This window comes from Streptomyces sp. NPDC059452 (assembly GCF_042750035.1).
GTDB lineage: Bacteria > Actinomycetota > Actinomycetes > Streptomycetales > Streptomycetaceae > Streptomyces.
In genome coordinates this window covers 247353-302223 of sequence record NZ_JBHYVE010000001.1, presented here as the reverse complement: position 1 = coordinate 302223, position 54871 = coordinate 247353, and the positions used below count along the sequence as shown (strand labels likewise).

The 54871-nt window shown below is 71.2% G+C and carries 55 protein-coding genes and 1 pseudogene (1 of these 56 running past the window's edge); 20 read left to right on the top strand and 36 right to left on the bottom strand.

Features of this window, described 5'->3' with window-relative positions:
• From ACFW9Z_RS01320 to ACFW9Z_RS01310, 3 genes are all read right to left on the bottom strand, one after another.
• Window positions 1–473, bottom strand: the 5' portion of a protein-coding gene (locus ACFW9Z_RS01320) for a carboxyl transferase domain-containing protein (protein ID WP_384633354.1). The gene continues 889 nt to the left of window position 1, outside the view; 473 of the gene's 1362 nt are visible here — the first part of the coding sequence; it begins with the start codon at window positions 471–473; its stop codon lies beyond the left edge, outside the window.
• A gap of 13 nt (window positions 474–486) precedes the next feature.
• Window positions 487–2043: an acyl-CoA synthetase gene (locus ACFW9Z_RS01315; RefSeq protein ID WP_384632472.1), complete on the bottom strand. Its 1557-nt coding sequence runs from the start codon at window positions 2041–2043 to the stop codon at window positions 487–489.
• 174 nt (window positions 2044–2217) lie between these two features.
• On the bottom strand, window positions 2218–2574 hold the full coding sequence (locus tag ACFW9Z_RS01310) for a winged helix-turn-helix transcriptional regulator (RefSeq protein WP_384632468.1): 357 nt from the start codon (window positions 2572–2574) through the stop codon (window positions 2218–2220).
• A 132-nt stretch (window positions 2575–2706) separates the two neighbouring features.
• Here ACFW9Z_RS01310 and ACFW9Z_RS01305 point away from each other — a divergent pair, with 132 nt between their 5' ends.
• On the top strand, window positions 2707–3585 hold the full coding sequence (locus tag ACFW9Z_RS01305) for an NAD(P)-dependent oxidoreductase (protein WP_384632465.1): 879 nt from the start codon (window positions 2707–2709) through the stop codon (window positions 3583–3585).
• A gap of 123 nt (window positions 3586–3708) precedes the next feature.
• Here the strand turns inward: ACFW9Z_RS01305 and ACFW9Z_RS01300 are convergent, their stop codons facing one another.
• Window positions 3709–4941, bottom strand: a complete 1233-nt coding sequence (locus tag ACFW9Z_RS01300) for an MFS transporter (protein WP_384632462.1) — start codon at window positions 4939–4941, stop codon at window positions 3709–3711.
• A 127-nt stretch (window positions 4942–5068) separates the two neighbouring features.
• On the opposite strand from ACFW9Z_RS01300, the gene ACFW9Z_RS01295 reads away from it, so the two are divergent.
• Window positions 5069–5500, top strand: a complete 432-nt coding sequence (locus ACFW9Z_RS01295) for an Lrp/AsnC family transcriptional regulator (RefSeq protein WP_084745772.1) — start codon at window positions 5069–5071, stop codon at window positions 5498–5500.
• Window positions 5501–5538: 38 nt separating this feature from the next.
• Here ACFW9Z_RS01295 and ACFW9Z_RS01290 read toward each other — a convergent pair whose 3' ends face one another.
• From ACFW9Z_RS01290 to ACFW9Z_RS01280, 3 genes and pseudogenes are all read right to left on the bottom strand, one after another.
• Entirely contained in the window at window positions 5539–7194 is a 1656-nt protein-coding gene (locus ACFW9Z_RS01290; RefSeq protein ID WP_384633352.1) for a GAF domain-containing protein, read from the bottom strand.
• 52 nt (window positions 7195–7246) lie between these two features.
• Window positions 7247–8284 (bottom strand): rod shape-determining protein, encoded by a 1038-nt coding sequence (locus ACFW9Z_RS01285; protein ID WP_384632453.1) that lies wholly within the window; start codon window positions 8282–8284, stop codon window positions 7247–7249.
• Between the two features lie 240 nt (window positions 8285–8524).
• A pseudogene (locus ACFW9Z_RS01280) lies at window positions 8525–9088 on the bottom strand (hypothetical protein); the annotation flags it as partial.
• 124 nt (window positions 9089–9212) lie between these two features.
• Between ACFW9Z_RS01280 and ACFW9Z_RS01275 the strand changes: the two are divergent.
• Window positions 9213–9941: a hypothetical protein gene (locus tag ACFW9Z_RS01275; protein WP_384632450.1), complete on the top strand. Its 729-nt coding sequence runs from the start codon at window positions 9213–9215 to the stop codon at window positions 9939–9941.
• 8 nt (window positions 9942–9949) lie between these two features.
• Here the strand turns inward: ACFW9Z_RS01275 and ACFW9Z_RS01270 are convergent, their stop codons facing one another.
• Window positions 9950–10375, bottom strand: coding sequence for a MarR family winged helix-turn-helix transcriptional regulator (locus tag ACFW9Z_RS01270; protein ID WP_384632447.1), 426 nt, complete (start codon window positions 10373–10375; stop codon window positions 9950–9952).
• A 118-nt stretch (window positions 10376–10493) separates the two neighbouring features.
• Between ACFW9Z_RS01270 and ACFW9Z_RS01265 the strand changes: the two genes are divergently transcribed.
• The 3 genes from ACFW9Z_RS01265 to ACFW9Z_RS01255 all read left to right on the top strand — a co-directional run bounded on the left by ACFW9Z_RS01265 (window position 10494) and on the right by ACFW9Z_RS01255 (window position 12935).
• Entirely contained in the window at window positions 10494–11513 is a 1020-nt protein-coding gene (locus ACFW9Z_RS01265; protein WP_384632444.1) for an NADP-dependent oxidoreductase, read from the top strand.
• 99 nt (window positions 11514–11612) lie between these two features.
• On the top strand, window positions 11613–12041 hold the full coding sequence (locus tag ACFW9Z_RS01260; protein ID WP_384632441.1) for an organic hydroperoxide resistance protein: 429 nt from the start codon (window positions 11613–11615) through the stop codon (window positions 12039–12041).
• Between the two features lie 81 nt (window positions 12042–12122).
• Window positions 12123–12935, top strand: coding sequence for an EI24 domain-containing protein (locus ACFW9Z_RS01255; protein ID WP_384632438.1), 813 nt, complete (start codon window positions 12123–12125; stop codon window positions 12933–12935).
• 11 nt (window positions 12936–12946) lie between these two features.
• On the opposite strand, the gene ACFW9Z_RS01250 is transcribed toward ACFW9Z_RS01255, so the two are convergent.
• The 4 genes from ACFW9Z_RS01250 to ACFW9Z_RS01235 form a co-directional block, all read right to left on the bottom strand.
• Window positions 12947–13219 carry a hypothetical protein gene (locus ACFW9Z_RS01250; RefSeq protein WP_384632435.1) on the bottom strand — a complete coding sequence of 91 codons (273 nt, stop codon included), beginning with the start codon at window positions 13217–13219 and terminating at the stop codon, window positions 12947–12949.
• Entirely contained in the window at window positions 13216–14157 is a 942-nt protein-coding gene (locus ACFW9Z_RS01245) for a hypothetical protein (RefSeq protein WP_384632432.1), read from the bottom strand. Before ACFW9Z_RS01245 ends, ACFW9Z_RS01250 begins: the two co-directional genes overlap by 4 nt.
• A 52-nt stretch (window positions 14158–14209) precedes the next feature.
• Window positions 14210–14686: a hypothetical protein gene (locus ACFW9Z_RS01240; RefSeq protein WP_384632430.1), complete on the bottom strand. Its 477-nt coding sequence runs from the start codon at window positions 14684–14686 to the stop codon at window positions 14210–14212.
• 119 nt (window positions 14687–14805) lie between these two features.
• Window positions 14806–15429 (bottom strand): TetR/AcrR family transcriptional regulator, encoded by a 624-nt coding sequence (locus ACFW9Z_RS01235; protein WP_384632427.1) that lies wholly within the window; start codon window positions 15427–15429, stop codon window positions 14806–14808.
• A gap of 186 nt (window positions 15430–15615) precedes the next feature.
• Between ACFW9Z_RS01235 and ACFW9Z_RS01230 the strand changes: the two genes are divergently transcribed.
• Entirely contained in the window at window positions 15616–18162 is a 2547-nt protein-coding gene (locus ACFW9Z_RS01230) for a glycoside hydrolase family 3 protein (RefSeq protein WP_384632424.1), read from the top strand.
• On the opposite strand, the gene ACFW9Z_RS01225 is transcribed toward ACFW9Z_RS01230, so the two are convergent.
• Window positions 18150–19355: an amidinotransferase gene (locus ACFW9Z_RS01225; RefSeq protein ID WP_384632421.1), complete on the bottom strand. Its 1206-nt coding sequence runs from the start codon at window positions 19353–19355 to the stop codon at window positions 18150–18152. The genes ACFW9Z_RS01230 and ACFW9Z_RS01225 overlap by 13 nt on opposite strands.
• A 227-nt stretch (window positions 19356–19582) precedes the next feature.
• The gene (locus ACFW9Z_RS01220) at window positions 19583–20518 is read right to left on the bottom strand and encodes an SGNH/GDSL hydrolase family protein (RefSeq protein ID WP_384632418.1); all 936 of its coding nucleotides are present in this window, start codon (window positions 20516–20518) and stop codon (window positions 19583–19585) included.
• Window positions 20519–20934: 416 nt separating this feature from the next.
• Here ACFW9Z_RS01220 and ACFW9Z_RS01215 point away from each other — a divergent pair, with 416 nt between their 5' ends.
• Window positions 20935–21429 (top strand): DUF3145 domain-containing protein, encoded by a 495-nt coding sequence (locus tag ACFW9Z_RS01215; protein ID WP_053561392.1) that lies wholly within the window; start codon window positions 20935–20937, stop codon window positions 21427–21429.
• 181 nt (window positions 21430–21610) lie between these two features.
• Here ACFW9Z_RS01215 and fabF read toward each other — a convergent pair whose 3' ends face one another.
• The 6 genes from fabF to ACFW9Z_RS01185 all read right to left on the bottom strand — a co-directional run bounded on the left by fabF (window position 21611) and on the right by ACFW9Z_RS01185 (window position 27189).
• Window positions 21611–22873, bottom strand: coding sequence for a beta-ketoacyl-ACP synthase II (gene fabF, locus ACFW9Z_RS01210; protein WP_384632415.1), 1263 nt, complete (start codon window positions 22871–22873; stop codon window positions 21611–21613).
• 76 nt (window positions 22874–22949) lie between these two features.
• Entirely contained in the window at window positions 22950–23198 is a 249-nt protein-coding gene (locus ACFW9Z_RS01205; protein WP_384632412.1) for an acyl carrier protein, read from the bottom strand.
• Between the two features lie 65 nt (window positions 23199–23263).
• On the bottom strand, window positions 23264–24295 hold the full coding sequence (locus tag ACFW9Z_RS01200; RefSeq protein ID WP_384632409.1) for a ketoacyl-ACP synthase III: 1032 nt from the start codon (window positions 24293–24295) through the stop codon (window positions 23264–23266).
• A 13-nt stretch (window positions 24296–24308) separates the two neighbouring features.
• Window positions 24309–25226, bottom strand: coding sequence for an ACP S-malonyltransferase (locus tag ACFW9Z_RS01195; RefSeq protein WP_384633349.1), 918 nt, complete (start codon window positions 25224–25226; stop codon window positions 24309–24311).
• An 89-nt stretch (window positions 25227–25315) separates the two neighbouring features.
• Window positions 25316–26515, bottom strand: a complete 1200-nt coding sequence (locus ACFW9Z_RS01190) for a helix-turn-helix domain-containing protein (protein ID WP_327218041.1) — start codon at window positions 26513–26515, stop codon at window positions 25316–25318.
• Between the two features lie 176 nt (window positions 26516–26691).
• Window positions 26692–27189, bottom strand: a complete 498-nt coding sequence (locus tag ACFW9Z_RS01185) for a hypothetical protein (protein ID WP_384632405.1) — start codon at window positions 27187–27189, stop codon at window positions 26692–26694.
• A gap of 228 nt (window positions 27190–27417) precedes the next feature.
• Between ACFW9Z_RS01185 and ACFW9Z_RS01180 the strand changes: the two genes are divergently transcribed.
• From ACFW9Z_RS01180 to ACFW9Z_RS01170, 3 genes are all read left to right on the top strand, one after another.
• Window positions 27418–28095 (top strand): pirin family protein, encoded by a 678-nt coding sequence (locus tag ACFW9Z_RS01180; RefSeq protein ID WP_384632402.1) that lies wholly within the window; start codon window positions 27418–27420, stop codon window positions 28093–28095.
• A 97-nt stretch (window positions 28096–28192) separates the two neighbouring features.
• Entirely contained in the window at window positions 28193–29470 is a 1278-nt protein-coding gene (locus ACFW9Z_RS01175) for an aminotransferase class I/II-fold pyridoxal phosphate-dependent enzyme (protein WP_384633346.1), read from the top strand.
• A 213-nt stretch (window positions 29471–29683) separates the two neighbouring features.
• Window positions 29684–29869, top strand: coding sequence for a hypothetical protein (locus ACFW9Z_RS01170; protein WP_384632399.1), 186 nt, complete (start codon window positions 29684–29686; stop codon window positions 29867–29869).
• Between the two features lie 27 nt (window positions 29870–29896).
• Here the strand turns inward: ACFW9Z_RS01170 and ACFW9Z_RS01165 are convergent, their stop codons facing one another.
• A complete protein-coding gene (locus tag ACFW9Z_RS01165; RefSeq protein WP_384632396.1) occupies window positions 29897–31312 on the bottom strand; it encodes an MFS transporter in 1416 nt (471 codons plus the stop codon).
• A 155-nt stretch (window positions 31313–31467) separates the two neighbouring features.
• Between ACFW9Z_RS01165 and ACFW9Z_RS01160 the strand changes: the two genes are divergently transcribed.
• Window positions 31468–31665 carry a hypothetical protein gene (locus tag ACFW9Z_RS01160; RefSeq protein ID WP_384632393.1) on the top strand — a complete coding sequence of 66 codons (198 nt, stop codon included), beginning with the start codon at window positions 31468–31470 and terminating at the stop codon, window positions 31663–31665.
• A 68-nt stretch (window positions 31666–31733) separates the two neighbouring features.
• Here the strand turns inward: ACFW9Z_RS01160 and ACFW9Z_RS01155 are convergent, their stop codons facing one another.
• Window positions 31734–32000: a DUF397 domain-containing protein gene (locus tag ACFW9Z_RS01155; RefSeq protein WP_384632390.1), complete on the bottom strand. Its 267-nt coding sequence runs from the start codon at window positions 31998–32000 to the stop codon at window positions 31734–31736.
• On the bottom strand, window positions 31984–32808 hold the full coding sequence (locus ACFW9Z_RS01150; RefSeq protein ID WP_384632387.1) for a helix-turn-helix domain-containing protein: 825 nt from the start codon (window positions 32806–32808) through the stop codon (window positions 31984–31986). Before ACFW9Z_RS01150 ends, ACFW9Z_RS01155 begins: the two co-directional genes overlap by 17 nt.
• Window positions 32809–32892: 84 nt before the next feature.
• Between ACFW9Z_RS01150 and ACFW9Z_RS01145 the strand changes: the two genes are divergently transcribed.
• Window positions 32893–33375 carry an ATP-binding protein gene (locus ACFW9Z_RS01145; protein ID WP_384632384.1) on the top strand — a complete coding sequence of 161 codons (483 nt, stop codon included), beginning with the start codon at window positions 32893–32895 and terminating at the stop codon, window positions 33373–33375.
• On the opposite strand, the gene ACFW9Z_RS01140 is transcribed toward ACFW9Z_RS01145, so the two are convergent.
• The 5 genes from ACFW9Z_RS01140 to ACFW9Z_RS01120 form a co-directional block, all read right to left on the bottom strand.
• Window positions 33341–34156, bottom strand: a complete 816-nt coding sequence (locus ACFW9Z_RS01140; protein WP_384632380.1) for a serine hydrolase domain-containing protein — start codon at window positions 34154–34156, stop codon at window positions 33341–33343. The genes ACFW9Z_RS01145 and ACFW9Z_RS01140 overlap by 35 nt on opposite strands.
• 141 nt (window positions 34157–34297) lie before the next feature.
• The gene (locus ACFW9Z_RS01135) at window positions 34298–35251 is read right to left on the bottom strand and encodes a hypothetical protein (RefSeq protein WP_384632377.1); all 954 of its coding nucleotides are present in this window, start codon (window positions 35249–35251) and stop codon (window positions 34298–34300) included.
• The gene (locus tag ACFW9Z_RS01130; protein ID WP_384632374.1) at window positions 35190–35867 is read right to left on the bottom strand and encodes an ATP-binding cassette domain-containing protein; all 678 of its coding nucleotides are present in this window, start codon (window positions 35865–35867) and stop codon (window positions 35190–35192) included. The genes ACFW9Z_RS01135 and ACFW9Z_RS01130 overlap by 62 nt, the downstream gene beginning before the upstream one ends.
• 98 nt (window positions 35868–35965) lie before the next feature.
• Window positions 35966–36550, bottom strand: coding sequence for a hypothetical protein (locus ACFW9Z_RS01125; RefSeq protein ID WP_384632370.1), 585 nt, complete (start codon window positions 36548–36550; stop codon window positions 35966–35968).
• 333 nt (window positions 36551–36883) lie between these two features.
• Window positions 36884–37297: a DUF3592 domain-containing protein gene (locus ACFW9Z_RS01120; RefSeq protein WP_384632367.1), complete on the bottom strand. Its 414-nt coding sequence runs from the start codon at window positions 37295–37297 to the stop codon at window positions 36884–36886.
• A 94-nt stretch (window positions 37298–37391) separates the two neighbouring features.
• Between ACFW9Z_RS01120 and ACFW9Z_RS01115 the strand changes: the two genes are divergently transcribed.
• Window positions 37392–37892 (top strand): MerR family transcriptional regulator, encoded by a 501-nt coding sequence (locus ACFW9Z_RS01115; RefSeq protein ID WP_384632364.1) that lies wholly within the window; start codon window positions 37392–37394, stop codon window positions 37890–37892.
• Window positions 37892–38956, top strand: coding sequence for an aldo/keto reductase (locus ACFW9Z_RS01110; RefSeq protein ID WP_384632361.1), 1065 nt, complete (start codon window positions 37892–37894; stop codon window positions 38954–38956). Before ACFW9Z_RS01115 ends, ACFW9Z_RS01110 begins: the two co-directional genes overlap by 1 nt.
• A 200-nt stretch (window positions 38957–39156) precedes the next feature.
• Here the strand turns inward: ACFW9Z_RS01110 and ACFW9Z_RS01105 are convergent, their stop codons facing one another.
• The 7 genes from ACFW9Z_RS01105 to ACFW9Z_RS01075 all read right to left on the bottom strand — a co-directional run bounded on the left by ACFW9Z_RS01105 (window position 39157) and on the right by ACFW9Z_RS01075 (window position 47207).
• Window positions 39157–40512: an acyltransferase gene (locus tag ACFW9Z_RS01105; RefSeq protein WP_384632358.1), complete on the bottom strand. Its 1356-nt coding sequence runs from the start codon at window positions 40510–40512 to the stop codon at window positions 39157–39159.
• Window positions 40509–41567: an alpha/beta hydrolase gene (locus ACFW9Z_RS01100; protein ID WP_384632355.1), complete on the bottom strand. Its 1059-nt coding sequence runs from the start codon at window positions 41565–41567 to the stop codon at window positions 40509–40511. Before ACFW9Z_RS01100 ends, ACFW9Z_RS01105 begins: the two co-directional genes overlap by 4 nt.
• Before the next feature lie 391 nt (window positions 41568–41958).
• Entirely contained in the window at window positions 41959–42648 is a 690-nt protein-coding gene (locus ACFW9Z_RS01095) for a response regulator (protein WP_384632352.1), read from the bottom strand.
• The gene (locus tag ACFW9Z_RS01090; RefSeq protein WP_384632349.1) at window positions 42645–43979 is read right to left on the bottom strand and encodes a sensor histidine kinase; all 1335 of its coding nucleotides are present in this window, start codon (window positions 43977–43979) and stop codon (window positions 42645–42647) included. Before ACFW9Z_RS01090 ends, ACFW9Z_RS01095 begins: the two co-directional genes overlap by 4 nt.
• Before the next feature lie 261 nt (window positions 43980–44240).
• Window positions 44241–45107, bottom strand: coding sequence for a DUF4429 domain-containing protein (locus ACFW9Z_RS01085; protein ID WP_384632346.1), 867 nt, complete (start codon window positions 45105–45107; stop codon window positions 44241–44243).
• 86 nt (window positions 45108–45193) lie between these two features.
• A complete protein-coding gene (locus ACFW9Z_RS01080) occupies window positions 45194–46402 on the bottom strand; it encodes an alpha/beta hydrolase (RefSeq protein ID WP_384632343.1) in 1209 nt (402 codons plus the stop codon).
• A gap of 145 nt (window positions 46403–46547) precedes the next feature.
• Window positions 46548–47207, bottom strand: coding sequence for a TetR family transcriptional regulator (locus tag ACFW9Z_RS01075; protein WP_384632340.1), 660 nt, complete (start codon window positions 47205–47207; stop codon window positions 46548–46550).
• Window positions 47208–47321: 114 nt separating this feature from the next.
• On the opposite strand from ACFW9Z_RS01075, the gene ACFW9Z_RS01070 reads away from it, so the two are divergent.
• On the top strand, window positions 47322–48941 hold the full coding sequence (locus tag ACFW9Z_RS01070; RefSeq protein WP_384632337.1) for an MFS transporter: 1620 nt from the start codon (window positions 47322–47324) through the stop codon (window positions 48939–48941).
• A 219-nt stretch (window positions 48942–49160) separates the two neighbouring features.
• Window positions 49161–49568: a peptidase inhibitor family I36 protein gene (locus tag ACFW9Z_RS01065; RefSeq protein WP_384632334.1), complete on the top strand. Its 408-nt coding sequence runs from the start codon at window positions 49161–49163 to the stop codon at window positions 49566–49568.
• An 82-nt stretch (window positions 49569–49650) separates the two neighbouring features.
• On the opposite strand, the gene aceE is transcribed toward ACFW9Z_RS01065, so the two are convergent.
• Entirely contained in the window at window positions 49651–52383 is a 2733-nt protein-coding gene (aceE, locus tag ACFW9Z_RS01060; protein WP_384632331.1) for a pyruvate dehydrogenase (acetyl-transferring), homodimeric type, read from the bottom strand.
• 506 nt (window positions 52384–52889) lie between these two features.
• On the opposite strand from aceE, the gene ACFW9Z_RS01055 reads away from it, so the two are divergent.
• The 3 genes from ACFW9Z_RS01055 to ACFW9Z_RS01045 all read left to right on the top strand — a co-directional run bounded on the left by ACFW9Z_RS01055 (window position 52890) and on the right by ACFW9Z_RS01045 (window position 54653).
• Complete coding sequence (locus tag ACFW9Z_RS01055) at window positions 52890–53327, top strand: DUF3052 domain-containing protein (protein WP_030564649.1); 438 nt, start codon at window positions 52890–52892, stop codon at window positions 53325–53327.
• A gap of 154 nt (window positions 53328–53481) precedes the next feature.
• A complete protein-coding gene (locus ACFW9Z_RS01050) occupies window positions 53482–53940 on the top strand; it encodes a peroxiredoxin (protein WP_384632328.1) in 459 nt (152 codons plus the stop codon).
• 137 nt (window positions 53941–54077) lie between these two features.
• Window positions 54078–54653, top strand: coding sequence for a TerD family protein (locus tag ACFW9Z_RS01045; RefSeq protein WP_003969402.1), 576 nt, complete (start codon window positions 54078–54080; stop codon window positions 54651–54653).
• Window positions 54654–54871 lie beyond the last annotated feature (218 nt).

Below are 54871 nucleotides of genomic sequence, written 5' to 3'. Positions count from 1 at the left end.
GCCCAGCCGCCGCCGGTCGTGGGGTCGCGGACCACGGCGATCTGCGGGAGCCCCGCCGCGCGCAGCCGGGTGGCGGCGGCCGCCACCCGCTGGAGCTGGGTGAGCGCGACCATGCCCTCCTGCATCCGGCTGCCACCCGTGGCGACGAGCGCGACCAGCGGAAGCCGCCGGGACAGGGCCAGTCCGTACGCGGCCTCCAGCCGGTCTCCCGTGAGCTGGCCCAACGAGCCGCCCAGGAAGCCGAATTCGAAGGAGAGCAGCACGCACTCCCGGTCGCCGACGACCCCGGTCCCGTACACCACGGACTCGTCCTCGCCGGTCCGCTCCGCCGCCCGCTCCCGCGCCGCGTCGTACCCCGCCCAGCCGAGCGGCCCGTCCGGCGGCAGGGTGCGCGGCGGCGGGCGGTGCTCGGTGAAGTCCGCCGAGCCGGTGAGCAGGGCGATCGCCTCCCGGGCCGTGATCCGGGCCGCCATCCCGGCGGAAGGGTCAGTGGACATGGAGCGACCTCTTCATGATCTTGCCCAGGTCGTTACGGGGCAGGGCGTCCAGATAGCGCACCGTACGCGGGCGCTTGTGCGGGGCCAGTTGGGCCGCCACATGGTCCGCCAGCTCTTCGGCCGACGGTGGAGAGCCGGGGTCGGCCGCGACCACCCACGCCACCACCCGCTCGCCCAGGTCCGGGTCCTCCTCGCCGGTCACGGCCGCCTCCCGGACGCCGGGGTGGCCGAGCAGCACGTTCTCGATCTCGCCCGCGCCGATCTTGTAACCGCCGCTCTTGATCAGGTCGGTGGCCTTGCGCCCGACGATCGTGACGTACCCGTCCTCGTCCACCGCGCCGACATCGCCCGTCCGGAACCAGCCGTCGGCCGTGTGCGCGGCGGCCGTGGCGTCGGGCCGGTTCAGATAGCCGGTGAAGAGGTTCGGGCCCCGGACCTGGATCTCGCCGATCGCCTCCGGCCCCTCCAGTACCGTGCCGTCCTCCTCCACCAGCCGCAGCTCCACCCCGGCGAGCGGCGGGCCGACCGTGCCGGGGCGCGGTACGCCGTCCGCCCGGATCCCTGTGTTCATCAGGGTCTCCGTCATCCCGTACCGCTCGATGACCCGCCGCCCGGTCGCCGCCGTGATGCGTTCATGGTCGTGCACGGGGAGCGCCGCCGAACCGGAGACCAGCAGCCGCGCCCCGGCCAACGCCTGTGCCAGCGCATCCCGTTCGGCGGCCCCCGCCGGGGCGTCCAGCACCTCGGCCAGCCGGTGGTACATCGTCGGTACGCCGAAGAGCATCGTGCCCCCGGTCCCCAGCTCCCGGGCCACACCCTCGGCGGAGAACTTCCCCAGGTGGCGCAGGGATCCGCCGCGCCGCAGCGGACCGAGGACGCCCAGGATCAGCCCGTGCACATGGAACAGCGGCAGCGCGTGCACCAGGACGTCGTCACCGGCCCACCCCCAGGCGTCCTCCAGCGCGTCCAGGGACGCGGCGATGGCCCGGCGGGGCAGCACGGCACCCTTGGGAGGGCCGGTGGTGCCGGAGGTGTAGACGATCAGGGCGGGAGCCTCGGGAGCCTCGGGAGCCTCGGGAGCCTCAGGGGACTCAGGGGACTCAGGGGACTCGGGGGAGCCGGGGAGTTCGGGGGATTCGGAGGCCGCCTCGTCCGCCGCGTAGCCGTCCGCACGCTCGGACGCCCGCGCGTCGACCGTCACCCGCCGCAGCTTCTCCAGCGCCGCCGGAAGTACGTCGTCCGGCCCCGCCAGTACGGCCGTGGGCGCGCTGTCGGCCAGGATGTGCGCCAACTCGGCTTCGCCCGTACGGGGGTTGAGCGGCACGACCGGCACTCCGGCCCGCAACGCCGCGACCACCGCGATCACCGTCTCCGGCGTCGGGGTGGCCCAGACGGCGACCCGGCCCGCGTCCGCGATCCGGGCGGCGAGCGCGGTGGCGGCCGCGGCCAGCCGCCCGTAGGTCAGGGAGAGATCACCGAAGCGGACGGCCTCCCGGGAGGCTGCCGGGCCGGTGGGGGACTGGAGCGCGGGAAGAAGGAGGGTCACGCCGGGAAGCCTAGGGCTTCGGCGCCGCCCTCGCCGGGACCCGGGCACAGGTGAGGGGAGCGTCACCCCGGGGCGGCCGTCGGCGACATCGCCTGCCTGGAAGGGCAGTTCGGCGCCCCCCGGAGCCCCCCAGAGCCCCCAGCCCCACCCCAGACCCCCCAGCCCTCCCGCGCGTCAGGCGACGGACACCTTCTCGGCCCCGGTCCGCCGCATGCGTTCGGTGCCCCACCGCCCCAGGGAGGCCAGGGCCGCATTGAGCGACAGACCGTGCTCCGTCAGGGAGTACTCGACCTTCGGAGGCATCTGCCGGTACACCTCGCGGTGCACGAGCCCGTCCTCCTCCATCTCCCGAAGATGCTGGATCAGCATCTTCTCGCTGACGCCCGGCAGCCCGCGCCGCAGCTCGGCGAACCGGCGGGTCCCGTAGTGGTCCAGCTCCCAGAGGATCAGCGGCTTCCACTTCCCGGCCACCACGTCCATGGCCGCGTCGATACCGCAGAAGTAGGGGCCGCTCCGTGCCGACGGTGCCATCCGCCCTCCTCCAAGACGTACAAGACGTACTTACCCACGGGTGAGTACCTGACTAATTAGTCCGTACTGGTCAACCCTACTGGCTGAGGAGAGGATCGAACCGAAGGAAAAACACGAGGAGGAGTGCCGGAAATGGCAGTCGACAACAACAGCGTCCAGGTGAGTGTTCTCGGGCTGGGGGAGATGGGCAGAGCCCTCGCGGACGCCCTGGTGAAGGCCGGTCACGGGACGACGGTCTGGAACCGCACCCCGGGCAGGGCGGGCGACCTCGTCGCCCAGGGTGCCAGGGCCGCCGACACGGCCGGTGAAGCGGTCCGGGCGGGGGACCTGGTGATCGCCTGCCTGCTGGACCACGCGTCGGTCCATGAGGTGCTCGACCCGCTCGCCGGGGAGCTGGCCGGGCGGACGCTGATCAACCTCACCACCACATCCCCGGCCCAGGCACGGGAGTCCGCCGAGTGGGCCGCCCGGGCCGGGATCGCGTATCTGGACGGCGGGATCATGGCGACGCCGGAGATGATCGGCGGGCCGGGGTCGTCGATCCTCTACAGCGGCTCCGGCGAGGTCTTCGACGCGTACAAGGAACTGCTCGACCTCTGGGGGACCAGTACCTACTTCGGTGAGGACGCCGGACTGGCCTGTCTGTACGACCTCGCGCTGCTCTCGGGCATGTACGTCATGTTCGCCGGGTTCCTGCACGGCGTGGCCATGGTCACCCCGGCCGGGGTGACGGCGAGCGAGTTCGCCGCTCTGGCCGCCCCCTTCATGACCGCCATGACCAGCGGCTTCGAAGGGTTCGCCGCGGTCGTCGACGGCGGGGACTACACCGTCGAAGGGCAGCAGAGCCTCTCCTTCTCCCAGCTCGGAGACCTCGTGGACGCGAGTGCCGACCAGGGCGTCGGCACCGAGGTGATCGCCATGGTCCAGGCGCTCATCCAGCGTCAGATCGACGCGGGCCACGGAGAGGAGGGCTTCGCCCGGATCATCGAGAGCATCAGGCAGCCGGGCTGATCATTGAGAGCATCGGACAGCCGGGCTGATCATCGAGAGCGTCTGGCAGCCGGGCTGATCATCGGCAGCATCGGGCAGCCGGGCTGATCCCCGGTGCGGCCCCGGCCAGCAGGAGAGACGACCTCATCCGTCGCGCCGGAGGGTCCGCATCCGCCCGTACGCGTACACGCATCCCGCCAGCGCCAGATCGGACAGCAGCATGAACCCGATCGCGTACGAGTCCTTGGCGCTGTAGATCGCGCCCATCACCAACGGTGGCACGAAGCCGCCCAGCCCGCCCATCGCACCGACGATGCCCGTCACACTGCCCACCTTCGGCTGTGGGGTCACCTGCGAGACCAGCGCGAACACACTGCCGCTCGCCGTGCCGAGCCCGGCCGCCATGGCCAGCAGCGCGATCGTGCCGACCGGGTTCAGCGGCGGCTCGAAGGCCTGGACGACCGCCATCAGGGCCGCCGCCAGCAGCGCGCCCGAGGTCACCAGCGCGGGGTGGATCCGGTCCGAGAGCCAGCCGCCGATCGGCCGGAAGACGACCGTCACCAGCGCGAACCCGGCCGCCTTGGTGCCCGCCTCGGTCGGCGACATCTCGTACCAGGTCTTGAGGTACGTCGGCAGATAGACCCCGAACGCCACGATCCCGCCGAAGCCGATCGCGTACAGCGCCGACAGCTCCCAGGTCACCCGCAGTTTCCCGGCCTCGCCGAGGCGGTGCACCAGCGTGTCCGTGGGGATCTTCCGGTCGGGCCGGTCGCTGACGAGTACGGCGGCGAGCAGCGCGTACACCAGCAGGGCCCCGGCGACCACGAGAAAGGGGAGGTTGTCGCCGTGGGCCGCGATGCGCGGGGTGAAGTACCCCGAGAGCGCGACCCCGCCCATGCCCATGCCGAACACACCCAGCGCGAACCCCCGTTTGGCGGGCGGGAACCAGGAGTTGACCAGGGGGACGCCGATCGCGAACGTCGTCCCGCCGAGCCCCAGCAGGAAGCCGACCGCGATCATCGCCCCGTACGAGTTCTTCGCCGGGATCAGCAGCAGTACCGGCACGACCGTCAGCGCCGACACCACGGGGAACATCAGCTTCGCGCCGTACTTGTCCGTCAGCGCGCCCACCGGGATGCGGCCGAGCGATCCGACGAGCACCGGCACGGCCACCAGGAACGACTGCTGGAAGGAGCTGAGCCCGAGCCGGTCCTTGTAGTCGCCGGACATCGGCGCGATCAGGTTCCAGGCCCAGAAGGTGAGGGCGAAGCCGATCGTGGCCATGACGAGATTGCGGTACGCGGCCGGGGAGGGCCCGGCGGCCGCCGGGGCGGGGGTGTCCGGGGGCTCGGGGGACTGCTTGACGGCGGTGTTCACACGGCAAGTCAAGGGCGCGGGGGAGCGTACGGCCCGCCGGGCTGCGCCGACCGGGCGACGGCGGGCTCGCCCCGGTCACTACGCGCTCCCCTCAGCCGATATCGCCGCAAGCTGGGACAATCGCGGTATGGATCGGCTGGACAGGGAAATCCTCGGCATTCTCCAGGAGGACGCCCGCATCTCGTACCGGGATCTGGGCGTACGCGTGGGGCTCAGCGCCAACGCGGCGGGCGACCGGGTCCGCCGTATGCGCCGGGACGGGGTGATCCGCGGCTTCACGGTCATCGTCGACCCGGCCGCCGACACCCGTTCGGGCCTGGTCGTCTTCATCGATGTGACGCTGCGGCTCGACACGACCAACGAGGAGTTCGAGCGCTCGGTGCTGATGCTGCCCGGGATCACGGAGGTGGTGCACGTGACGGGCGGCCACGACTACCTCATCCGCGCCACGGCGGCCGACCCGGTCTCGCTGGACACGCTGCTGCGGCGGCTCAAACGCGAGGCGGGCGTGGCGCACTCCAACACCCGGATCGCGCTGCGGGCGGCCCCGAAGCACTGACCGCGGGCGTTTCTCAGCTCACAGCGGCGCCTGCCAGCTCATAGCGGCGCCTGCCAGGTCACCGTCGTCGACCGGCCGTCCTCCTCGTCGCGCCCGTCGTCGGCCACCACCAGGCGTACCGCGCTCCGCCCGTCCGGCAGCCGCCCCGCCGCGTCCACCTCCACATCGATGGCCGAGACCCCCGGTCTGCGGTGTGCGGCGGCCAGCGCCCCGCGCAGCGCGGCCAGCAGCTCCCGGCCCGTCTCCTCGCCCACCAGCGCGTCCACCGGCCCCGTGAAGTGCACCGACGGCGGAAAGCCCAGCAGCGCCGCCGCACCCCCGGTCTCCCGCAGCACCCGGCCCCGGAAGGTGCTCGGGGCCTCGGCGGGCGGCTGCTGGAGGGCGAAGATCGCGGTGCGGACCTCCTGGATGGTGGAGTCCAGCTCGTCCACGGCCCGCCCGAGCAGCTCGCCCGCCCCTTCCCGGCCCGCCCCCTCGCCCTCGTCCGAGGCGTCACCGGACTCCCAGCCCGAGGCGTCACCGGACTCCCCGCCCGAGGTGTCACCGGACTCCCCGTCCGAGGTGTCACCGGACTCCCCGTCCGAGGCGTCACCGGACTTTCCGCCCGAGGCATTGCCCGACTCCCCGCCCGCCCCCTCCCCGCCCGCTTCACTCATCGCCCGCCGACGCGTCGACTCCAGCATCATCTCGGTCGCGAAGAGCCGCTGGACCACCAGATCGTGCAGGTCACGGGCGATCCGGTCGCGGTCCTCGTACACCGCGAGCTGCTCCCGGTCCGCCTGTGCGTCCGCCATCACCAGCGCGAGGGCCGCCTGTGAGGCGAACTGGGTCGCCAGCAGCCGGTCGACCGCCGTGTACGGGGGCGCGCCGCGCCGCCGGGGCAGGGCGAGGGTGCCGATGAGCCGGCCGCCGCTCTGCAACGGCAGCATCATGCTGGGCCCGAACCGGGACCGTACGTCGGTGGTCATCCGGGGATCGGTGGCGGAGTCGTCGATGAAGACCGGTTCGCCGCCGAGCAGTTGGACCAGGACGGGGGAGCCGGGCTCGATGGTCGTGCCGACGATGCCCGCCGGGTCGTCGAGCGTGGAGGCGGTCACGATCTCCATCCCGCCCGCCTCGGTGGGCTGGAGGATCACCCCGGCCGAGGCCCCGGCGAGCGTCCGGGCGCTCTCGGCCACGGTCATCAGGGCGTCGGCCGCGTTCGTACCGGTCAGCAGGGCCGTGGTGACGGCCGCCGCCCCCTCGATCCAGCGTTCACGCTGCCGGGCGCTCTCGTAGAGCCGGGCGTTGCCGATCGCGATACCGGCCTGGGAGGCGAGGACGTGCAGCAGGGCCCGGTCCGTCTCGGTGAAGGGGCCTGAACTCTTCTCCGTCAGACAGAGGTGGCCGAAGAGTTCGGTGTGCACCTGGATCGGGGCGTCGAGGAAGGCCCGGGCGGGCGGCCCGCCCGCCGTCCGGCCGCCCTCGCCCGGGAGCCCCGTGCGGCTCCCCGGGAGGAGGCGGTCGATGTGCTGCCGCTCCGCCTCGGTCATCCCGGTGGTGTAGAGCGCCTCGGTCCGGTCCTGGTCGGGCTCCAGGACGTGGAGCGTGCCGTGGCGGGCCCCGGTCAGGGCGGTCGCGGTGTCCACGATCTGCTGGAGGGTGGCCCGGAGCCCGAGGTCGCTGCCGATGCTGAGGACGGCCTCCAGAAGCATCGGCAGCCGGTCGACGGGTGACGGTGGCGGTGGCTGTGACAACGAGGAAGCCCTAACCCGCCAGCGGGTTGAGGACCATCGGCTGGATCTTGCCGTCCAGCATCGCGCCGAGGCCGAGCACCGAGCAGACGTCGGGGCGCTCCGCGATGAGCACCGGCATGCCGGTCGCGTCCCGGAGCATCTGGTCGAGCCCCGGCAGCAGCGCGCTCCCGCCCACCATCATGATCCCCCGGTCCGCGAGGTCGGCCACCAGATCGGGCGGGCATGCCCGCAGCACCTTGCCCACCCCGTCGAGGACGGCGGTCAGCGGGGTGTGGATGGCCTGCCGTACGGCGGCGGTGTCGACCTGCACCGAGCGGGCCAGACCGGTCGCCACGTCCCGGCCGTGGATCTCGGTCAGGGCGGGACCGGTGAGCTGGAGGCCGTTGCCGTGCAGGGCCAGTTGAAGCGGGCGCACGGACTGGCTCGGGAGCATCAGTTCGTGGTGCTGGCGCAGATGCTGGATCACCGCCTCGTCGATCGCGTTGCCGCCCACCGGGATGCGGACGGCCGTCACGATCGAGCCGAGCGAGAGCACCGCGATCTGGGTGGTGGCCGCACCGCAGACCATGATCATGGTGGCGGTCGGCTGCTCGACCGGCAGCCCGCAGCCCACGGCCGCCGCGATCAGGGTGTCCACCAGCTCGACCCGCCGGGCGCCGAGCCCGACGAGGGTCTCCACCGTGGCGCGCTGGGCCAGCGGATCCGCGTCGTGCGGGGTGCAGGCGGCGGCGCGCAGCCGGGGCTTGCGGCGGAGCTGGCGGCGCAGCTTGTCGCCCAGGAGATGGCGCAGCATCCGCTGGGCCATCTCGATGTCGACGACGGTGCCGCCGGAGACCGGGCGGGCGACCCGGATGTATTCGGGGGTGCGGCCGGTCATCTGCTCGGCGAGCACACCCACCGCGATGAGCGATCCGGTACGGGTGTTGACCGCGGCGACGCTCGGTTCGTCCACGACGAGCCCGAGCCCCTTGACGTACACACGGGTCCTCGCGGCCCCGAGATCGACGGCGATGTGGCAACGCTGCAACTGCTCAAGGCTGACGGTCACGGCAGGGTCTCCCGAGAGCGCGGACGGTGGTACCGGCGGCAGCCGGCCTCTCCTCGCATCGTCGCGTTCCCGGCGGGGTCGCGCGCGCTGGGCTGCGCCGTAAGTGGGGGCGGGAGCTGACAGGCTGCCAGGTGCCCCCAAGGCTCACCCGCCCCGGCAACAGCCGCCGGAACACCGGAAGACCCGGCACAGGCCGCTCACCTGGCAACAGCCGCCGGAACACCCGGCACAGGCCGCTCCCCCCGGCAGCAGCCGCTGGAACAGCCCCCAGGTGAACTCGGCGACGTAACGCTCCCCGCTGCCCGGGTCCGTGAGGGCCAGTGCCCACCGGGTCGGCGCGCTGCCCTCCATCGGCCGCGCCGGAGGAAAGGCGCGGGCGACCTCGTCCACGGTGCACGACCAGGGACGCAGGGACGGTACGGAGGTGAGCTCGGGGCCCGCCGCCCCCGGAGCCCGTACGAGCCATTCGTTCCACACCGCCCCGCCCGGCGCGGCCATCACCTCGAAGCGGAGGTCCGGCCAGAGCGGCACCGGCCAGAGCAGCGCCTCGCACTCCAGGTCGCCCACCCGGCGCTTCAGCGTCAGCTCCGGCTCGCCGAGCACCGAGCGGTAGCGGCGCAGCGATCCCCGGCCCCGGGGCGCGCGGACCATGGCCTGCCAGCGGCGGTTGGCCTCCCTCATGTCGGCGAGCGAGGCGCTCAGCTCCTGCCGCGCCTCCTCCACCAGATCGGGCTGATGGTCGGCCATCCGGCGGAGCAGGACGAGCTGGAATTCGAGGGGGCCGAAGGGGGTGGGAGCGGTCATGCCGCCCATCCTCCCGCAGGTCAGGCGTATCGGACCGGCTGTCCGCGGAATCCGCCGTTCCTCACAGGATCCTCACCTGGTCCGCTTCCTCCGTTGATCTGTCCACGTCTAATCTGCGGGCGCCATGGATTACTGCCACCCGTGCCGACGGCATCTCAACGGAGCCCTGGCCTGCGCCGGGTGCGGGACTCCCGCCGAGGCTCTGGGCCCCTTCGCCGTGCCCGCGCCGACCCTCGTGGGCCACGCCCCGGACGCCCCGGACGAGGCCGCCGCGCCCGTCCCCGCCGCCCGCTCCCGCCGCCGTGCGCGGGGCAGCCACCGCAGACGCGGCCGTACGGCGCTGCTCGCGGCGGGCGGTCTGGTCCTCGCGGCGGGGGCGCTGAGCCTGGCGGAACTGGCCGCGGAGCCGGACCGGGACCGGGTCGCCGCCGACTTCGTACGGGAGGCGTCGCAGGCTCCCGACGACTCCGCGCCGGACTCCTCGGCCGGGGAGGCGCCGCAGGACCCGGGCCCGGTCCCCTCCCGTACGGGCGAGGCGGCGGGGCCTTCGCCGGACGCGGCGCCGACGAACGGCGCCCCCACGGACAGCGCCTCGGGCGGCCCCTCGGACCCCCCGAGCCCCGAAGCCTCCACGGCGACGGCCTCGCCCACGGCATCCCCGGATCCCGACGGCACGGACCCGTCCGGTGACCCCGGCACCCCGCCCGCCGACCCGCCCGCCCCGGACGATCCGGAGGAGCCCCCGACCGCATCGGCGCCCCCGCCCCCGCCGCAGGACCAGCCGACGCAGGCCCCGGCGCCCACCCCGACACCGTCCCCGACCTGCACCCGCTTCCTGTGGTGGTGCACGTAGGCCCTGGCTCAGGACTCGCCCAGCATCCGCCGCAGCAGATCCCGCAGTACGGTCCGCTCCGCTTCGGACAGCCCGGCCAGCGGCTCCCGGGCGAAGTTCAGCGACTCCCGCAGCTCCCGGGCCGTCTGCGCGCCCGTCTCCGTGGCGGCGGCCAGCTTCACGCGGCGGTCGGCCGGGTCCGGCCGGCGTTCGACCAGGCCGCGGGTCTCCAGGCGGTCGACGATGCCGGTCACGTTCGACGGCTCGCACTTCAGCTTGACGGCGATCTTCCGCATCGGCGTGGGCTCCAGCGCGAGCAGGCCGAGGACCCGCGCCTGCGCCCCGGTGAGGGAGTGCTCGGCGGCGGCACGGTCGTACTCCTCGTGGTAGCGCGCCACGACGGCGCCGATGAGCTCGACGACCTCAAGGGTCAGGGGGTCTGTGCGGGTGGCCATGGGGACCAGCGTACCGATTTACTTGACAATATGAAATATCCAGGAGCATGGTTGTTTCATGTAATGAAGCTTTTCTTCGCAAGGCTTCCCCGTAGGACACTGAGGAGACCCCGAGCCCATGTCTGCAGCACTTCCCGCGTCCAGCCGTGAATGGCACCTCGTCGCCCGCCCCCACGGCTGGCCCAAGGCCGAGGACTTCGCGCTGCGTGAGGCCGCGGTGGCCGCTCCGGCCGAAGGCCGCATCCTCGTCCGCAACAAGTACTTCTCCGTCGACCCGTACATGCGCGGCCGGATGAACGACGTGAAGTCGTACACCCCGCCGTTCAAGCTCGACCACCCCATGGACGGCGGCGCGGTCGGCGAGGTCATCGCCTCGAACGCCGAGGGCTTCGCGGTCGGTGACCACGTCCTGCACGGCCTCGGCTGGCGCGAGATCGCCGATGTGCCCGCCAAGCACGCGGTGAAGGTGGACCCCGCCCTGGCCCCGCTCTCCGCCTACCTCGGCGTGCTCGGCATGACCGGACTCACCGCCTACGCGGGCCTGTTCGACGTCGCCTCCTTCAAGGAGGGCGACGCGGTCTTCGTCTCCGGCGCCGCCGGGGCCGTGGGCAGCCAGGTCGGCCAGCTCGCCAAGCTCAAGGGGGCCTCCCGCGTCATCGGCTCGGCGGGCTCGGACGAGAAGGTCAAGCTCCTCATCGAGGAGTACGGTTTCGACGCCGCGTTCAACTACAAGAACGGGCCGGTCCGCGATCAGCTCAAGGAAGCCGCCCCCGACGGCATCGACGTCTACTTCGACAACGTCGGCGGCGACCACCTCGAAGCCGCCATCGGCGCGCTCAACGTGCACGGCCGCGCCACCATCTGCGGCATGATCGCCCAGTACAACGCGACCGAGCCCACCCCCGGCCCGCGCAACATGGCCCTGATCATCGGCAAGCGGCTGCGCCTCCAGGGCATGCTCGTCGGCGACCACGCCGACCTCCAGCCGAAGTTCGTCGAGGAGGTCGCCGGCTGGCTGGCCTCCGGCGAGCTGAAGTACCGCGAGACGACGGTCGAGGGCATCGAGAACGGTTACGACGCGTTCGTCGGCCTCCTGCGCGGCGAGAACACCGGAAAGATGATCGTCTCCCTCGTCTGACCCACGCCCGCGCGGGGAAGGTCACCCGTTAGGCTCATCCCAGGCCGTCGCGATCGTGGGCGCGAGTCGCGGCGCACCAACAGGAGGAATCCTCACATCATGACCATCCAGAAGATCGACGTCGCCTACACCGCCGTCGCCACCGCCGAGAACGGCCGTGACGGCCGCGTCTCCTCGGACGACGGCCGGCTCGACGTCGTCGTCAACCCGCCGAAGGCCCTGGGCGGCAGCGGCGCGGGCACCAACCCGGAGCAGCTCTTCGCGGCGGGCTACAGCGCCTGCTTCCAGGGTGCGCTGGGTGTCGTCGCCCGCCAGGAGAAGGCCGACATCTCCGGCTCGACGGTCACCGCCTCGGTCTCCATCGGCAAGACCGAGGCCGGCGGCTTCGGCCTGGAGGTCGCGATCAGCGCGACCATCCCGAACGTCGACGCCGCCACCGCCCAGTCGCTCATCGAGAAGGCCCACCAGGTCTGCCCGTACTCGAACGCGACCCGCGGCAACATCAAGGTCGAGCTGTCCGTGGCCTGATCACCGCACCGTCGTCCGAGGACCGCACTCCGCCCAGGGGTGCGGTCCTCGCCGCTTTCCGTACGCCAGTACGCTGACGCCATGAACGATCTCGGGGCAGGTTTCGGCTACTTGGTGAAGGGGCAGCGCTGGGTCGCCGGGCACGGACGGTGGTTCGGCTTCGGGCTGCTCCCCGGCCTCATCACCCTCGTCGTGTACGCGGGCGCCCTGATCGGACTCGGTTACGGCGCCGACGACTTCGTCGCCTGGGCCACCCCGTTCGCCGACGACTGGTCCTCGCCGTGGCTCGGCCTGCTCCGCACCACGCTGACCGCGCTCGTCTTCCTCTTCGGCCTGTTCCTCGCGGTCGTCACCTTCACCGCCGTCACCCTCCTGGTCGGCCAGCCGTTCTACGAGTCGCTCTCCGAGGAGGTCGAGCGCAGCGAGGGCGGCGAGGTCCACGAGTCGGGGCTGCCGCTCTGGCGCGAACTGTGGATCTCCGCCCGCGACTCCGTACGCATCCTGCTGCGCGTCGCGTTCTTCGGGATCATCCTCTTCGCCTGCGGCTTCATCCCGGTGGTCGGCCAGACCGTCGTACCCGCCATCGGCGTCTGCGTCTCCGGCTTCTTCCTGGCCGAGGAGCTGACCGGGGTGGCCCTCCAGCGCCGGGGGCTGGTCCTGAAGAAGCGGCTCGGCCTGCTGCGCCGCCGCCGGCTGCTGGTGCTCGGCTTCGGCGTCCCGCTCGCCCTCTCGTTCCTGGTCCCGTTCGTCGCGGTGTTCCTGATGCCGGGAGCGGTCGCCGGGGCCACCCTCCTCGCCCGCGACCTGGTGGACCCGGGCGAGGGGCACGCGCCCGGGTCCGGCACCGATGACACGGCGGTGGCCGCCAAGGAACGGACAGCGCCCGGCTCGTGACCTCGTGAGCCTCAGCGTTCCCGCGCGTACGTCACGACCCACGCGACGGTGAGCGCGAGCCCGAGGAACCCGACGCTGGAGATGCCGAGGGCTCTCCAGATCCCCTCGCCGTCCATCGCGGCGCGCACGCCGCCGGCGAGCCCGACGACGGACATCAGCATGCCGAGGACGAACGTCCGCGAACTCCGGGGCCGCAGCAGGCCCCACGGGCCCGTGGGGCGACGGCCGGACGGGCCAGTGAGGTGACGGCCGGACGGCGGCGACGGGCCCGAGGAGGGCTTCACCGGTAATTCACCTTCCCCGGTGCCCTGGGAGCGTCCACCCGGGTCTGGTTCAACTTCTCGTCCTCCGGGGTGTAGTAGTGGTCGACCGCCGTTGCCACGATGGCGACCGGCGTGCCGAGCACCTTGCTCCCGAACCGGGCGACCGAGTTCAGAACCCCGGGGCGAGCTCCCCCCACAGGGGCCGTACCCTTCTCCAGCTGCTTGCTGGCCTCGCCCGCGGCGGCGGCGGGCTCGCCGCCGAGGAACCCCTCCCACGCGCCTTTCCAGTCTCCGCGCACGAACGCCTGGCCGCCGCCTATCCAGGAGCGGTAACCGAGGAATTCGGCGAAGGGCTTGATGGTGCCGCTGCCCCACTTCTCGGGAGGCGTGAAGTCGACCGCGTTCAGCTTCGTCTGCTTCTCCTGCTCCTTGATCGTCTTGGCGTCCTTCAAGGAGTCGAAGCGCAGGGAGGTGAAGTGGCGCGGGTCCTGGGTGAGGGTCGTCAGCCCCCCGGCGCAGCGCGCGTCCGCGTCGGCCGCGCGCTGGAGTATGGCCTCGATACGGGTGACGAGCGAGTCGATGTCGCTCCTGCCGGGGTCGGCGCTGTCCACATAGGTGATGACCCCGACCGGGGAGATCTTGACGCCGTAGGGCGGCGCCTCGTAGATCGCCACGAGTTCGGCCTTGGCCGCCGTCAACTCGCTGTAGAGGCCTTTGAGCAGTGTGGTGATGCTCCCGGCCTGGGTCGCGGCGCTCTGGAACTGGCCCGCCGTCCTCGTGACGAACGGCCTGGTGACGGCGGAGTTCTCGCCCCTCCAGGTCGTTCCCTCCGTATACGTGCGCATGTCCCCCGCGTCCTTGGCGAGTTCCTTGAGCTTCTTGGTCATGGCGACCCAGTCGTCGATCGCCGAGTCGAGTGGCTTCGTCCGGAGATTCAGGAGCTGCTGGAACGTCGGCACAGGTCACCTCGCCTGAGTGAAGAGGAAGGACGCGGAGGGCAAGCGGAGCGGATCATATGACCGGGCCCTGTGGCCTCGGCAGCCCATGTCCCTCGTCCCTGCCGGGGACGTTGTAGTAGTCGGAGATCGTGGACACACTGAGCTTGGCGACGACCCACTCGTCGTCCTTCTTCTTCGACGCGATCGTGTAGTCGAGGTGGTTGGAGATGTGCGCGCAGGCGGCGAGCAGCGTCCCGACCTGCTTCGACCAGGCGGTGCCCGCGGAGGACAGCGCCTTGCCCGTCTCGAACCCGTCCGAGGTCAGGCTCGTCCCCGCGGCCCCGGTCGTGGTCCGGGCGTGGGCGCCGTCGGCCTTGAGGTTGTTGTGCAGCAGGTAGGCGAAGTGGCCGATCTTTCCCAGCTCGTCGTCGTAGGCGACGAGGTCCGCACCGGTCGGTGACCTGTGCGGGTCTCTCATCGGCGCCTGGTTGAGCTGCATCCGGGCGGCGGCATCCGCCTTGAGAGCGGCCCACTCCTCATCGAAAGACATGTATCCCCCTGGCGATCGTGGCGGGCGGCCGCGGTGACGGACGCGCCCGCCGTACAAACGTTCTGATCTTCCGACAGCCTAGGGGGTGCCTTGTTGATCATGCCGGGGTCACATGCCTCTCAGCCGTCTTCGGTACTCCCCTTCAGCAGCCCCAGGAAGTCGCCGAACGCCTCCGGCATGTCCACCGCCTCCGGGTCCAGCAGCCACTGGTACTGGAGCCCGTCCATCACCGCCACCAGCAGCACCGCCGCCCGCTCCGGGCTCAGCCCGCCCGGCAGCGCGTCGCCGTACTCGGCACGCAGGGTGGCCGCCATCGCGGCCCGGACCTGGGTGTAGCGCCGGGTGAAGAACTCCCGCGCCGGGTGGTCCTCCGTCACGCTCTCGCCGAGCAGCGCCGAGAAGGTCTGTACGATCCCGGGCCGCATCGCGTTGTACTCCACCAGCGATCCCAGCAGCTCCAGCCGCCAGGCCCCGCTTCCGCCCCCTGGTCCGTCCCCGGCCCCGTCCCCGTCACCGGCTCCGCCCCGGCCGCCCCCGCCCGTGTCCCACCGGTCCCGGTCCTCCAGCACCGCCACCAGCAGGGCTTCCTTCGTCGGGAAGTAGTGGAGCAGCCCTTGCTGGCTCAGCCCCACCCGCTCGGCCACCGCCCCCAGCGTCGCGCCCCGGTAGCCGCGCTCGGCGATCACTTCGAGGGTGGCGCCCAGGATCTCGGCCCGCCGCTCCTCGCTCCTGGCCCGTGCCATCGCCGCCGCCTTCCGTGGTGCCCGGCCCCGCGCCGGTCCCGCTCAGCAGGACCGTACGTCATGACCGGCCCCGCACCCCGACACCGTAACGAACACATAACAAAACCTACCGATCTACCGGTAGGCGCGTCACCATGGAGACCTGCACCGGGAGACATCCACCGGACTCGACCAGGAGGTACGGCCGTGGCAGCCGCGTCCAGCACCAGCAGCTCCGAGGCACCCCGCAGCTCTGACGCCCTCCGCCGGGAAGCCTCCGACGCCCTCCGCCGGGAAGCCGTCGACGCGGCCCTCGCCGCCCTCGGCCTCGACGACAAGGCGCGTCTCCTGGCCGGTCAGGACCTGTGGTCGCTGCCCGCCCTCCCCGCGATCGGCCTGAGCTCCCTGGTGCTGTCGGACGGCCCGATCGGCGTCCGGGGCGTCCGCTGGACCGCCGCCGACCCCTCCATCGCCCTGCCCTCGCCCACCGCGCTCGCCGCCACCTGGGACCCGGAGCTGGCCCGCCGGGCGGGACGGCTGCTCGCCCAGGAGGCCCGCCGCAAGGGCGTCCACGTGCTGCTCGCCCCCACGGTCAACCTGCACCGCACCCCACTCGGCGGCCGTCACTTCGAGGCGTACAGCGAGGACCCGTACCTCACCGGGGAGATCGGCACCGGTTACGTACAGGGCGTCCAGGACGGCGGAGTCGGCACCACGGTCAAGCACTTCGTGGCCAACGACGCCGAGACCGACCGCTTCACCGTCAACAACGTCGTCGCCCCGCGCCCCCTGCGCGAGCTCTACCTCGCCCCCTTCGAGCGGATCGTCAGGAACGCCCACCCCTGGGGCATCATGGCCGCCTACAACCAGGTCAACGGCTCGACGATGACCGAGCACCGCTACCTCCAGAACGCCGTGCTGCGCGGCGAATGGGGCTTCGACGGCTTCATCGTCTCCGACTGGCTCGCCGCCCGCTCCACCGTCGGGGCCATCACGGGCGGGCTGGACGCCGCGATGCCCGGCCCGCGCACGGTCTACGGCGAGGCGCTGGCCAACGCCGTCCGGGCCGGTGAGGTGGACGAGAAGATCGTCGACATCGCCGTACGGAACATCCTGCTGCTGGCCGCCCGGGTCGGCGCCCTGGACACCGCCCCGCCCGCCGTCGCCCCGGCCGACCTCCCCGCGACCGTGGACGGCGAGGCGCTGGCCCGCGAGGTCGCCCGCCGCTCCTTCGTGCTCGTACGCAACGAGATACGCAACGGGATACGCAACCAAGCCCGTGCCCTCCCGCTCGCCCCCGGCACCTCCGTCGCCCTCTCCGGCGCACTCGCCCGGGACGCCCGGGTGCTCGGCGGCGGCTCGGCCCTGGTCTTCCCCGACCATGTGGTCTCCCCGCTCGACGGCCTCACCGCCGCCCTCCCCGAAGGCGCCCTGTCGTACGGGGTCGGCGCCGACCCCAGCGACGAACTGGCCGTGGCCGAGGCCGGGTTCGGTCTCGCCGCCGTCTGCCGCGACGCCTCCGGGACCGTCCTCGCCACCGTCCCCCTGCCCAGCGGCCAGATCCAGTGGATCGGCGCCGACCTGCCCGACGGGGTCACCCACGCCACCCTCGACACCGTCGAGATCACCGGCACCTTCACCCCGCGCGAGAGCGGCGAGCACACCTTCGGCACCCGGGGCACCGGCTCCTTCGCCCTCACCGTCGACGGCCGCCCCCTCTTCGACGGCACCCAGGGCCGCGCCCCCGGCACCGACCCGCTCGGCGCCTTCTTCAACGAGCCGGTCGCACGCGGCCGGGTCGCCCTCACCGAAGGCGTCCCCGTCCAGGTCTCCCTGAACCACCGCCCCGCCCCCACCACCGGCCACCCGCTCAAGGGCATCGCCTTCTCCCTGGCCCACCTCGCCCCGCTCCGCGACCCGGACGAGCTGATCGCCGAGGCCGTCGAGGCGGCCCGTACGGCGGACACCGCGATCGTGGTCGTCGGCACCACCGAACGCGTCGAGTCCGAGGGCTTCGACCGCACCGACCTGAGGCTCCCCGGCCACCAGGACGCCCTGGTCCGCGCGGTCGCCGCCGTCAACCCCCGTACGGTCGTCGTCGTCAACTCCGGCTCCCCGGTGGAGCTGCCCTGGCGCGAGGAGGTCGCCGCGATCCTCCTGACCTGGTTCCCCGGCCAGGAGGCGGGCCACGCGCTCGCCGACGTCCTCACCGGAGCGAACGAACCGGGCGGCCGCCTCCCCACCACCTGGCCCGCCGCCCTCGCCGACGCCCCGGTCACCGCCACCACCCCCACCGGGGGCGAACTCCCGTACAGCGAGGGCGTCTTCATCGGCTACCGCGCCTGGGAGAAGGCGGGCACCGCCCCCGCGTACGCCTTCGGCCACGGCCTCGGCTACACCACCTGGGAGTACGACACCGTCACCGCCACCCCGGAGTCGGTCACCGTGCGCGCCCGCAACACCGGCCCCCGCCCCGGCGGCGACACCGTCCAGATCTACCTGGCCCCCGCGCCCACCGCCGACGCCCCCGAGCGCCCGGCCCGCTGGCTGGCCGGCTTCGCCCGGGTCACCGCGGCCCCCGGCGAGAGCGTGGAGGTCACGATCCCCGTCGAGCGCCGCGCGTACCAGGTCTGGGACGAGGAGGCGTACGGCTGGAGGACGGTCCCCGGCACGTACACGGTCCAGGCGGCCCGCTCCCTGTCGGACGTCCGCGCGACCGCCACCGTGGTGGTCGGGGGCGATCAGTCGAAGTAGGACTCCAGCGTCCCGCGCCGCCGCACATCCAGCGTCGCGCAGTGGAAGGAGCCGCCGAACGGCGCGTAGTGCATCAGATCGCACGGGATCGGCTCGAAGCCCCACCCTTCGAGCGCCCGCAGCATCCCGGTGTGGTGCCGCTCAGCGATGACCCGCTTCTCGTCGACCATGAGGATGTTCATACTGAGCCACTTCCCGCACATCGAGGTCGTCCGGAGCACGAGGTCCTTGACGGGCTCGGGCTCGGGGGCGACCAGGATGTCCCAGGAGTCCAGGACGGGCGGCAGCCGGTCGACGTCGATGTACTCGGGGTTGACCAGCGCCTTGCCGGGTGCCAGCACGAGGAACGTCGTGTCGATGTGCATGGGCGTACGGCAGCGGCTCTCGATCTCGTGGATGCGGTAGCCGGGACCGAGGTGGCGGCGCAGCCACTCGATGCCCATCGCGTTGGTGACGTTGGAGCGCGTCACGAACAGGTCGCGCCCGGCCCGGACGAAGTCGGCCGCGTCGAAGACCGGCTCGAACTCGGTGAGGATGTACCGCATCGGCTCATCCGCCCTCGGCGCCCGGAACTCCTTCTCGAACAGCTCGTCGGTGAGCTGCGGTTTCGGCGCGGACGTCCAGCGGGCCCCGCGCCGGAAGTAGTCCTTCAGGATGCGGCGGTAGGAGTGCGTCTCGAAGTACCGGCACGGCCATGCCATCGGGGTCTCGATGATCTCGTCGCCGATCACCAGCATGCTGTCACGCGGGCAGGTGTTGCAGAAGCCGCGCGAGGACCAGCCGGGGGTGGCGAACCGCTGCTGGTGCTCGACCGCGTCCGGACGGGTGACGGTGACCCCGAGGGACTTCAGGAGCGAGACGAACCCGTCCAGCTCCTGCTGGGCCGGTTCGAGCAGACGGCGCGGGTACTTGCGCCCGGCCGCGAGCCCCTGGAAGCGGGCCGCCCACGGCGGAATGTTGCAGGAGACCACCGGATGGCTGGACGGGATCGTCGCATCGTCCAGCCGCCCGACGATGATCTCCTCCAGCGGGTCCCACTCGTTGTGCGAGCCGACCGGCGAGACGAGCGGGGCGGCGTCCTCGACGGCCGGTGGCGCGGCCCGCACCCCGGGCCCGCCCCCCTTGGCATGGGCGGCGGCCGAACCGTCCACCGTGCCGACCGGCGTACCGGTCCTCCGCTCCGCTGCTGCCATGATCAACCACCCTCGGTCGCTGACTGCGGGAACCACGCTACCCATGGTGAACGCGGAGACCCGGTTCGCGCCACCCGTCGTACGAGCCGGGAGCGACGCCGGGAGCGGCGCCGGGAGCGACGACGGGGGCGACGCCAGGATCGACGATGGGGGCGACGACGGGCGCCACGACAAGCGACACTCCAGGTGCTACGCCCGGCGCGGTACGTCAGGTGCCACGCCAGGCGCTACGCCGGTGGCTCGGCCGCCGTGATGTTGCGGTACGCGATCTCCGCCAGCCGGGCCTGGCCGTCGCGGCTCGGGTGGAACCAGTCCCACGCGCTGAGCTGCGCCCCGGTGAAGCGGAAGCCGAAGACCGCCCCGCCGTCGTACCGGCAGTGCCGGTCCTGCGCGCAGACGTCCCGCAGCACCTCGTTGTACGCCACCACCCGGTCCTGCACCGCGTCCCGCCGCGCCACGGCCGCGGGCCCCAGGTCGTCCGCGTCGGCCAGCATCGACCGGCAGATGCCGAGGCTCCAGACCTTCTTGCTCGTCTCGTTCACCCGCCCCGTCGACCAGAGCCGCTTCAGGTCCGGCACGCTGGACACGTACACCTGCGCCTTGGGCGCCCCGGCCCGCAGCTGCCGCATCGACGCCTCGAACGAGGCCCGGAAGTCCGCCACGGGCGTCATCAGCCGCACCGAGTCCCGGCAGGCGTCGTTCGCGCCCATCATCACCGTGACCAGCTCCGGCCGCTCCTTCGCCGCCCGCGCCATCTGCTCCGGCAGCTGCACCATCCGGGCCCCCGACACCGCGTGGTTCCAGCTCCGGTCCGCCGCCTTCGACGGGCCGAGCAGCCGGACGGCCAGACTCCGCACCCCGGCATCGCTCCCGGTCGCCCAGGACACCTCGGGGCAGTCCGCCAGCACCGAGCAGGCGTCGAAGCCCCGGGTGATGGAGTCCCCGACGGCCGCGACCGACCCCGGACGCGGGTCCCAGCCGGAGGAGGAGGGCGACGGCGATGGCGACGGCGACGACGATGCGGAGAGCGAGGGCGAGGGCGGCGAGGAGGAGGCGGCGGCCGCGTTCCGTGACACGCCGTCACCCGAACCGCCGCCGCACCCCGCCAGGGCGGCCACGCCCACGAACGAGAGCGCCGCCAGCGCGGCCGCTGCGGTACGCATCCGAGGGCGTGTCGCACGCTCCGGCATCTCGCTGATCCCCTCCGGTCAAACCCCTGGTCTATGCCTCCGGTCATGCCCCCGGCAAGCCCACGATCCCCAGGTCGCGGGCGTGCGCGCCCTGCCGGGTGAAAGCCGGCGAATCAGGGGCCCGGGACCGACGGTACGTCACACGGACGGCCCCTGCGCACGGTAGCTTTTCCCCGTCGAACCAGTGGCACGCCGCCCACCCTCGTCACGACGGGTGGCTCCGGTACATTACGTCACGTCACACACTGTCCCTTTTCAGGAGATTAACTCCCGATGCTGTTTACTGATGACAACCTCGGGCCCTGTCCGGAAAGAGCTGGTCCGGAAAGAGACGGTACGGACGCGAGGCCGCTGGGGAAGGCGTACCTCGTCCCACACGGGAGGTTCCGGTGACGACACGTGGAGTCCTGTACGTTCACTCCGCACCGCGCGCGCTGTGCCCACATGTCGAATGGGCAGTGGCGGGCGTTCTCGGTGTGCGGGTCCAGCTGGACTGGATCAGACAGCCGGCCGCGCCCGGCACCTGGCGGTCCGAATTCTCCTGGAAGGGCCGCGCAGGCACCGCCTCGCAGCTCGCCTCCGCCCTGCGCGGCTGGGACATGCTCCGCTTCGAGGTGACCGCCGAGCCGTGCCCCACCGCCGAGGGCGAGCGCTACAGCTCCACCCCCGGCCTCGGCATCTTCCACGCCGTCACCGGCATGCACGGCGACATCCTGATCCCGGAGGACCGCCTGCGCGCCGCGCTGGCCCGCTCGACGCGCGGCGAGAGCGACCTGGAGGCGGAGATCGCCTCCCTCCTGGGCAAACCGTGGGACGACGAACTGGAGTCCTTCCGCCACGCGGGCGAGGGCGCCCCGGTCCGCTGGCTGCACCAGGTGGTGTAATCCAAGCCCCTCCGCACCTCTCCGGCGGGGCACATCGAGCCCTTCGCCCGGCGGTGACCGGGGAGCACAGTCAAGCCGCTCCGGCGATCGAGGAGCGGGGTCCGGGGCAGCGCGCCCCGAAACACGCGGAAGCCCGCCTCCCGGCAACCGGGAAGCGGGCTTCACCCGTAGAAGAACGGCGTCACACGGACCGGAACGCCAGCACCACGTTGTGCCCACCGAACCCGAACGAGTTGTTGATCGCCGCGATCGGCCCCTCGGGCAGCACCCGAGGCTCCCCACGGACGACATCCGCGTCGATCGCCTCGTCCAGGTCGTCGACGTTGATCGTCGGCGGAGCGATCCGGTGGTGCAGCGCGAGCACGGTGGCCACCGTCTCGATGCCGCCCGCACCACCCAGCAGGTGCCCCGTCATCGACTTCGTCGCCGAGATCGCGACATGGTCCAGGTCGTCGCCCAGCACCTTCCGCAGCGCCTTGATCTCCGCGATGTCACCCTGCGGCGTCGACGTGGCGTGCGCGTTGAGGTGAACCACCTCGGACGGCTTGAGGTCGCTGGAGTCCAGCAGGTTCTGCATGGCCGCCGCGATACCGCGCCCGGTCGGCTCGGGCTGCGCGATGTGGTGGGCGTCGGCCGACAGGCCCTGGCCCAGCACCTCGCAGTAGACCCGGGCACCGCGCTTGGCGGCGTGCTCGGCCGACTCCAGGATGACGACGCCCGCGCCCTCACCGAGGACGAAGCCGTCACGGGCCGTGTCGTACGGGCGCGAGGCCTTCTCCGGCTCGTCGTTGCTCTTGGACATCGCCATCATGTTGGCGAAGGCCGCGATCGGCAGCGGGTGGATCGCCGCCTCCGTGCCGCCCGCCACGACCACGTCGGCCCGGCCGGTGCGGATCATCTCGACGGCGTACCCGATCGCCTCCGCGCCCGAGGCGCAGGCGGAGACCGGCGTGTGGACACCGGCCTGGGCGTTGACCTCCAGGCCGACGTTGGCCGCCGGGCCGTTGGGCATGAGCATGGGAACGGTGTGCGGGGAGACGCGGCGTACGCCCTTCTCCTTCAGCACGTCGTACTGGTCGAGCAGGGTGATCACGCCGCCGATGCCGGAGGCGATGACCGAGCCGAGGCGCTCGGGGGCGATGTTCTCGTCCTCCCCGGCCTTGGCGGTGAAGCCCGCGTCCGCCCAGGCTTCCCGGGCCGCGATCAGCGCGAACTGCGCCGAGCGGTCCAGCTTGCGGGCGAGCGGGCGGGGCAGTACGTCGCCCGGGTCGACAGCCGCGAGGGCGGCGATCCGGACGGGCAGTTCGGCGAAGCGCTCGCCTTCGAGAGGCTTGACGCCGGACCGGCCGGCCATCAGACCTTCCCAGGTCGATGCGGAGTCGCCACCCAGCGGAGTGGTTGCGCCGATACCGGTGACGACCACGGTGCGATTGGTCGAGTTCACTGGAAAATCTTCTCCACGTGTAGAGGGTCGTGAATCAGCGGCGCCACCGCCGGGTGGCGACACAGCCGGGCTGGGATCAGCCCTGGTGCTTCAGGATGTAGTCGGCAGCGTCGCCGACGGTCTTGAGACCCTTGACGTCCTCGTCGGGGATCTTGACGTCGAAGCGCTCCTCGGCGGCGACGACGACCTCGACCATGGACAGCGAGTCGACGTCCAGGTCGTCGGTGAAGGACTTGTCCAGCTGGACGTCCTCGACCGGGATACCGGCGATCTCGTTGACGATCTCGGCGAGACCGGTGACGATCTCTTCCTGCGTGGCGGCCATCTTGGCGCTCCTTCGGTGGGTTTCTTCAGAGGTTGTGCGTACGGACCCGAAAGGTCCGGTGTTGCCTAGGGGAGGGTAACGACCGTCGCGGCGTAGACGAGACCCGCCCCGAAGCCGATGACGAGCGCGGTGTCGCCGCTCTTCGCCTGACCGGTCGCCAGGAGCCGCTCCATCGCGAGCGGAATCGAGGCGGCGGACGTGTTGCCGGTGGTCTCGATGTCACGGGCGACCGTGACGTGCTCCGGCAGCTTGAGGGTCTTCACCATCGAGTCGATGATCCGCATGTTGGCCTGGTGCGGGATGAAGACGTCCAGGTCTCCCGGGGCGATCCCGGCCGCGTCCAGCGCCTGCTGGGCGACCTTCGCCATCTCGTAGACGGCCCAGCGGAAGACCGCCTGGCCCTCCTGCGTGATGGCCGGGAACTTGACCTCGCCCTTCGAGTCGAGCGGCAGCTGCGAGACATCGCCGAGGCGGAACTCGTTCCACCCGACCGTCTGCTTGATCGTCTCGGACTTGTCGCCCTCGGAGCCCCACACGGTCGGGCCGATGGCCGGTTCCTGGGAGGGGCCGACGACGACCGCGCCCGCGCCGTCACCGAAGAGGAAGGCCGTCGCGCGGTCCTCCAGGTCGGTCAGGTCGCTGAGCCGCTCCACGCCGATCACGAGGACGTACTCCGCCGAGCCCTCGACGACCATGCCCTTGGCGAGGGTCAGGCCGTAGCCGAAGCCCGCGCAGCCGGCCGAGATGTCGAAGGCGGCGGGCTTGCCCGCGCCGATCCGGTGGGCGATCTCGGTCGCGACGGCCGGGGTCTGCTTGAAGTGCGAGACGGTCGAGACGACGACCGCGCCGATCTGCCCGGGGTCGATGCCCGCGTCGGCGATCGCCTTGCCGGACGCCTCGATCGACATCATGGCCACGGTCTCCTCCTCGGAGGCCCAGTGGCGGCTGACGATGCCGGAACGGGAGCGGATCCACTCGTCGGAGGAGTCGATCGTTTCGAGGATCACCTCGTTCGGCACGACCCGGGTCGGGCGGTAGCCGCCGACCCCGAGGATCCGTGCGTACGGGGCGCCCTTGCTGGGCTTGATCTTCGACATGCTCTCGGGCTCCTTAGGCGCCCGCGTGCTCGGAGATGAGCGCGCGGGCGGCGTCGAGGTCGTCGGGGGTCTTGAGCGCGAGAGTCTGCACGCCGGGCAGCGCGCGCTTGGCGAGCCCGGTCAGGGTGCCGCCGGGGCTCAGCTCCACCAGCGCGGTGACGCCGAGCTCCTGGAAGGTCTCCATGCACAGGTCCCAGCGGACCGGGTTGGCGACCTGGCCGACCAGCCGGGCGATGACCTCGGTGCCGGTGGCGACCGTGTGGCCGTCGGCGTTGGACACGTAGCGAACGGTCGGGTCGGCGACCGTGAGGTCCCCGACGGCCGCGCGCAGCTTCTCCACGGCCGGGGCCATGTGGTGCGTGTGGAACGCGCCCGCCACCTTCAGCGCGACGACCCGGCGTACGCCCTCGGGCTTGTCGGCCTCCAGGGCGGCGATCTGGGCCGCGGTGCCGGCGGCGACGATCTGGCCGCCCCCGTTGACGTTGGCGGGAGTCAGGCCGAGCTTCTCCAGGTGCGGGACCGTCACGGCGGGGTCGCCGCCGAGCAGGGCCGCCATACCGGTCTCGGTGACCGCGGCGGCCTCGGCCATGCCGAGCCCCCGGGTACGGACGAAGCGGAGCGCCGCCTCGTCGTCGATGACGCCCGCGATCGCGGCGGCGGTGATCTCACCGACGCTGTGACCTGCGACGACGTCAGGGGAAGGGGCGTCCAGGGCGGCGGCCGAGAGCAGTCCGGCGGCGACCAGCAGCGGCTGGGCCACGGCCGTGTCGCGGATCTCGTCCGCGTCGGCCTTCGTGCCGTAGTGGGCAAGGTCGAGCCCGATGGCGTCGGACCAGGCCGCGATGCGGTCGGAGGCACCGGGGAGGTCGAGCCAGGGAGTCAGGAAGCCGGGCGTCTGAGCGCCTTGGCCGGGAGCGACGAGTACGAGCACCCTCACACTCTCTCTTGTGGACGGCCCGGTACGCCCGTGGGGACAGGGACGAAGAACCGTCAGGGGAATTGTTGGAGTCCAACAAAAGTCTAGGACTGAGGATCTGCCGCTGCCAAGCGCCCCAGGATCAGGGCGATCCTCAGGGTGAACGCCGAGCGCACATCGGAGGGTGACCACCCGGTGACGTCGGTCACACGTCGCAGCCGGTAGCGCACGGTGTTGGGGTGGACGAAGAGCATCCGCGCGGCGCCTTCCAGACTGCTCGCCTGCTCGAGATAGACACTCAGCGTTTCCAGAAGCGCCGAACCGGCTTCCTCCAGCGGTCTGTAGATCTCCTCCACCAACTGGTCCCGCGCGGCAGGGTCCCCGGCCATCGCGCGCTCCGGCAGGAGATCGTCCGCCAGCACCGGGCGCGGCGCGTCCTGCCACGCCAGGCACGCCTTCAGCCCGGCCGCCGCCGCCTGCGCGGACCGGGTGGCCGCCAGCAGGTCCGGCACCACGGGCCCGGCGACCACCGGCCCGGCCGCGTACGGCCCGATCAGGCCCTTGGCGACCTGGAGCGGGTTGTCGCTGCCGCCCGCGATGACGACGAGCCGGTTGCCCAGCACCCCGGTGAGGACCTGGAGCTTCGCGTGCCGGGCGGCCCGCCGGATCGCCTCCACGGTCAGCTCGCTGTCCCCGTCGGGCGCGGTGCCGAGGATGACGCAGACGTGCTCGGGCGAGTTCCAGCCGAGCGCGGCGGCCCGGGACACGGCCCCCTCGTCCGCCTCGCCGGAGAGCACCGCGTTCACCACCAGCGACTCCAGCCGCGCGTCCCACGCCCCCCGGGCCTCGGCGGCCTGGGCGTAGACCTGGGCGGTGGCGAAGGCGATCTCCCGCGCGTAGACGAGCAGCGCCTCCCGCAGCACCGACTCGTCGCCCGGCGCCGCCACCTCCTCGATCGCGGCCTCCATGACCTCGATCGTCGTACGCACCATCTCGACGGTCTGCCGCAGCGTGATCGCCCGGGTCAGCTCGCGCGGGGCGGTGCCGAACACATCGGTCGAGATGGCCTGCGGGGTCTCCGGATGCCGGAACCACTCGGTGAACGCCGCGATACCGGCCTGGGCGACCAGGCCGATCCAGGACCGGTTCTCCGGGGGCATCGCCCGGTACCACGGCAGCGATTCGTCCATACGGGCAATCGCGTTCGCGGCCAGCCGGCCGGAGGACTGCTCCAGCCGTTTCAGGGTCGCGGCGTGCAGGTGGGCGTCTCGGGCGGCGGAATGCTCAGGATCGGGTCGGGGCACGAGGACAAGACTGCCTTATCGGGCCGGGGGATCGGTGGGGCGGGGCATCCGAGGATCCGATATCGCGACTGCCCGCACTCCTGCCCGACGGGAGGGACGCGCTCGGCGCGGCACCTGCTGATCAGGTGCCGCGCCGAACGGTGTTACGTCACCGGGTCCGGTGTTACGGCTCCGGGTCACGGCTCCGGGGACTCGTCCCCACCTCCGCAGTCCAGGACGGCGTCGAGCTGAGCGGCCGTTTTCACGCCGTCCCGGGTCCAGTACGACCCGGGACCCAGGTCGGCGGCCCGTACCTCGGTGAGGCTGAACAGCCCGTCCGGCCCGCCGTAGGGATCGGACTCGACGAGGACGTCGAGCGCGTTGGGCAGCTCGGACGGCTGGGCCGCCGGGCTGGACTTCCCGTACGCCTCGCCGTCCCAGAGAGTGAGCAGACCACGCTTGCCCTCGTCGGTGACCGGCTTGTCGCCGCGCCACAGAAGCCGCTCCGTGTCCGAGTCCCAGACCTCGACCCGCCGCACCCGTTCCTCCGGGCACTGACCGGCCTTGATCGTGATCCTGTCGCCGTCGATCCGCATTCCCACGAGAGCGGGGCTGATCGGATCGGACATGATGTGGATCAGGTACACGAAGAACCCGACAGCGGCCAGGGTGAGCGCTCCGAGGCATGCGAACACGGAGATCAGGACCGTGCGTTCGCGTTTCCTCCGCGCCTCTGCCGAAGACACCGTGCGTACCCTCCGTCCTCGTAGTAACCGGCGCGCCGCTCCCACTGGTTGTGGTCCGAGGCAGTGTCGCATCCCGTCGCGGTAGGTGCACCGGTGTCCCAGGCTCCGGCCGGGGCCGGACCCCGGCCCACGTGCTCGGTGGGCCGCGCGGCCCACCGGGCGGGCTACCGTGGCCCCGTGATCTCCGTACACCGGTCCGAGGACCGCTACCGGGGCGGTGAGCCGGACGCCGGTATCGAGACCCGGCACGCCCTCTCCTTCGGCCCCTTCTACGACCCCGACAACCTCCGCTTCGGCCCGGTCCTGGCCTGCAACGAGGAGCGCCTCGCCCCCGGTTCGGGCTTCGACGAGCATCCGCACAGCCATACCGAGATCGTCACGTGGGTGGTGGCGGGCGAGCTGACCCACCGCGACTCGGCGGGCCACTCCACCGTCGTACGGGCCGGGGAGCTGGCCCACCTCAGTGCCGCCGCCGGAGTCCGCCACGTCGAACGCAACGACGGCCCGGCCCCGTTGACCTTCCTCCAGATGTGGCTGGCCCCCCTGGAGTCCGGCGGCGAACCCTCGTACACGGTCGTCCCCGGCATCGCCGACTCCACCCCGTACGCACTGCCTGCGGCCGGGGCGACGCTCCACGTACGGCGGTTGGCGGAGGGTGAGCGCACGACCCTGCCGGACGCGGTGCGCCTGTACGTGCATGTCGTACGGGGACGGGTCGAGGTGGACGGTGAGGAGCTGGGCCCCGGTGACGCGGCCCGGATCACCGGGGCGGAGGGCCTGGAAGCGGTCGCCGTAGCGGGGGCGGGGGAGGGCGCGGAGAGTGTGGAGCTCGTGATCTGGGAGTTGGCGGGCTGACCGACGGCAGCGGGACGGGAGGAGCCCCCGGTACGGGCCTTTGTAGGGTGCAGGCGACGCCACATTCCCGTACGCCGCGTGTTCGAAGGAGATTCCCATCCATCCCATCGAGACCAGCCCCGATGCCCTGACCGCCCACCGAGACCGCGCGCAGCAGGACTACGCCGAGCTGGTCGCGCGGCGCCTCTCCCTCGACCTCACGCGCGGGAAGCCGGCCGCCGACCAGCTCGACCTCTCCGCCCCGCTGCTCTCCCTGCCGGGCGACACGTACAAGGGCGCCGAGGCCATCGACACCCGCAACTACGGCGGTCTCCACGGCCTGCGGGAGCTCCGCGAGATATTCAGCGGCCCGCTCCAGGTGCCCGTCGGGCAGCTCGTGGCGGCGGGCAACTCCAGCCTGGAGCTGATGCACGACAGCCTCGTGCACGCGATGCTGAGCGTGCTGCCGGGGGCCGAGTCCCGGTGGGTGGACCAGGAACGCATCGCCTTCCTCTGTCCCGTTCCCGGATACGACCGGCACTTCGGCGTCTGCGAACGCCTCGGCATCGAGATGATCCCCGTACCGATGACCGACGAGGGCCCGGACATGGAGACCGTGGAACGGCTCGTGGCCGAGGACGCCTCGGTCAAGGGCATCTGGTGCGTCCCGAAGTACAGCAACCCGGACGGGATCGTCTACAGCGACGAGGTCGTCACCCGGCTCGCCGCCATGCCCACCGCCGCCCCGGACTTCAGGATCTTCTGGGACAACGCCTACGCGGTGCACCACCTGACCGACGAGCGGGTGGAGATCGCCGACCTGCTCACCGCCTGCGCCGACCATGGCCACCCCGACCGGGCCTTCGTCTTCGGCTCCACCTCCAAGATCACCTTCGCCGGAAGCGGCGTCGGTTTCTTCGGCGCCTCACCGGCCAACGTCACCTGGCTGCTGGCCAACACCGCCAAGCGCACCATCGGCCCGGACAAGGTGAACCAGCTGCGCCACGCGCTCTTCCTCAAGGACGAGGCAGGCGTGCACGCCCACATGGACCTCCACCGGGCCAAGCTCCGCCCCAAGTTCGACGCCGTCCTGCGCATCCTCGAAGCCGAGCTGGGCGGTACGGGTCTCGCCACCTGGACCGAGCCCAAGGGCGGGTACTTCATCACCCTCAAGGTGCTCGACGGCTGCGCCCGCGAGGTGGTCCGCCGCGCCGCCGAGGCGGGCATCGTCCTCACCCCCGCGGGCGCCACCCACCCGCACGGCCAGGACCCGGACGACGCGGTGATCCGGATCGCCCCCAGCTTCCCCACCCCGGAGGAGCTGGAGAAGGCGATCGCGGGCGTCACCGCCTGCGTACGGCTGGTGGGTTACGAGAAGCTGCTGGCAGAGAAGTAGGCACAGGCGGGGGAGGGGGAGGGGAGGGGCATCCGGCCCCGGTCGGGTAGCCGAACCTGCCAAGCCGGTACGAGCCCCTCCCCGCGCTCCCTCGGCCGGACCCCGGCGGGGCGGGTGGGGAGGGCGCGGGGCAGTATGTCCTCATGTCCTGGGTGACCGCCACGACAGGTGGCGCTCCAGTCGCCCGGGCGCGCGAGGGGAACGAAACGAACGGTGAAGCTGTCCGATGTACTGATCATCGTCTGCGTCCTGGGCGCGGCGGGAGGGCTGTCCGTCCTCCTCGGCGACGGCTGGGAGAGCCGGGCCGTGGTGCCGTTCGCCGCCGGGTCGCTCAGCGTGTTCATCAGCCTGAGGATCAAGGAACGGCGGAAGCGCCGCAACGCCGGGGGATGGAAGTAACGCGGTACGGGGCCGGGTCCGGGCCCCTCAGTCGTTGCGCGCGCGGACGGCCAGGACGGCGACCAGCAGGGTCGGTACCAGCAGGAGCGAGAAGGTGACCGCATAGCCGCCGAGTCGGCCGGTCCCCGCCGCCAGGCCGACGTTGAGAGCGGCGGTGGCGAACCCCAGGACGACGACCTGCCCCAGGTTCATGTTCGTCTGCATGGCGCTGGTGGTGTGGCCCAGCCGCCCCGGTGCGCTGTGGGAGAGCGACAGCACTGTGACGCACGGGTCGAGCATCCCCATCCCGACCGCCGCCAGCGGCATCGCCACCATGGCGACCAGCGGGGACACCCCCGAGAAGCTGCCCACGACGGCGAACGCGACCGACGCCGCCATGATCAGCGCCCCCGCCGTGACGAGCCGGTGCCGGGCGACATGCTGGAGGAGCTTGCCCTGCACCCATGACGCCCCCGCCCACAGCACGGCGGACGCGGTGAACGCCACGCCGACCGTCACGGCGGCCACCCGCCGCTCGGTGATCAGCATCAGCGGCACCAGCGCCTCGACGGTGAAGTACGTCCCCGAGGTCAGCCCCCGCAACAGCACCGCCGTGGGCAGCCCGCGAGCACTGCGCCACGTGCCCGGCGGCAGCAGACGCGGCGCGAACACCACCAGGAGCACGACGCCCGCGACCACGAACAGCAGGTGCCGCACATCCCACCCCGAGACGCCGTACTGGCCGAGCGCCGCACCCAGACTGAGCATCGCCGCGACGAACAGCGGCGGCCGGGACGCGCGTTCCTCCGCAGGCGGCAGGTCGGGCAGGGTGGGGCGCCCGTCCCCGTCGCCCGCCGGGGCCCGGCGCAACACCGCCACCAGGGCGATCGCGGGCAGCGCGGTCAGCACGGCCAGGCCGTAGAACACCGCACGCCAGGACCACGCCTCCGCGACCACCCCGGCGATCGGCGGACCGACGAGCGACGGAATGATCCAGCTCGCGCTCATCATCGCGAGCATCCTGGGCCGCAGGGACTCCGGGTACGACTGGCCGATGGCGGTCGTCACCGACACCGCGACCATCCCGGCCGACAGCCCGTCGACGAACCGCCCGATCACCAACTGCCAGACCGACACACTGGACGCCGACACCAGCAGCGTCAGCACGGAGAGGACCATCCCCAGCGCGAGCGGACGCCGAGCCCCGGAACGGTCCGCCCAGTGCCCGCCCAGTACGCCACCGAGCAGACTGGCCGCCACAAAACTGCCCGCGACCAGGGGGAACAGGGACACCCCGTCCAGATCCTGGGCCGCCGTCGGCAGCGTGGGCACCACGGCCAGCGCGCCGAACCCGGTCAGGAACATCACCGCGGCGAAGGTCAGCGTGGCCGCCGTGTACGGCCGGGAGAAGATCCCCGGCTGCTCGGTCTCGCTCGGCGGTCGGACGGCCTGCTTCGCTGTCATCTGCGTCCCCCGGGGGCAGTAGCTCGATACCCCGGGCTTGGTCCAGACCACCCGGGGCCAGGCGAGAAGCTACGTGCCGACCTGATCCCGGGCAATCGAATTATGATCGGACTCGACGGCAGGAAAAGGCAGGGATGGGAGAGGGGGGGGCGGCCGTGACCGGGAAACGGGCATTCGCCGAGACGCCCGCGTACGTGGTGCTGCTGGGCATCTCCGGTCTCTGGGGCGCGGTGAGCTCGGGTTATCCCCTCTACACCCGGGTGTTCGGAGGGGTGCTGGGAGCGCTGTGCGCGGGGTTCCTCATCGTCGAGCTGGTCAAACGGCGCCGGAAGCGAGTGGCTGCCGGACCCTGAAAAGCAGCGGCGGCCCGGGGCGACTCGCCCCCGTACCGCCGCTGTTGCTCGGTGGCCGTGCTGGTTGTTCAGCGCAGCCCGTCCACGAAGGCCTGCCAGGCGGGGGCGCCGATGGTGATGGCGGGCCCGGTGGGGTTCTTGCTGTCCCGGACGGGGACGGAGCCGCAGGGGGCGGGGGCCATCTCGACGCAGTCGCCGCCGGTGTTGCCGCTGTACGAGGACTTCTGCCAGGCGGCGCCGCCGGTGACTGTGCACTCGACGCAGTCGCCGCCGGTGCTGCCGCTGTAGCTGGACTTGCGCCACTCCGCGCTCTTCAGGTCAGGGCCGGTCTCCATAACGCTCCTTCATCACGCGGCTGATCCGCGCCACCGATTCTTCCACGGAGAGTGCGGTGGCCTGCAGGTGAGCGTATCGGAGCGAGGCCTCCCGGATCGTGTCGGGGTTGGCCGTCATATGGCCGGAGATGAGGTCCTCGGTGTAGATGATGTCCGGGTCCTTGTCGAAGCGGAGGAGGTTGAACGAACCATCCAGGCTCGCGTGTTCACCGGCCTCGAAGGGCAGTACCTGGATCTGCATCCAGCGGTTCGTGGCGAACTCCAACAGCTTGCCGAGTTGGGCGCGCATCACCTTGTGGCCGCCGATCGGCCGGTACAGCACGGCCTCGTCCAGAATCGCCAAGGCGAGCGGCGGCTTCTCCCGCTCCAGGATGCGCTGCCGCTCCATCCGGGCGGCCAGCAGGCTCTCCAGGTCGTCCGGCATGCCGGTGGTCAGAACCGCCCGCGCGTACGCCTCCGTCTGCAGCAGCCCATAGACCACCTGCGACTGGAACGTGGAGATGTACGCGGCCTTCGCCTCCATCTCCGCATACGACTGAAACCAGCTCGGCAGTTGGCTTCGCAGGACCAGCCCCACCAGCCGGGAGAACAGCCCGTCCGTGCGGAGCGCCTGGTCCAGAGCCTCGGCGAACTCGCGGGTGGGGACCTTCTTCGTCGTCTCGATCTGGCCGATCAGTGAGCCCGAGCAGTGGAGCTTCTTGCCCAACTCGGCTTGTTTCAGGCCATACGCCTCGCGCACGCGGCGCAGCTCCGCGCCGAAGTAGTCGAGGGGGGAAGCGCACGGGTCGAGCGTCTGGATGTTGGGCACGGCGCGGACCTCCGGTGTGCAACGCCTTGCGGCGTTCGTTTCACGGTGTAGCCGAGCGTAGCCATCCGCTTGCACGCTGGAGGCATGAATCGTGTATCCATCCCCCGAATTGATCCGGGGGAGCCCGTGTACCGCGCCGACCTCGCCATGAGTGAGCACTCGGCCGGGCATCTGCGCCGCATCATGCGGCTCTACCTGACCACCTGGAACCTGCTCGAACTCGCCCCGGCGGCGGAGCTCGCGCTCACGGAGCTGATCGCCAACGTGGTGCAGCACGTGCCGGGCCGCCGCTGCCAGACGTTCATCTTCCGGCTGCCGACCGGGGACGGCGTACGGGTGGAGGTGGCGGACACCAGCCCGGTCGTGCCCCTGGCGATCAGGGGCGACGAGCTCGACGACGGCGGGCGGGGGCTGATCCTGGTCAACGCCGTCACCGACGACTGGGGCGTGGTGAAGCGGTGGGACGGCAAGGGGAAGACCGTCTGGTTCGAGTGCGTGGACCGGAAGAAGTCGACGGGCGTCCGTGCCCGGTTCAGCTCGCGACCTCAGCCAGGACCGCGTCCGTGAACGGGGTCCAGGCCTCGGCGGCCCAGGGCCCGAAAGCGCGGTCCGTCAGGGCGACGCAGGCGACTCCGGCGACCGGGTCGATCCACAGGAAGGTGCCCGACTGGCCGAAGTGGCCGAAGGTGGCCGGGGAGGAGGAAGAGCCCGTCCAGTGCGGGGACTTGGCGTCGCGGATCTCGAAGCCGAGGCCCCAGTCGTTCGGGCTCTGGTGGCCGTAACCAGGCAGCACGCCCTTGAGGCCCGGGTGGACAACGCTCTGGGCCTCCAGGACCGTACGGGGGTCGAGGAGGCGCGGGGCCTGGACCTCGGCGGCGAAGCGGACCAGGTCGTCGACGGTGGAGACGCCATCGCGGGCGGGGGAGCCGTCGAGCGAGGTGGAGACCATGTTCAGCGGCTCCAGGACGGCCTGGCGCAGGTACTCCGCGAAGGGGATGCCGGACGCCTTGGCGATGTGGTCGCCGAGCACCTCGAAGCCCGCGTTGGAGTAGAGGCGGCGGTTGCCGGGCGGGGCCGTCACGCGGTGCTCGTCGAAGGCGAGGCCGCTGGTGTGGGCGAGGAGGTGGCGGACGGTCGAGCCCTCGGGCCCGGCCGGCTCGTCCAGCTCGATCGCCCCCTCCTCGTACGCCACCAGCGCCGCGTAGGCCGCGAGCGGCTTGGTGACCGAGGCGAGGGGGAAGCGGTGGCCGGTCGGCCCGTGCGTGCCGAGGACGGTGCCGTCCGCCCGTACGACGGCGGCTGCCGCAGTCGGAACCGGCCAGGTGTCGATGATCCGCAGGCTCTCCATGGACCCGAGCCTAACTGCTCGCTACTGCTTGGTCCCGGACGCCCCTGGGGGACGGGACTGGCTTCCGCCACCTGAATCCGAGCCCTGTTTCCGCAGCGAAATGCATCGAGTCATTCACATCGTTCACGTCATTCACGTCATTCACGTCGTGTACGTCGAGCGGCGGGAATTCACCGCGTAGGTGACGGCCAGCAGTCCGGCGACGCCGACAAGGAGGAGGAGGGCGGCGAGGAATTCCCCCACCGGCCTCGGCGCGGGTGGCACGAACCCACCGATGAACTCCAGGTGCGGGTAGGCGATGGCCATCAGCAGGTTGCGGGGATCGAACCGGCTCAGAATGGGGATGAGGAAGAAACCGGCGACAAAGGCGGGCAGGATGTACAGGGGCCGTTGGAAGAGGAGAGCGGTACACATTCCCAGCAGTGCGAAGAAGACGCCGGTGGCGACCGTCATGGCGAGAGTGGGAAGGGTGTCGGCGGGGGACAAGTCCTGGGGTATGTGCAGGAGGCGGGTGTCGATTCGGCCGGACACCGTCAGATGCACTGCGGTGGTGGTGGCGAGGGCGACGAGAAAGGCGGCGGCGGTCAGGGCGGCGACGGCCGTGACCAGGGTGATGGCCTGGGATACGAAGATGTGGCGGGGGCCCTCGCGCACCGCGCGGAATTTGATCGTCTTGTAGTGCGCGTCGCGGGTGGCCGCGATGGCGCCGTAGGTGAAGAAGACGAGGGGGCCGATGACGAAGCAGAGGACTTGGAGCAGGTTCACAGCGCCCTGCAAGGGGTGGAGGCCCGCGACGGCTTGCCCCGCCGCTTCCCAGGTGTCCTTCAATGGTGCGTCGGTCGGATCTGTACCGTTGCCGATGGCCCGTTGGAAGGTGTAGCCGCCTTCCTCATGCAGAAACGCCCACTCCCGCTGAAGGCTTTCGACCGCCCCGCGCGCAGTGGCGTACGCACCGAAAGCAAAGGCTGACATGACTGCCGCGAAACAGGTGACGGCATACAGGTAGTAGCGCGATACCCATTGGTAGCGGAGGTCACTGCGGATGGTTCCCGCGATGGCGTAGGTACGCCGCTTCGAGGTTGTCTCCGTCGCCATGGTTGAAGTCAATCCTGCTCAGCCTTTTCTCGGATACGGCGAAAACGTCGTCCGCCACTTTGTCGTAGAAGTCGAATTGGTGGCCGGAGGCGACCACGACGCCCGTCTGCTTGAGTTGCTCGATGGAGGTTCGGAGCCACTGAAGGCTGTCGTAGTCCAGGCCGTTCGCCAGCTCGTCGAGGATGATGTAGGCGGGACGGACGATCAGGAGACCTACGGTGTACAGCTTCTTCCGCTGCCCATAGGACAGGGCGCGGGCGGGTTTCCGAAGGCTTGCCCGGTCCAGTGCGCCGTCCGCGACGGCCCGGACATCGTCCCAGTCCACCGTGTGGCCCGTCAGGAGGCGGAGGTTCTCGAAGCCGGACAGGTGTGGGTAGAGGGGGCAGTCATCGAATATGGGGAAGACGCGCTCCCGCACATCCGCCAACCGGCGACCTGAGAACTCCACTGTCCCGCTGTGGGCTTCGAGGCCCAACAGGCACTTGAACAGGGTCGTCTTCCCTGCACCGTTGGGGCCGAGGAGGTAACTCACTCTGCCCTTCTGGAAATCTGCGGATGCACCGTCCAGGACCGTGTGGTCGCCGTACGCCTTGGTGAGGGATTTGATGGTGATCATCGTTGATATCTCGATTCCCGCGCGGCGGGTGGTCGGGCCGCGCAACGGCGCCCCGACCACGCGCCTCTGCTCCGTCGGTACGTCAGTACGCGGAGCGGTCAGCCCTTCCAGCTCCAAGCGCCGGACTTGCTGCCGGAGAAGTAGTGAGTGTAATCCTTCGAGTACGCCTTCACGTCCCCCCACGGCGTGGGTACACCGGCACCGATCGTGTCCTTGGCGCGCCACTTATGGGTGGAGGCGGTGTTGTGGTAGCGCTTGATGCCGTTGTTCTTCGCGATGTTCGGGAAGATGTGCCCGCTCTCCTGCCACCCCTTCGACGAGGTCACCTTTTTGCCGTTGAAGCCGAAGTACACGGTGTCGCGGGTCCACATCAACGAGCTGCCGCGCTTGTACTGAGCCTTCTTGTACTTCGTCGCAGCAGCCGCAGCACGGGGTGACACCCCGGCCTTGGCACCGGCCTTGGCACCGGCCTCGGTCCCGGAAACGTCGGCGGCTTCCGCGATCGGCTCGTCCGTGAATGCGGCGAGCTGCTCCGGGCTCAGCTGCTCCGCCTTTACCGCCTCGCCGTCCTCGCTGACCGCGATGGGCTCGCGGCTTGTATCGGCGATGGCGGTGGCGGCGGGAGCGGCTATCGCCAGGGCGATACCGCAGGACGCGGTGATGGTTATGAGACGGCTCCGCATTTCTTCCCCTCAAGTCTTCGGGCTCCGGCCGCATTCGGGCCGGAGTGGTCGAAAATTGATGCTATCCCAGATGATCAACTGGGATGGCGTGGAGATGATCACGGGAACCGTAAGGAACCCCGAGGGCTCGAATGCCGTCCCGTGGTCAACGCCCGATTCGGCTCCCGAAGGACCTCCGGGGTCGACCATCAATGTGCGCAGGCGCGGCGGCCCCATTTCCGCGTCAGCAAGGTGGCGAAGTCGCCAACTCCTGTTTCCTCTATAGGGGCAGTGCCTGGTGACTGGTGACGGCAACCACGAGATCACCACCGTCGAGACGGGCCGGGGCGGGGGCTACATACCGAAGATCCAGACCAGCAAGGCGATTCCCGGGATGGCGATGATCAGGGAGATGAACGACATCGCGTACGCCACTCCATAAGTGACCGGCAGCACCTGGGCGTTCTTCGGATTGCGCGGGTCGTAGATCACCTCCATCGGCTCCCCCACCCGCGCGGAGGCGGCGGCCTTCGGCTTGGCCAGGCACCGGAACGTCTCGCCCGACGCCGCCTGGAACCTCGCGACCTCGGCCACACCGTCCCTGGCATAGGTGTGCCGGACGCAGACCCCGCTGACCCGGACGCCCCTGATGCGCAGGACGAACATCCGCCGGGCGAAGAAGGCCAGTACGCCGGAGACGCCCAGCGCCAGCAGGGCATGCGGGACGAAGTAGGCCGAGCCGCCGGAGGCAAGGTGCACATGAGTCATGCGGTCATTCAATACGGTCATCCAGGCGGAACTCCCCGCCCCCGAGCGGATTCCGCTTGCTTCGAGTGCACTCCAAGGATTTAGCGTGGAGGGCATGACGGTGATCGACGGAACGTCCCGGACCACCCCCGCCACCACTCCACCACCACGGCCCTCCGCAGGGCTGAACGCCTGTACGGCCCCGCCCAGGCCGCACCCCCGTCCGGCCGGTCAGGACAGCTACACCATCAGCGAGGTCGTCACCTTCACCGGGCTCACCGCGCACACCCTGCGCTGGTACGAGCGGATCGGGCTGATGCCGCACGTCGACCGTTCGCACACCGGCCAGCGCCGCTTCACCAACCGCGACCTGGACTGGCTGGTCTTCGTCGGCAAGCTGCGGATGACCGGGATGCCCGTCGCCGACATGGTGCGGTACGCGGAGCTGCTGCGCGCGGGCGAGTCCACCTTCGAGGAGCGGCAGGAGCTGCTGGAGTCGACCCGGCGCGATGTGATCACGCGGATCGCGGAGCTCCACGACACCCTCGCCGTCCTCGACCACAAGATCGAGTTCTATGCGGGCGCCCGCCGGGCGCCGGAGAGGCACAGTGCCTGATGACCGACAACAACAGGAACACGATCACGACCACGATCGCCACGGTCGCACTCGGCGGCTACGGCGGCGACGGCGGTGACGGGGACGGCGGCGGACCGCGGATCGGCGTCCAGGGCTTCGGCTGCATGGGCATCAGCGAGTTCTACGGCGACACCGACGAGCTCTCCGCCCGGGACACCCTCGACGCGGCCCTGGAGGCGGGCGTCACGCTCTTCGACACCGCCGACATCTACGGGCGCGGGGCCAACGAGGAGTTCCTTGCCCCGTTCGTCGGAGCCCACCGCGACGAGATCACCCTCGCCACCAAGTTCGCCATCGAGCGGACCGACGACCCGCAGCACCGGGCGGTGCGCAACGACCCCGCGTACATCCGCACCTCCGTCGAGGCGAGCCTCCGCCGCCTGAACACCGATGTCATCGACCTCTACTACATGCACCGCCACGACCCGGCCGTCCCGTTCGCCGAATCGGTCGGGGCGATGGCGGAGCTGGTCCAGCAGGGCAAGGTCAAGCAGCTCGGACTGAGCGAGGTGACCGGCCCCGAACTGCGCGAGGCGTACGCCGTGCACCCGATCGCCGCCCTCCAGTCGGAGTGGTCGCTCTTCAGCCGGGACGTGGAGAAGAGCGCGCTCGGCGCGGCGGTGGAGCTGGGCGTCACGCTCGTCCCGTACTCGCCGCTCGGCCGGGGCTTCCTCACCGGCTCCTTCACCGACGCGGGCAAGGACCTCTCCGAGGGCGACTTCCGCAAGCACCAGCCCCGCTTCACCGGCGACAACGCCCGTACGAACGCGGCCCTGTTGGAACCGGTCCACAAGATCGCCGCCGCTCGCGGGGTGACCGCCGCACAGGTGGCCCTCGCCTGGGTGCACCAGCGGGCGGAGGTCCACGGCCTGACGGTGGTCCCGATCCCCGGCACCCGCAAGCGCAGCCGCCTCCTGGAGAACGTGGCAGCCACCCGCCTGACCCTGACCCCGGAGGAACTGACCCTGCTGGAGCCCATCGCAGGCCAGGTGGCGGGAGACCGCTACCCGGACATGAGCCTCACATCGGAGGCACGGGAGTAGACCGAAAGCGGCCCGGGAAGCGGGCCGCCGGGGCAGGTTCGGCGGGGCCCGGGTGGCGGCTGTGCGGCTCGGCTGTGCGGCCCCGGCCCGGCCCGACTGTCGGCTTTGCCATCGGCACCTGGTTCATGAAGTTCATCACGACCAAGGCCCCGGCCTCCCGGCCCCGGCCTCCCGGCCCCGGCCTCCCGGCCCCGGCCCCCTCACGCCAGCCCCAGTGCGAACACCGTGAACCCCGCCGCCAGCAGCCCCGCCAGCGCGCGGCGGGCGTTCGCGGCGCGGGTGCCCGCCTTCCAGGGGGCGTCGAAGCGGCGGGTGTACCGGGCTATCAGCACCAGCAGCCCCGCGAACACCGGCAGCCACACGATCCGGGCCAGCACCCAGCCCACCGTGTCCGGCCCGGTCGTCAGCCCTGCCACCGTCGCCGTACCGTCCCCCAGCAGCGAGGCCGGTACGGCGGCGGCCAGCATCGCGCTCTGGTGCCAGCACAGGATGGTCATCGCGGAGAGGTTGACCACGACGACCGGCGCCCACAGCAGCGGCCTGCGCAGCAACCGCCCCAGCCGGTCCCGCAGCAGGACCGCCGCCCCGCTCTGGGCCGCCGCCAACGCCACCACCAGCAGCGACGGCGGGTGGGAGTTGGTCCGCGCCTCGCCGGGCACGCCGACCATCGAGGCCGGGTAGTGGAAGGCCAGCAGCAGTACGGCGAAGAGCACTCCGCCCCCGACGAGCAGCAGCCGCGCCCCCCGCTTCCCGATCCGCCCCTCGCCCCACGACACGCCGAGCTGATAGGCGAAGAGCCAACCGGGCAGGATGTTGAGCACGCTCAGCCAGGACGGCACCGCATCGGCGAGGGGCCCGTACCGCAGGAGGTCCACCACCGCGACCGACCCCAGCAGCGGCAGCGCCGCCCACCCGCCGAGCCGTCGCGCGAGGCGTATGCAGAGCGGGGTGAGGGCGGTGACCACGGTGTACACCCCGACGAACCAGAGCGGCTGGATCACCAGCGTCGACCCCGTACGCAGGGTGTCGCCGGGCACGCCGAGCCAGGAGAGCACCGCCAGCAGCACCGCCCACACGGCGGTCACCCCGAGCACGGGCCTGCCGAGCCGGACCAGCCGCCCGCGCAGCCAGGCGGCCGTGGTCGAGGGGCGGCGGTGGTAGGAGCGGACCGAGGCGTACCCGCCGACCAGGAAGAAGATCCCCAGCATCTGGAGCACCCAGCTGAGCGGGGCGAAGGCGCCGAACGTCGAGAGCGGACTCGCGTTGTGCAGGCCGTCCGCGTCGAGCCGGAAGCCGCCGAGCATCCAGTGGCCGGCGGGCACGGCGAGCAGCGCGAGGGCGCGCAGCCCGTCGATGGCACGGTCCCGGTGGGCGGGGGTGGCGGCGTCGACACGGGCGGCGAGGCGGTGCACCCGCGTGCGGGTACGGGTGTGGGTGCGGGGCTCGGTCTCGGTACCAGCACCAGCACCGGTACCAGCACCCGTATCCGTACGGGGACAGGTACGTGGCCGGGTGTGGGTCAGGGCCAGGGGCAGGGGCTTCGTCGGGGTCTTCATTGGACCGCGCCTTCCGTCGGGGCTCCCCGCGCGATCGTCGCGAAGGCGCGGAGCGAGTCCGTGCCCGGGGCGAAGTAGCCGGTGTGGCCCTGGGCTTCGGCGGCCGGTATGCGGCGGGCCCCGAACGCCGGGTCCGTGGGGTCCGTGCCGTGGCCGAGCCCCGCGAACCGCACGCTCGGCACGTTGTCGATCCAGTCGGTCGGGTCCTTCGCCGCCCACACCCGGGCCCGCGTCCGCAGGGCGTCCACGTTCTCCGCCCGCATACCGGGGGAGCCGAGGACCACCAGATCGGTGGCGGGCAGACGGGGGGCGGCCAGCCCGCAGACGACGGAGCCGTAACTGTGGCAGAAGACGGCGGGCTCGGGCAGCCCGTCGGCGATCAGGCCCTGCGCGAACCGGGTCAGCCGCCCGGCGCCCGCCTCCGCGAGCCGCCCGGTCGCGGCGTCGACGCCGACGCCGACGGGGGTGGTGTACCCGGCCCAGGCGATGACGGCGGTGCCCGGACCGGCCTCCGCGTGCAGGGACTTGGCCATGCCGGTGGGCGTCCCGTACACATCGCCCTCCCGGTCGAAGGTCCCGGCGTCGACGTCGGAGCCGGGCACCACCACGGAGACCCGGCGGGCCGAGCGCAGGTCCCCGAAGACCTCGGCGACCTGGCCGCGCCCGCGCGGGTCGAACGCGAGGATCCGGCGCCCGGAGGCGGCGAGCGAGCGGTAACGGGGGTCGTCCTCGGCGGCGAGGGCGAGGGCGTTGGCGCGGTAACGGAGCTCCACGGGCGCGCCGTCGAGATTGCCGACGACGGACGGGTGGCGGAGGAGCAGAAGTTGCCGCTCCTCGGTGCTCAAACCGGAGAAGAACGCGGCCACTTCGGCGGGGGTGGACCGCGCCGGATCGGGCAGCTCCTCGCCCAGCACCGGGTCCGCCCGCCATGACGCACTGCCCGGCGGCGGCCCGGCCAGCACCGGCTGCGCGTCCCCCGTGACCCAGCCTGCCGTTCCCGTCACCACGGCTGCGGCCAGCGTCGCCGCGACCACGCCCCTCGCGTATCGGAGCATCGTGCCCTCCCTTTCCGGTGCCGCACCGACCGGCGCGACGATGAGGAAGGTAGGAAGAAGATGGGTGAGGGGGCGTCACACCCGGGGGCCAACTACGGAGTGCTACCTGGGTAGGGGGTGGACGAAACCGTGGAGGCCCGGGGCGGTCCGCGGATGCCCGCAGAGGCCCGGGGCAGTCCGGCTGAGGGCCGGGGCAGTGCGGAGGTCCGGGGCAGTCCGCTGACCCGTGTAGGTGCGCGGAGGTTCGTGGAAGTCCGTGGAGGCCCGCGGAAGTCCGTGGAGGTCGACGCCCCGCGCCCTCCGCCCTCGCGCCTCCCCCCCCCCCCGGGCATCGCGAGGTCGACGCCCCCGCCCCCCCGGGCATCGCGAGGTCGACGCCCCCGCGTCCCCGCTACGCCCCCGAGTCCCCCGGCGTCACCAGCCCCGACTCGTACGCGAAGATCACCGCCTGCGCCCGGTCCCGCAGGTCCAGCTTGGCCAGCACCCGCCCGATGTGCGTCTTCACGGTCTGCTCGGCCAGCACCAGCCGCGCCGCGATCTCCTGGTTCGACAGCCCCCGGGCGATCAGCTCCAGCACCTCCGTCTCGCGCGGGGTCAGACCGTTCAGCCGCAGCGCCTGGCCGCCACGCGTCGCCCCCGAGGGGCGCTGTGCCGCGAAGTCCGCGATCAGCCGCCGCGTCACCGAGGGCGCGAGCAGCGCGTCGCCCGCCGCCACCACCCGTACCGCCGCGATCAGATCGGCGGGCGGGGCGTCCTTCAGCAGGAACCCGGAGGCCCCGGCGCGGAGCGCCTCGTACACATAGTCGTCCACGTCGAACGTGGTCAGCATCAGCACCTTCGGCCGGTGCACCACCCCGATCGGTGGGTTCAACAGCTCGCGGGCGGCGGCCAGTCCGTCCATTTCCGGCATCCGCACGTCCATCAGGACCACATCCGGGTGCTGGTGGCGGCTGACGTCCACGCCCTGCTTGCCGTCCGCGGCCTCGCCCACCACGTCGATGTCGCTCTGCGCCGCCAGCAGCGCCGCGAACCCCGCCCGCACCATGGCCTGGTCGTCGACGATGATCACGCGGATGGTCACGGTTCCTCCGGAGGCAGATGGGCGGACGGCGCGGTGGCCGGGGGCAGCGGGATCCGGGCCGCCACCCGGAACCCGCCATCGGGCAGCCGACCGGTGTCCAGCGTGCCGCCGGTCAACCGTACGCGCTCGCGCATCCCCACCAGCCCGTGCCCGGTCCCGCTCGTCTCCAGCGGTGAACCGGGGGCGGTGGCGGGCCCGTTGACGACCAGCACGATGAGGTACCCCTGGGCCGTCGCGACGAGGATCCGGGTGCGGGCCCCCGGCGCGTGCCGCACCACATTGGCCAGCGCCTCCTGCACGATCCGGTACGCCGACAGGTCCACCGCCGGGGGCACCTCGCCCAGGTCCTTGGAGAGCGTCAGCTCGGCGGGCAGCCCCGCCCGTACCGTCGCCTCCACCAGCTGCTGGAGCCTGCTCAGACCCGGCTGCGGCGCCCGGTCGCCCTCCGTCCCCTCGCTGCGCAGCACCGACAGCAGCCGCCGCATCTCGCCCAGCGACTCCCGGGCCGCCGCCGCGATGGCCGCGAACTCCTCCTCGGCGGCCTTCGGCAGTCCGCTGATCCGGTACGGGGCGGAGTCTGCCTGCACGGTGATCACCGACATGTGGTGGGCGACCACGTCGTGCAGCTCGCGCGCGATCCGGGTGCGCTCCTCCAGCAGTGTGCGCTGGGCCCGCTCGGCCTCGCTGATGGTCTCCTGCTCGGCGAGCCGGCGCTGTGCCACGCCCCGCTCCCGTACCGCTCCGCCGATCACCAGCACCACTCCCCCCAGGATGGTCAGCAGCAGGGCGCTCCCACTGCTGCGGTCCGGTGCGATCAGATGCAGGACGGCTCCGGTGGCGCCCGTCACCGCCCAGACGGCTATCACGGTCCGACGTATCTCGCGCAGCCCGAGCGCCAGCAGCAGGAAGAGATAGGCGACGATCACCGGCGGGGTCCACGGCCAGACGTCGTGCGGCTCGGCTGGCTGCGCCAGCAGGACCAGCGCGCCCAGGATGTCGGCGGGGAAGATGATCCACCACGCCTGGAGGGGCCGGTGGGCCAGCATCAGCAGCGGCGCCGCTTGGGCCACGCCGAGCGCCCCCGCCAGCGCGCCGGGGACGCTGTACTGCGTGGTCAGGTTGGTGATGGTGACCGGGATGAAGATCGAGGCCAGCGCGAGGACCACGCCGTACGGGAGGAGCCGCTGCCACCGTTTCGGGGCGTTGGCCAGCAACGGCGTGGACGGATGGGACGCGTGGGACAGCCCGTGGGCGAGCTCGCGCAGATTGCGGCGGGCGGCGCTCAGCAGGCCGTCGGCGGGCATCTGGGGCCCGGCGGGGGAAGTGGACATGACCGGGTCAGCCTAGGAGAGCGACCGCCGCCGGGGCGTCATACCGGGGACCCGAACCGCGTCCGGCCCACCTCATACCGGGGTACGGGGTGGCGGGCCGGGATACCGGGGTACGACGTGGTGGACCGGGCTCCGGGGAGAGCGAGGTGCCGAGCCGGGCTCCGGGGAGAACGAGGTGCCGGGGCCGGATTCCGGGGAAGACCGGGTGCCGGGGGCTGGATTCCGGAGAAGACCGGGTGCCGGATCCGGGCGTACGGGCCCTCACAGCTCCGCGAGCAGCTCCGCCTTCTTCGCGCTGTACTCGTCGTCGGTCACCAGCCCCGCCTGATGCAGCTCCCCGAGGTGATGTATCCGCTCGGCGATGTCGGCCGGGTCGCGCCGCCCGGCGTTCACCAGGACCGGGGCCGGGACGGCGGGCGCGCTCTGGGTCCGGCGGACGGACTCCAGTACGGCGGCGGCGAAGGGCAGCGACTCGTGGACGGGCCCGTAGCCCAGGCCGAAGACGACGGCCGCCGGGTCCTGGTCCGCCGCGACATGGCCGGCCTCGGCCGCGCGGGGCATCAGACGGAGGTAGCCGTCCAGGGCCTCGGGGGAGCGCCACTCGATTCCGGCCAGTTCGCTCACGCGGTACGTCTGGTCGCCCGCCTTCCACTTGGCGCTGGAGGCGCCCGTCCAGAACCACCGGAACGAGACCCGTTCCCCGTCGAAGGCGGCCCGCCCGTCGTACGCCTTGAACTGCAACGGAGCCTCGGGGGCCGCGACCATGAAGCGGTCGGCGGGCTCGTCGGAGGCGGGGCCGAGACAGGAGCGCAGCTCGTCCGCGTAGTACTCCGCGAGCAGCTCCCGCTCGGCCGGAAGCACGAGGCGGTAGGGGGCGCACCCCTCCTTGAGCTGCCCCGAGGCAGCCTCCAGGAGCGGGTCGGCACCCGGTCTGGGCACGACACGCAGCACCACCGTGTCCCGCTTGCCCGGGGTCAGCGTCACCGACGACAGCGCAGCATGCGGGATGCGGCGCTCCCGCAGGCTCTGCAGGAGCTTCGGCGTGCGGATACCCCGTTCGAAGCGGATGAGCACGGAGTCGGTGTCGAACTCCCAGGTGGCATGAATTCCGGCCAGCACATCACCCATGTGCCTCATCGTATGCGGCACAGGCGCGCACGTCCCCCCTCGGCGTAAGTCGCAATTAATCGGCTTGTCACGCGTCTCTACGCGCGTCAGCCCTCCCGTTGACCGTAAATACCACTGCGGCAAGCGCCATCGGCCGTTGCGCAGCTGACCGATCCGTATGCGCCGACACCGATCGCGGCGAGGTTGCCGAGGCTCTCGGTGCCGGGTTCGAAGTACCCGCTGTGCCCGGCCGCACCGGCCGCCGAGACGAGCCGGGCGCCGAAGGCCGGGTCGACGGGGTCGGCGCCGTGGCCGATGCCGCCGAACTCCAGGTGCGGTACGTCCCCGATCCAGTCGTCCTCGTCCCGCATCGCCCAGATCCGGGCGTCGGTCTCCAGCCGTGCGGCGCTGTCGGCCCGCATACCGGGGCTGCCCGCCACCGCGATGTCGGTGACCCGGGCGGGGGCGTCGTCGGCGGCCACCCCGCACACCACGGAGCCGTAACTGTGGCAGACCAGCGAGACGTCTGATGTGCCGGGCAACGCCCCGACCAGCGCGTTCAGCCGTACGGCACCCTGCGCCGCGAGCCCGCCGAGCGCCGCGTCCATACCGAGACCGGCCGGGGCGGTGTAGTCGGCCCAGGCGATGACGGCGGTACGGGTTCCGGGTGCGGCCGCGCGCTCCGCCCCGTACAGCGACTTGGCCATGCCGACGGGCGCGGAGTTGACGCGGTGGCTCCGCTCCAGGGTCAGGAGGTCGGTGTCGACGCCGGGGACGACGACGGAGACCCGGTCGGCCCGGTCGAGGTTCCCGAACACCTCGGCGGCGCGGCCTCTGCCGGAGGGGTCGAAGGCCAGGATCTGCCGGCCCTCGGCGAGCAGGGACCGGAAGCGGTGCATCCGCCGCGTGGCCTCGCTCCGGCCGTTCAGCGTCAGCCCCTCGTCGTACGTCCGCCGCTTCTCCACGTCCGCCGCCTGCTTCAGGGCCAGCCGGTTGGCGCGGTAGCGCAGGGTGACCGGGGCGCCGTTCAGGTTCCCCACGATCGAGGGGTACTTGTCCGCGAGCGCGACCCGCTGCCCCGGGGTGAGCGCGGCGAAGAACCGTGCCAGCCGCTGGGCCGGCGCCCCGACCTCGGGGAGCGGGTGGCCCGCTGTCCGGTCCCGGGCCCAGGAGGCGAGAGCGAGCTCGCGCGGCCCGTCAGCAGGGCGATGGTGTGCGGCGGACCAGCCCGTGGTCGCCAGCATCACGAACACGACTGCGAGGGCGAGCAGGGCGCGCCATGCGGTCAAGGTGGGAGAGGCGTCAAAAGAAGTCACTGCGCCACACACTAGGAGACGTGCGCGGACACCCGTGATCCAGGTGAGGTACATCACCCGGCTGCGGAGGATTCAACCGAGAATCTTCACGCGGGGCGACACTCCGGACGCCCTGGTGCCGCTCATCGCCCTGCGGCCGGTCCGGTCACCCCTCGGCTCGTCGCCAGTCGCCCGCCAGGGCCGGGGCGAGCTGGTCCAGGTACTCCTCCGTGAGGTCGCGCAGTGCCTCGATGCTGGAGTCCGGGCCCTGGCCCCACAGCTGACCCGTCACCCGCATCACCCCGGAGAACGCGGCGACGGCCACCCGCGGCCTCGGGTCGCGGTCCACGTCGAGGCCTTCGCGCTCCGCGATCAGGCGGGCGATCTGGTTCTCCGTGGCGACCCCGCGCCGCATGTGGGCGGCGAGCAGGGAGGGGGTCGATTCGATCATCCGGTACGTCCGCATGTGGAGGTCGACCGTGATGACCTCCTCGATCGCCTCGCCGATGCTGTTCCATGCGCTGAGCACCGCCCGGCGCATGGCCTCGAACGGGGCCTCTTCGGCCGGGCGGCCGCGCAGCTCCGCGATGAAGCGGGACTCGACCATCTCCTGTACGGCGAAGGTGGTGTCCTCCTTGTTCGCGAAGTAGCGGAAGAAGGTGCGCTGGGAGACGTCGACCGCCTCGACGATCTCGTCGACGGTGGTCTCCTCGTACCCCTGGGTGGTGAAGAGTTCGAGGGCGGCGCGCAGCAGGTCGTCACGGGTGCGCTGCTTCTTGCGCTCACGCAGTCCGGGCCGGGTTCCGGCTCTCTGCCCGTGGGTCACTCACTTGCCTCTTTCCGCTTGTTTGTCCAGGTCAGCTTACCTGTGAGCCACGCGACAGTTACTGACTCATGAATGCGTTTGTCAACTGTCAGCGACTGTCACTAGTCTCCCCGTATGACTAGTCAGACCACCCTTGACAAGGCGCCGCGGGAGCCCGGGAACGGCCCCGTACCCGCCGCTGCCAAGGGACTTCGCGGCCACCCCTGGCTGACCCTGTTCGCCGTCGCCATCGGCGTGATGATGGTCGCGCTCGACGGCACGATCGTCGCCATCGCGAACCCGGCGATCAAGGAGGACCTCGACGCCTCGCTCGCCGACGTCCAGTGGATCACCAACGGCTACCTCCTGGCCCTCGCCGTCGCCCTGATCACCGCGGGCAAGCTCGGTGACCGCTTCGGCCACCGGCAGACCTTCCTGATCGGCATCGCGGGCTTCGCCGTCTCCTCCGCCGCGATCGGCCTCTCCAGCGAGATCGGCCTGGTCGTCCTCTTCCGGGTGCTTCAGGGCCTCTTCGGCGCCCTGCTGATGCCGGCCGCGCTCGGTCTGCTGCGGGCCACCTTCCCCGCCGAGAAGCTGAACATGGCGATCGGCATCTGGGGCATGGTCATCGGTGCCTCCACCGCGGGCGGCCCCATCGTCGGCGGTCTGCTCGTCGAGCACGTCAGCTGGCAGTCGGTCTTCTTCATCAACGTGCCGGTCGGCATCATCGCGCTCGTCTTCGGCCTGGTGATCCTCAAGGACCACCGCGCCGCCAACGCGCCGCGCTCCTTCGACATCCTCGGCATCGCGCTGCTCTCGGGTGCGATGTTCTCCCTCATCTGGGGCATCATCAAGGCCGGTGAGTCCTGGGGCTGGGGCGGTGCCTGGACCTGGTTCTTCCTGGGCCTCGCCGCCGCGCTCTTCCTCGCCTTCGGCCTCTGGCAGACCCGGGTCAGGGAGCCGCTCGTCCCGCTGGCGATGTTCCGCTCCATCCCGTTGACGGCGGGCACCATCCTCATGGTGCTGATGGCGTTCGCCTTCATGGGCGGCCTCTTCTTCGTGACGTTCTTCCTCCAGGGCGTCCACGGCCTGAGCCCGGTCGACAGCGGACTCCACCTGCTGCCGCTGACCGCCATGATGATCGTCTCCTCGCCGGTCGCCGGTGTGCTGATCACCAAGTTCGGCCCCCGGGTCCCGCTGGTCGGCGGCATGGTCTGCACGGCCACCGCGATGTTCGGCATGACGACGCTCACCGAGTCCACCGGCACCCTCGCGATGTCCCTCTGGTTCGCGCTTCTCGGCTGCGGCCTCGCCCCGGTCATGGTCGGCGCCACCGAGGTCATCGTCGGCAACGCGCCCCTGGAGCTCTCCGGCGTGGCCGGTGGCCTCCAGCAGGCCGCCATGCAGGTCGGTGGCGCACTCGGCACCGCCGTCCTCGGCGCGGTCATGTCCTCCAAGGTCAGCTCCGACTTCGCGGGCAACTGGACGGCCGCCGGTCTGCCCGGCGCGCCCGACCCGAAGCTGGAGAAGGCCGCCGAGTTCGGCATGGTCCCGGTCGACGAACTCTCCAAGGCGCCGGGGATGACGCCGGACGTCATCGGCGCGATCGGCAAGGTCATCCACGACACGTTCATGTCCGGCATGGGCCTGGCCTTCACCGTCGCGGGCTGCGTCGCCGTCGTCGCGGCCCTGGTCGCCACCCTGACCAAGCGCGGCGCCAACGCGGACGCGGGCGCCGGGGTCGGCCACATCTAGAGGGGCTTGCCCCCGTACATCCCGGGGGGCACCCCCCGTACGGCGTCAACACGGCGCACGCCACAGCCCCGCCGAATCCTTTCGGCGGGGCTGTCGCCTATCAGGGTGGCGTGGGCCGTCCCCTCTTCCCCGGGCGCCGCCGCGCTGGTCAGGCTGGTCGGGACAGCGCGGCCGTCACCGTTTCGGCGCCGCGCACACGACCACGGGGGTTGATCCACCATGCGTACGACACGTACGACCGTTCTCGCGGCAGGCCTGGCCGTCACCGCACTCACCGCGCTCGTCCCGCAGGCGCTCGCCCAGGACCGTTCTCGGGTGAGCCCGCAGCCGGCCTCGGACGTCCGGCTCGGCACCTGCGAGGCGGGCCGGCTCTGCCTCTGGAAGAAGCCCGACTTCGCGGGCGCCCGCCGGACCTACGAGCTCTCCACCGTCGACATCGAGAGCTGCACCCCGCTCCCCAAGGGCGGCGACGCCCAGTCCCTCGCCAACCGCACCGGGCGGCCCGTCACCACCTACCAGTCGGCCGAGTGCCGGGAGACGGGCGAGTTCGAGACCTACCCGGGCGGCGGGACCTGGCTGCCCCGCTCCCCGTACCAGGTGAGGGCGTTCAAGATCTGGGAGAACTGAGCCCGCGCGCCCCACGGACACGCCGAGGGGCGGCGACGCACCCGCGTCACCGCCCCTCGGACCCGTACAAGCAGCTCTACGGCTACGCGTCGCCGCCCGCCGCGCCCGGATCGGCCGCGGCCACGTCCAGGAGGTCGTAACGGTCCAGCGCCGTCTTCAGGGCCGACCGGTCGATCTTCCCCTCCTTCGCGAGCTCGGTGAGCACCGCGAGGACGATCGACTGCGCGTCGATGTGGAAGAACCGGCGGGCCGCACCACGGGTGTCGGCGAAGCCGAAGCCGTCCGCGCCCAGCGACTGGTACGCACCGGGCACCCAGCGCGCGATCTGGTCCGGCACCGAACGCATCCAGTCCGAGACCGCCACGAACGGGCCCTCGGCCCCTTCCAGCTTCCGCGTCACATACGGGACGCGCTGCTCCTCCTCCGGGTGGAGCAGGTTGTACCGCTCCACGTCCACGGCCTCGCGCCGCAGCTCGTTCCAGGAGGTCGCCGACCAGACATCCGCCTTGACGTTCCACTCCTCGGCGAGGATCTTCTGCGCCTCGACGGCCCACGGGACCGCCACACCGGACGCCAGGATCTGCGCCGGGATCTCGCCCGCCTCGCCCTGCTTGAAGCGGTAGACACCCTTGAGGATGCCGTCCACGTCCACGCTCTCCGGCTCGGCCGGGTGCTGGATCGGCTCGTTGTAGACGGTGAGGTAGTAGAAGACGTCCTCGTCCGCCTCGCCGTACATCCGGCGGAGCCCGTCCTGCATGATGTGCGCGATCTCGTACCCGAAGGCCGGGTCGTACGCGACACAGCCCGGGTTCGTCGAGGCGAGCAGCTGCGAGTGGCCGTCCGCGTGCTGGAGCCCCTCACCGGTCAGGGTCGTACGCCCGGCGGTCGCACCCAGGACGAAACCGCGCGCGAGCTGGTCGGCCATCTGCCAGAACTGGTCACCGGTGCGCTGGAACCCGAACATGGAGTAGAAGACGTACACCGGGATCAGCGGCTCGCCGTGCGTCGCGTACGCCGAACCGGCGGCGATCAGCGAGGCCGTACAACCCGCCTCGGAGATGCCGTCGTGCAGCATCTGACCCGTCGGCGACTCCTTGTACGCGAGCAGCAGATCGCGGTCCACCGCCTCGTACTGCTGGCCCAGCGGGTTGTAGATCTTCGCACTCGGGAAGAACGCGTCCATGCCGAACGTGCGGTACTCATCGGGCGCGATCAGCACGAACCGCTTGCCGATCTCCTTGTCCCGCATGAGGTCCTTCAGGATACGGACGAACGCCATGGTGGTGGCGATCGACTGCGTACCCGAACCCTTCTTCGCAGGCGCGTACGTCTTCTCCACGGGCTGCGGCAGGGGCTTCGCACGCACCACCCGGGTCGGCACATAGCCGCCCAGACTGTTGCGGCGGTCGTGCATGTACTGGATCTCCTCCGAGTCGCGGCCCGGGTGGTAGTAGGGCGGGTAGCCCTCGTCCAGCTGCTTGTCGGTGATCGGGATGTGCAGCCGGTCGCGGAACCGCTTGAGGTCCTCGACCGTGAGCTTCTTCATCTGGTGGGTCGCGTTGCGGCCCTCGAAGTTCGGCCCCAGCGTCCAGCCCTTGACCGTCTGCGCGAGGATCACGGTCGGCTGGCCCTTGTGCGCCTTGGCCGCCGCGTAGGCCGCGTAGACCTTCTTGTGGTCGTGACCGCCGCGCCCCAGGTGCAGGATCTGCTGGTCGGTCATGTCCTTGACCATGTCCCGCAGCCGCGGGTCGTCACCGAAGAAGTGCTCGCGGATGTACGCGCCGGTCTCGGTGGCGTACGTCTGGAACTGGCCGTCCGGCGTGGTGTTCAGCTTGTTGACCAGGATGCCCGTGCGGTCCTGCGCCAGCAGCGGGTCCCAGGAGCGGTCCCAGACCAGCTTGATGACGTTCCAGCCGGCGCCCCGGAACTGCGACTCCAGCTCCTGGATGATCTTGCCGTTGCCGCGCACCGGGCCGTCGAGCCGCTGAAGGTTGCAGTTGACGACGAAGGTCAGGTTGTCCAGGCCCTCGCGGGCGGCGATGGAGAGCTGGCCCAGCGACTCGGGCTCGTCCATCTCGCCGTCGCCCAGATAGGCCCAGACGTGCGACTTGGAGGTGTCGGCGATGCCGCGCGCCTCCATGTAGCGGTTCATCCGCGCCTGGTAGATCGCGCCGAGCGGGCCGAGGCCCATGGAGACGGTCGGGAACTCCCAGAAGTCCGGCATCAGCCGCGGGTGCGGGTAGCTGGACAGCCCGTTCGGCGCCTTCGACTTCTCCTGCCGGAAGGCGTCGAGCTGGGTCTCGCTCAGCCGGTCGAGCAGGAAGGCACGGGCGTAGATCCCCGGGGAGGCGTGTCCCTGGAAGAAGATCTGGTCGCCGCCGTCGCCCTGGTCCTTGCCGCGGAAGAAGTGGTTGAAGCCCACGTCGTAGAGTGAGGCGGAGGAGGCGAAGGTGGCGATGTGACCGCCGACACCGATCCCGGGGCGCTGCGCCCGCGAGACCATCACGGCCGCGTTCCAGCGGGTCGCGTTGAGGACCTTGCGCTCGATCTCCTCGTCGCCGGGGAAGAACGGCTCGTCCTTCGTGGCGATCGTGTTCACGTAGTCCGTGCTGCGCATCTCCGGCACGGCGACACGCTTCTCACGCGCGCGCTCGATGAGGCGGAGCATCAGGTAGCGGGCCCGCTCACGGCCTCGCTCGTCGACGGCGGCGTCGAGGGAGTCGAGCCATTCCTGGGTCTCCTCCGGATCAAAATCCGGGACCTGGCTCGGAAGGCCGCCAATGATGATCGGGTTGCGATCGGATCCGGAAGCCACACTGTTCCTTCGCTGTTCGGTGGTGCTCTGCGGGGTCTGTTACGGGGAACGTACCCCCGGGACAACTGTGTGTGCGCCGCCTCCATCGTGCTACCGCGAGGGCCCGGACGTCATCTCTACCGTGGGGTAACCCCGAGGTTCCGAAATTTCTTCTGCGGGGCACGAGTATGGGCAGTACGCGGCGGGGTACGGGCAAACCGCAACCTTACGCCCAAGGCGTCCAAGTGTTCCCAAAGGCTGTTCGGCTCCGATTGGCGGAGCGAAACGGCATAAGCTGAGGAAGGACGTAAACGGATGGGGTGACCTTGCGAAGCCCCGGAGGGACAGGCCCGGGTTCCGGAGAGACATGCCGGAGCCTGCGGTGACGTGGCAGGGAACGTCACCGTTTAGGCGGTCTCGCACGCCGGGTACTTGCGCGATTCGCCGGGCCCGTGTGGACTACGGCCTACGCCCCGCGCACGCGCGTGGCTGCAGCATTTTCCGAAGACATGATCAGGAGGCATCCCGTGAGCGCGACCGCGGACCACGCGGAGGAGCGGACCAACCCGGCAGCACGCCTGGGGTTCGAGCCCGGACAGGTGGTCCAGGAGATCGGCTACGACGACGACGTCGAGCTGGAGCTCCGTGAGGGCATTGAGGCCACTACCGGCCAGGAACTCGTCGACGAGGAGTACGACGACGTCGCCGACGTCGTCCTGCTCTGGTTCCGTGACGAGGACGGCGACCTTACGGACGCGCTGGTGGATGCCATTGGTCTGCTCGAGGACGGCGGTACGGTCTGGCTGATGACGCCGAAGACCGGCCGTGACGGTTACGTCGAACCGAGCGACATCAACGAGGCTGCCCAGACGGCCGGTCTCGCCCAGACCAAGAGCATCAGCGCGGGCAAGGACTGGACGGGCAGCCGTCTGGTCACCCCCAAGGGGGCCAAGGCCAAGCGCTGAACCACTCGCTGCACCACCCGGGGCCCCGGACGGCGCTCAGGCGCTGCCGGGGGCCTTCGTACGCGCTGTCACCGGCCGTGCGTAGGGTGGGAGCGTCACCCGGACGGACGGATGGAGTCCGGGAAGCGGCAAGCGGCGAAGGGATACGTGTTCCATGGCGATCGAGGTCGGCACCGAGGCCCCGGATTTTGAACTCAAGGACAACCACGGCCGGACCGTGAGGCTCTCGGACCTCCGGGGCGAGAAGAACGTGGTGCTGCTCTTCTACCCGTTCGCCTTCACCGGCGTCTGCACGGGCGAGCTCTGCGCGCTCCGCGACGAGCTGCCCCGCTTCGAGAACGACGACACCCAGCTGCTCGCCGTCTCCAACGACTCCATCCACACCCTGCGCGTCTTCGCCGAGCAGGAGGGCCTGGAGTACCCGCTGCTCTCCGACTTCTGGCCGCACGGCGAGACCTCGCGGGCCTACGGCGTCTTCGACGAGGAGAAGGGCTGCGCGGTGCGCGGGACCTTCGTCATCGACAAGGCGGGCACCGTCCGCTGGAGCGTCGTCAACGGCCTGCCGGACGCGCGTGACCTGAACGACTACATCAAGGCGCTCGAAGCGCTCTGAGACGATCTCCGGGCGACGCCCGGCCAAAAGCCTGTTTTGGCCGGGAACCGGTCACTAGGATCCAATCGTTGATCCGATGCCAACGAACGACGGGGACGCTGGTGTCTGCCGGCCCCTGAAAACTATCTGGAGGACTCGTGGGAGTCAGCCTCAGCAAGGGCGGCAACGTCTCGCTGACCAAGGCCGCGCCCAACCTGACCGCGGTCATCGTCGGTCTGGGCTGGGACGCCCGCACCACCACCGGTGGTGACTTCGACCTCGATGCCAGTGCGCTGCTGGCGAACGCCGAGGGCAAGGTCGCGGCCGACGGCAATTTCGTCTTCTTCAACAACCTGAAGAGCCCCGACGGCTCGGTCGAGCACACCGGTGACAACCTCACCGGTGAGGGCGAGGGCGACGACGAGGTCATCAAGGTGAACCTCGCCGGTGTTCCGGCCGACGTCGACAAGATCGTCTTCCCGGTCTCGATCTACGAGGCCGAGAGCCGCCAGCAGAGCTTCGGCCAGGTCCGCAACGCGTACATCCGCGTGGTGAACCAGGCCGACAACACCGAGCTGGCCCGCTACGACCTGAGCGAGGACGCCTCGACGGAGACCGCGATGGTCTTCGGCGAGCTCTACCGCAACGGTGCCGAGTGGAAGTTCCGGGCCATCGGCCAGGGCTACGCCTCGGGTCTGCGCGGCATCGCGCAGGACTTCGGCGTCAACGTCTGAGGACGTTCCGCCCGCAGCGGTACCGAGCGCACAGCGCGCTCACGCACCACCACGTCCGGCGTCGCGCAATCCTGTGCGGCGCCGGACGCGCTCAACCGGGCGCGTTTGTGCCCCCCGCCCGGGGGGGGTAATAGCCCCGCGCCGGGTTGAACAAGACGGGGGGGCACACAAGGGGGGGACACCACCCACCGGGGGGCAAGTGTACCCCGACAAAGGAG

What these genes read in the sequence shown, in the direction of transcription:
- ACFW9Z_RS01270 (WP_384632447.1), bottom strand. Translation starts at nt 10,375, where the DNA reads ATGGCCACCCGCACAGACCCCCTGACCCTTGAGGTCGTCGAGCTCATC.
- ACFW9Z_RS01165 (WP_384632396.1), bottom strand. Translation starts at nt 31,312, where the DNA reads ATGACAGCGAAGCAGGCCGTCCGACCGCCGAGCGAGACCGAGCAGCCG.
- ACFW9Z_RS01275 (WP_384632450.1), top strand. Translation starts at nt 9,213, where the DNA reads ATGGATTACTGCCACCCGTGCCGACGGCATCTCAACGGAGCCCTGGCC.
- ACFW9Z_RS01085 (WP_384632346.1), bottom strand. Translation starts at nt 45,107, where the DNA reads ATGGGTGATGTGCTGGCCGGAATTCATGCCACCTGGGAGTTCGACACC.
- ACFW9Z_RS01135 (WP_384632377.1), bottom strand. Translation starts at nt 35,251, where the DNA reads ATGGCGACGGAGACAACCTCGAAGCGGCGTACCTACGCCATCGCGGGA.
- ACFW9Z_RS01140 (WP_384632380.1), bottom strand. Translation starts at nt 34,156, where the DNA reads ATGGAGAGCCTGCGGATCATCGACACCTGGCCGGTTCCGACTGCGGCA.
- ACFW9Z_RS01155 (WP_384632390.1), bottom strand. Translation starts at nt 32,000, where the DNA reads ATGGAGACCGGCCCTGACCTGAAGAGCGCGGAGTGGCGCAAGTCCAGC.
- ACFW9Z_RS01255 (WP_384632438.1), top strand. Translation starts at nt 12,123, where the DNA reads ATGAACGATCTCGGGGCAGGTTTCGGCTACTTGGTGAAGGGGCAGCGC.
- ACFW9Z_RS01100 (WP_384632355.1), bottom strand. Translation starts at nt 41,567, where the DNA reads ATGCTCCGATACGCGAGGGGCGTGGTCGCGGCGACGCTGGCCGCAGCC.
- ACFW9Z_RS01240 (WP_384632430.1), bottom strand. Translation starts at nt 14,686, where the DNA reads ATGTCTTTCGATGAGGAGTGGGCCGCTCTCAAGGCGGATGCCGCCGCC.
- ACFW9Z_RS01130 (WP_384632374.1), bottom strand. Translation starts at nt 35,867, where the DNA reads ATGATCACCATCAAATCCCTCACCAAGGCGTACGGCGACCACACGGTC.
- ACFW9Z_RS01120 (WP_384632367.1), bottom strand. Translation starts at nt 37,297, where the DNA reads ATGACTCATGTGCACCTTGCCTCCGGCGGCTCGGCCTACTTCGTCCCG.
- ACFW9Z_RS01220 (WP_384632418.1), bottom strand. Translation starts at nt 20,518, where the DNA reads ATGCGTACCGCAGCGGCCGCGCTGGCGGCGCTCTCGTTCGTGGGCGTG.
- ACFW9Z_RS01295 (WP_084745772.1), top strand. Translation starts at nt 5,069, where the DNA reads ATGGATCGGCTGGACAGGGAAATCCTCGGCATTCTCCAGGAGGACGCC.
- ACFW9Z_RS01050 (WP_384632328.1), top strand. Translation starts at nt 53,482, where the DNA reads ATGGCGATCGAGGTCGGCACCGAGGCCCCGGATTTTGAACTCAAGGAC.
- ACFW9Z_RS01110 (WP_384632361.1), top strand. Translation starts at nt 37,892, where the DNA reads ATGACCGACAACAACAGGAACACGATCACGACCACGATCGCCACGGTC.
- ACFW9Z_RS01065 (WP_384632334.1), top strand. Translation starts at nt 49,161, where the DNA reads ATGCGTACGACACGTACGACCGTTCTCGCGGCAGGCCTGGCCGTCACC.
- ACFW9Z_RS01265 (WP_384632444.1), top strand. Translation starts at nt 10,494, where the DNA reads ATGTCTGCAGCACTTCCCGCGTCCAGCCGTGAATGGCACCTCGTCGCC.
- ACFW9Z_RS01205 (WP_384632412.1), bottom strand. Translation starts at nt 23,198, where the DNA reads ATGGCCGCCACGCAGGAAGAGATCGTCACCGGTCTCGCCGAGATCGTC.
- ACFW9Z_RS01200 (WP_384632409.1), bottom strand. Translation starts at nt 24,295, where the DNA reads ATGTCGAAGATCAAGCCCAGCAAGGGCGCCCCGTACGCACGGATCCTC.
- ACFW9Z_RS01105 (WP_384632358.1), bottom strand. Translation starts at nt 40,512, where the DNA reads ATGAAGACCCCGACGAAGCCCCTGCCCCTGGCCCTGACCCACACCCGG.
- ACFW9Z_RS01125 (WP_384632370.1), bottom strand. Translation starts at nt 36,550, where the DNA reads ATGCGGAGCCGTCTCATAACCATCACCGCGTCCTGCGGTATCGCCCTG.
- ACFW9Z_RS01290 (WP_384633352.1), bottom strand. Translation starts at nt 7,194, where the DNA reads ATGCTTCTGGAGGCCGTCCTCAGCATCGGCAGCGACCTCGGGCTCCGG.
- ACFW9Z_RS01305 (WP_384632465.1), top strand. Translation starts at nt 2,707, where the DNA reads ATGGCAGTCGACAACAACAGCGTCCAGGTGAGTGTTCTCGGGCTGGGG.
- ACFW9Z_RS01090 (WP_384632349.1), bottom strand. Translation starts at nt 43,979, where the DNA reads ATGTCCACTTCCCCCGCCGGGCCCCAGATGCCCGCCGACGGCCTGCTG.
- ACFW9Z_RS01310 (WP_384632468.1), bottom strand. Translation starts at nt 2,574, where the DNA reads ATGGCACCGTCGGCACGGAGCGGCCCCTACTTCTGCGGTATCGACGCG.
- ACFW9Z_RS01260 (WP_384632441.1), top strand. Translation starts at nt 11,613, where the DNA reads ATGACCATCCAGAAGATCGACGTCGCCTACACCGCCGTCGCCACCGCC.
- ACFW9Z_RS01070 (WP_384632337.1), top strand. Translation starts at nt 47,322, where the DNA reads ATGACTAGTCAGACCACCCTTGACAAGGCGCCGCGGGAGCCCGGGAAC.
- ACFW9Z_RS01145 (WP_384632384.1), top strand. Translation starts at nt 32,893, where the DNA reads ATGAATCGTGTATCCATCCCCCGAATTGATCCGGGGGAGCCCGTGTAC.
- ACFW9Z_RS01235 (WP_384632427.1), bottom strand. Translation starts at nt 15,429, where the DNA reads ATGGCACGGGCCAGGAGCGAGGAGCGGCGGGCCGAGATCCTGGGCGCC.
- ACFW9Z_RS01225 (WP_384632421.1), bottom strand. Translation starts at nt 19,355, where the DNA reads ATGGCAGCAGCGGAGCGGAGGACCGGTACGCCGGTCGGCACGGTGGAC.
- ACFW9Z_RS01115 (WP_384632364.1), top strand. Translation starts at nt 37,392, where the DNA reads ATGACGGTGATCGACGGAACGTCCCGGACCACCCCCGCCACCACTCCA.